The sequence below is a fragment of the Riemerella anatipestifer genome, from assembly GCF_009663465.1.
Lineage (GTDB): Bacteria > Bacteroidota > Bacteroidia > Flavobacteriales > Weeksellaceae > Riemerella > Riemerella anatipestifer_C.
Genome location: NZ_QXHU01000006.1, coordinates 179,461 through 237,131, shown reverse-complemented (window position 1 = coordinate 237,131; position 57,671 = coordinate 179,461). Strand labels below are relative to the sequence as shown.

Annotated in this window: 58 protein-coding genes, 1 tRNA gene, 1 other RNA gene and 1 pseudogene; 35 read left to right on the top strand and 26 right to left on the bottom strand. The window is 35.8% G+C overall.

The genetic code is table 11. From position 1 onward, the window contains the following. Positions 1-4: 4 nt before the first annotated feature. On the top strand, positions 5-1,483 hold the full coding sequence (locus tag D1003_RS10015) for an MFS transporter (RefSeq protein WP_153936869.1): 1,479 nt from the start codon (positions 5-7) through the stop codon (positions 1,481-1,483). A gap of 75 nt (positions 1,484-1,558) precedes the next feature. Here the strand turns inward: D1003_RS10015 and D1003_RS10010 are convergent, their stop codons facing one another. From D1003_RS10010 to D1003_RS09990, 5 genes are read right to left on the bottom strand one after another with little or no spacing between them, the layout of a single operon-like run. Beyond that, entirely contained in the window at positions 1,559-2,149 is a 591-nt protein-coding gene (locus D1003_RS10010; RefSeq protein WP_153936868.1) for a hypothetical protein, read from the bottom strand. 57 nt (positions 2,150-2,206) lie between these two features. Further along, positions 2,207-3,205 carry an acyl transferase gene (locus tag D1003_RS10005; protein WP_153936867.1) on the bottom strand — a complete coding sequence of 333 codons (999 nt, stop codon included), beginning with the start codon at positions 3,203-3,205 and terminating at the stop codon, positions 2,207-2,209. A gap of 13 nt (positions 3,206-3,218) precedes the next feature. Then, positions 3,219-4,112, bottom strand: a complete 894-nt coding sequence (locus D1003_RS10000; protein WP_153936875.1) for a ribokinase — start codon at positions 4,110-4,112, stop codon at positions 3,219-3,221. 15 nt (positions 4,113-4,127) lie between these two features. Then, positions 4,128-4,769, bottom strand: a complete 642-nt coding sequence (locus D1003_RS09995; protein WP_153936866.1) for a DUF4241 domain-containing protein — start codon at positions 4,767-4,769, stop codon at positions 4,128-4,130. Between the two features lie 6 nt (positions 4,770-4,775). Further along, complete coding sequence (locus D1003_RS09990) at positions 4,776-7,394, bottom strand: valine--tRNA ligase (protein ID WP_153936864.1); 2,619 nt, start codon at positions 7,392-7,394, stop codon at positions 4,776-4,778. Between the two features lie 212 nt (positions 7,395-7,606). Here D1003_RS09990 and D1003_RS09985 point away from each other — a divergent pair, with 212 nt between their 5' ends. Then, entirely contained in the window at positions 7,607-7,978 is a 372-nt protein-coding gene (locus D1003_RS09985) for a DUF1573 domain-containing protein (RefSeq protein ID WP_014938132.1), read from the top strand. Between the two features lie 64 nt (positions 7,979-8,042). On the opposite strand, the gene rnpB is transcribed toward D1003_RS09985, so the two are convergent. Next, positions 8,043-8,363: RNase P RNA component class A (gene rnpB / locus D1003_RS09980), an RNA gene on the bottom strand. 136 nt (positions 8,364-8,499) lie between these two features. Between rnpB and D1003_RS09975 the strand changes: the two genes are divergently transcribed. From D1003_RS09975 to D1003_RS09920, 12 genes are all read left to right on the top strand, one after another. After that, complete coding sequence (locus tag D1003_RS09975) at positions 8,500-9,081, top strand: DUF4199 domain-containing protein (protein WP_052911733.1); 582 nt, start codon at positions 8,500-8,502, stop codon at positions 9,079-9,081. 17 nt (positions 9,082-9,098) lie between these two features. Next, a complete protein-coding gene (locus D1003_RS09970; protein ID WP_064970469.1) occupies positions 9,099-10,049 on the top strand; it encodes a glycosyltransferase family 2 protein in 951 nt (316 codons plus the stop codon). Between the two features lie 11 nt (positions 10,050-10,060). Further along, positions 10,061-10,765, top strand: a complete 705-nt coding sequence (locus tag D1003_RS09965) for a GIN domain-containing protein (protein ID WP_153936862.1) — start codon at positions 10,061-10,063, stop codon at positions 10,763-10,765. Positions 10,766-10,788: 23 nt separating this feature from the next. Continuing rightward, positions 10,789-12,510, top strand: a complete 1,722-nt coding sequence (locus D1003_RS09960; RefSeq protein ID WP_153936860.1) for a phospho-sugar mutase — start codon at positions 10,789-10,791, stop codon at positions 12,508-12,510. A gap of 25 nt (positions 12,511-12,535) precedes the next feature. Next, positions 12,536-13,789, top strand: coding sequence for a pyridoxal phosphate-dependent aminotransferase (locus D1003_RS09955; protein ID WP_014938138.1), 1,254 nt, complete (start codon positions 12,536-12,538; stop codon positions 13,787-13,789). Then, positions 13,786-14,583, top strand: a complete 798-nt coding sequence (locus tag D1003_RS09950; protein ID WP_153936858.1) for an SH3 domain-containing protein — start codon at positions 13,786-13,788, stop codon at positions 14,581-14,583. The genes D1003_RS09955 and D1003_RS09950 overlap by 4 nt, the downstream gene beginning before the upstream one ends. Before the next feature lie 9 nt (positions 14,584-14,592). After that, positions 14,593-15,327: a 3-deoxy-manno-octulosonate cytidylyltransferase gene (kdsB, locus tag D1003_RS09945; RefSeq protein WP_153936856.1), complete on the top strand. Its 735-nt coding sequence runs from the start codon at positions 14,593-14,595 to the stop codon at positions 15,325-15,327. 17 nt (positions 15,328-15,344) lie between these two features. Beyond that, positions 15,345-16,013, top strand: coding sequence for an outer membrane lipoprotein-sorting protein (locus tag D1003_RS09940; protein ID WP_153936854.1), 669 nt, complete (start codon positions 15,345-15,347; stop codon positions 16,011-16,013). Positions 16,014-16,021: 8 nt separating this feature from the next. Beyond that, a complete protein-coding gene (locus D1003_RS09935) occupies positions 16,022-16,588 on the top strand; it encodes a glutathione peroxidase (RefSeq protein ID WP_014938142.1) in 567 nt (188 codons plus the stop codon). 99 nt (positions 16,589-16,687) lie between these two features. After that, the gene (locus D1003_RS09930; RefSeq protein WP_004918429.1) at positions 16,688-17,554 is read left to right on the top strand and encodes an RNA polymerase sigma factor RpoD/SigA; all 867 of its coding nucleotides are present in this window, start codon (positions 16,688-16,690) and stop codon (positions 17,552-17,554) included. 82 nt (positions 17,555-17,636) lie between these two features. After that, positions 17,637-18,287 (top strand): ribulose-phosphate 3-epimerase, encoded by a 651-nt coding sequence (gene rpe, locus D1003_RS09925; protein WP_052911726.1) that lies wholly within the window; start codon positions 17,637-17,639, stop codon positions 18,285-18,287. Positions 18,288-18,344: 57 nt separating this feature from the next. Continuing rightward, on the top strand, positions 18,345-19,028 hold the full coding sequence (locus tag D1003_RS09920) for a TlpA disulfide reductase family protein (protein WP_080985989.1): 684 nt from the start codon (positions 18,345-18,347) through the stop codon (positions 19,026-19,028). Positions 19,029-19,091: 63 nt separating this feature from the next. On the opposite strand, the gene D1003_RS09915 is transcribed toward D1003_RS09920, so the two are convergent. Continuing rightward, on the bottom strand, positions 19,092-20,285 hold the full coding sequence (locus D1003_RS09915) for a DUF937 domain-containing protein (RefSeq protein WP_153936852.1): 1,194 nt from the start codon (positions 20,283-20,285) through the stop codon (positions 19,092-19,094). 29 nt (positions 20,286-20,314) lie between these two features. Further along, positions 20,315-21,790 (bottom strand): proline--tRNA ligase, encoded by a 1,476-nt coding sequence (proS, locus tag D1003_RS09910; protein ID WP_153936850.1) that lies wholly within the window; start codon positions 21,788-21,790, stop codon positions 20,315-20,317. A 157-nt stretch (positions 21,791-21,947) separates the two neighbouring features. Here proS and D1003_RS09905 point away from each other — a divergent pair, with 157 nt between their 5' ends. The 9 genes from D1003_RS09905 (at position 21,948) to D1003_RS09865 (ending at position 32,333) form a co-directional block, all read left to right on the top strand. Next, on the top strand, positions 21,948-22,985 hold the full coding sequence (locus D1003_RS09905; protein WP_153936848.1) for a Vitellogenin II precursor: 1,038 nt from the start codon (positions 21,948-21,950) through the stop codon (positions 22,983-22,985). 32 nt (positions 22,986-23,017) lie between these two features. Continuing rightward, complete coding sequence (locus tag D1003_RS09900; RefSeq protein WP_153936846.1) at positions 23,018-24,466, top strand: OmpP1/FadL family transporter; 1,449 nt, start codon at positions 23,018-23,020, stop codon at positions 24,464-24,466. Positions 24,467-24,584: 118 nt separating this feature from the next. After that, positions 24,585-25,916, top strand: coding sequence for an Nramp family divalent metal transporter (locus D1003_RS09895; RefSeq protein ID WP_153936844.1), 1,332 nt, complete (start codon positions 24,585-24,587; stop codon positions 25,914-25,916). An 86-nt stretch (positions 25,917-26,002) separates the two neighbouring features. Beyond that, positions 26,003-26,554: a nucleotide exchange factor GrpE gene (locus D1003_RS09890; protein WP_153936842.1), complete on the top strand. Its 552-nt coding sequence runs from the start codon at positions 26,003-26,005 to the stop codon at positions 26,552-26,554. A 50-nt stretch (positions 26,555-26,604) separates the two neighbouring features. Continuing rightward, a complete protein-coding gene (dnaJ, locus tag D1003_RS09885; protein ID WP_153936840.1) occupies positions 26,605-27,720 on the top strand; it encodes a molecular chaperone DnaJ in 1,116 nt (371 codons plus the stop codon). 111 nt (positions 27,721-27,831) lie between these two features. Then, a complete protein-coding gene (locus D1003_RS09880; RefSeq protein WP_153936838.1) occupies positions 27,832-28,737 on the top strand; it encodes an ABC transporter ATP-binding protein in 906 nt (301 codons plus the stop codon). 6 nt (positions 28,738-28,743) lie between these two features. After that, positions 28,744-30,042, top strand: a complete 1,299-nt coding sequence (locus D1003_RS09875; RefSeq protein WP_153936836.1) for an ABC transporter permease — start codon at positions 28,744-28,746, stop codon at positions 30,040-30,042. Between the two features lie 157 nt (positions 30,043-30,199). After that, positions 30,200-31,585: a dihydrolipoyl dehydrogenase gene (gene lpdA, locus D1003_RS09870; RefSeq protein ID WP_153936834.1), complete on the top strand. Its 1,386-nt coding sequence runs from the start codon at positions 30,200-30,202 to the stop codon at positions 31,583-31,585. Positions 31,586-31,679: 94 nt separating this feature from the next. Then, positions 31,680-32,333: a DUF2490 domain-containing protein gene (locus D1003_RS09865; RefSeq protein ID WP_004918451.1), complete on the top strand. Its 654-nt coding sequence runs from the start codon at positions 31,680-31,682 to the stop codon at positions 32,331-32,333. A 61-nt stretch (positions 32,334-32,394) separates the two neighbouring features. Here D1003_RS09865 and fahA read toward each other — a convergent pair whose 3' ends face one another. From fahA to rbfA, 9 genes are all read right to left on the bottom strand, one after another. Beyond that, on the bottom strand, positions 32,395-33,645 hold the full coding sequence (fahA, locus tag D1003_RS09860) for a fumarylacetoacetase (protein ID WP_153936832.1): 1,251 nt from the start codon (positions 33,643-33,645) through the stop codon (positions 32,395-32,397). A 3-nt stretch (positions 33,646-33,648) separates the two neighbouring features. Then, positions 33,649-34,119 (bottom strand): hypothetical protein, encoded by a 471-nt coding sequence (locus D1003_RS09855; RefSeq protein ID WP_153936830.1) that lies wholly within the window; start codon positions 34,117-34,119, stop codon positions 33,649-33,651. 61 nt (positions 34,120-34,180) lie between these two features. Further along, positions 34,181-35,311, bottom strand: a complete 1,131-nt coding sequence (hppD, locus tag D1003_RS09850; protein ID WP_153936829.1) for a 4-hydroxyphenylpyruvate dioxygenase — start codon at positions 35,309-35,311, stop codon at positions 34,181-34,183. 346 nt (positions 35,312-35,657) lie between these two features. Continuing rightward, entirely contained in the window at positions 35,658-36,044 is a 387-nt protein-coding gene (locus tag D1003_RS09845; RefSeq protein WP_153936827.1) for an HU family DNA-binding protein, read from the bottom strand. A gap of 51 nt (positions 36,045-36,095) precedes the next feature. Then, on the bottom strand, positions 36,096-37,514 hold the full coding sequence (locus D1003_RS09840) for a hypothetical protein (RefSeq protein WP_153936825.1): 1,419 nt from the start codon (positions 37,512-37,514) through the stop codon (positions 36,096-36,098). Positions 37,515-37,554: 40 nt separating this feature from the next. Beyond that, positions 37,555-38,337, bottom strand: coding sequence for a hypothetical protein (locus D1003_RS09835; RefSeq protein ID WP_153936823.1), 783 nt, complete (start codon positions 38,335-38,337; stop codon positions 37,555-37,557). Between the two features lie 742 nt (positions 38,338-39,079). Continuing rightward, positions 39,080-40,144: an endonuclease gene (locus tag D1003_RS09830; RefSeq protein WP_153936821.1), complete on the bottom strand. Its 1,065-nt coding sequence runs from the start codon at positions 40,142-40,144 to the stop codon at positions 39,080-39,082. A 42-nt stretch (positions 40,145-40,186) separates the two neighbouring features. After that, positions 40,187-41,389: an ABC transporter permease gene (locus tag D1003_RS09825; RefSeq protein ID WP_153936819.1), complete on the bottom strand. Its 1,203-nt coding sequence runs from the start codon at positions 41,387-41,389 to the stop codon at positions 40,187-40,189. 11 nt (positions 41,390-41,400) lie between these two features. Further along, complete coding sequence (rbfA, locus tag D1003_RS09820) at positions 41,401-41,760, bottom strand: 30S ribosome-binding factor RbfA (RefSeq protein ID WP_153936817.1); 360 nt, start codon at positions 41,758-41,760, stop codon at positions 41,401-41,403. Between the two features lie 266 nt (positions 41,761-42,026). On the opposite strand from rbfA, the gene D1003_RS09815 reads away from it, so the two are divergent. The 5 genes from D1003_RS09815 (at position 42,027) to D1003_RS09795 (ending at position 44,570) form a co-directional block, all read left to right on the top strand. Beyond that, positions 42,027-42,100, top strand: a tRNA-Ile gene (locus D1003_RS09815). 155 nt (positions 42,101-42,255) lie between these two features. Continuing rightward, positions 42,256-42,813: an RNA polymerase sigma factor gene (locus tag D1003_RS09810; protein ID WP_079206492.1), complete on the top strand. Its 558-nt coding sequence runs from the start codon at positions 42,256-42,258 to the stop codon at positions 42,811-42,813. Then, a complete protein-coding gene (lipA, locus tag D1003_RS09805) occupies positions 42,803-43,675 on the top strand; it encodes a lipoyl synthase (RefSeq protein WP_153936813.1) in 873 nt (290 codons plus the stop codon). Before D1003_RS09810 ends, lipA begins: the two co-directional genes overlap by 11 nt. A gap of 22 nt (positions 43,676-43,697) precedes the next feature. Beyond that, the gene (locus tag D1003_RS09800; protein ID WP_153936811.1) at positions 43,698-44,231 is read left to right on the top strand and encodes a hypothetical protein; all 534 of its coding nucleotides are present in this window, start codon (positions 43,698-43,700) and stop codon (positions 44,229-44,231) included. 36 nt (positions 44,232-44,267) lie between these two features. Beyond that, positions 44,268-44,570 (top strand): hypothetical protein, encoded by a 303-nt coding sequence (locus D1003_RS09795; protein WP_153936809.1) that lies wholly within the window; start codon positions 44,268-44,270, stop codon positions 44,568-44,570. Between the two features lie 80 nt (positions 44,571-44,650). On the opposite strand, the gene D1003_RS09790 is transcribed toward D1003_RS09795, so the two are convergent. The 7 genes from D1003_RS09790 to D1003_RS09760 all read right to left on the bottom strand — a co-directional run bounded on the left by D1003_RS09790 (position 44,651) and on the right by D1003_RS09760 (position 50,372). Then, on the bottom strand, positions 44,651-44,977 hold the full coding sequence (locus D1003_RS09790; RefSeq protein WP_004920296.1) for a YkvA family protein: 327 nt from the start codon (positions 44,975-44,977) through the stop codon (positions 44,651-44,653). A gap of 55 nt (positions 44,978-45,032) precedes the next feature. Next, on the bottom strand, positions 45,033-45,590 hold the full coding sequence (locus tag D1003_RS09785) for a TlpA disulfide reductase family protein (RefSeq protein ID WP_153936807.1): 558 nt from the start codon (positions 45,588-45,590) through the stop codon (positions 45,033-45,035). 20 nt (positions 45,591-45,610) lie between these two features. Further along, on the bottom strand, positions 45,611-46,174 hold the full coding sequence (locus D1003_RS09780; RefSeq protein ID WP_153936805.1) for a thioredoxin family protein: 564 nt from the start codon (positions 46,172-46,174) through the stop codon (positions 45,611-45,613). A gap of 2 nt (positions 46,175-46,176) precedes the next feature. Continuing rightward, complete coding sequence (gene aroC, locus D1003_RS09775) at positions 46,177-47,241, bottom strand: chorismate synthase (protein ID WP_153936804.1); 1,065 nt, start codon at positions 47,239-47,241, stop codon at positions 46,177-46,179. Between the two features lie 42 nt (positions 47,242-47,283). Continuing rightward, positions 47,284-48,210, bottom strand: a complete 927-nt coding sequence (locus D1003_RS09770) for an endonuclease/exonuclease/phosphatase family protein (RefSeq protein ID WP_153936802.1) — start codon at positions 48,208-48,210, stop codon at positions 47,284-47,286. 82 nt (positions 48,211-48,292) lie between these two features. After that, complete coding sequence (locus tag D1003_RS09765; RefSeq protein ID WP_153936800.1) at positions 48,293-49,735, bottom strand: aminoacyl-histidine dipeptidase; 1,443 nt, start codon at positions 49,733-49,735, stop codon at positions 48,293-48,295. An 88-nt stretch (positions 49,736-49,823) separates the two neighbouring features. Next, positions 49,824-50,372: a YqgE/AlgH family protein gene (locus D1003_RS09760; protein ID WP_153936798.1), complete on the bottom strand. Its 549-nt coding sequence runs from the start codon at positions 50,370-50,372 to the stop codon at positions 49,824-49,826. A gap of 22 nt (positions 50,373-50,394) precedes the next feature. Between D1003_RS09760 and pdxH the strand changes: the two genes are divergently transcribed. Further along, a complete protein-coding gene (gene pdxH, locus D1003_RS09755; protein ID WP_153936796.1) occupies positions 50,395-51,039 on the top strand; it encodes a pyridoxamine 5'-phosphate oxidase in 645 nt (214 codons plus the stop codon). 65 nt (positions 51,040-51,104) lie between these two features. After that, positions 51,105-52,181 carry a DUF2891 domain-containing protein gene (locus D1003_RS09750; RefSeq protein ID WP_153936794.1) on the top strand — a complete coding sequence of 359 codons (1,077 nt, stop codon included), beginning with the start codon at positions 51,105-51,107 and terminating at the stop codon, positions 52,179-52,181. A 136-nt stretch (positions 52,182-52,317) separates the two neighbouring features. On the opposite strand, the gene D1003_RS09745 is transcribed toward D1003_RS09750, so the two are convergent. Further along, positions 52,318-52,608 carry an HU family DNA-binding protein gene (locus tag D1003_RS09745; RefSeq protein ID WP_013446831.1) on the bottom strand — a complete coding sequence of 97 codons (291 nt, stop codon included), beginning with the start codon at positions 52,606-52,608 and terminating at the stop codon, positions 52,318-52,320. Positions 52,609-52,904: 296 nt separating this feature from the next. On the opposite strand from D1003_RS09745, the gene panD reads away from it, so the two are divergent. The 4 genes from panD to cmk are packed head-to-tail and all read left to right on the top strand — an operon-like array spanning position 52,905 to position 55,997. Next, positions 52,905-53,255 carry an aspartate 1-decarboxylase gene (gene panD / locus D1003_RS09740; protein WP_038694027.1) on the top strand — a complete coding sequence of 117 codons (351 nt, stop codon included), beginning with the start codon at positions 52,905-52,907 and terminating at the stop codon, positions 53,253-53,255. Next, positions 53,256-54,296, top strand: coding sequence for a lysylphosphatidylglycerol synthase transmembrane domain-containing protein (locus D1003_RS09735; RefSeq protein ID WP_153936792.1), 1,041 nt, complete (start codon positions 53,256-53,258; stop codon positions 54,294-54,296). It begins immediately after the preceding gene. Between the two features lie 12 nt (positions 54,297-54,308). Further along, on the top strand, positions 54,309-55,304 hold the full coding sequence (gene porQ, locus D1003_RS09730; protein WP_153936790.1) for a type IX secretion system protein PorQ: 996 nt from the start codon (positions 54,309-54,311) through the stop codon (positions 55,302-55,304). Between the two features lie 21 nt (positions 55,305-55,325). After that, on the top strand, positions 55,326-55,997 hold the full coding sequence (gene cmk / locus D1003_RS09725) for a (d)CMP kinase (RefSeq protein ID WP_153936874.1): 672 nt from the start codon (positions 55,326-55,328) through the stop codon (positions 55,995-55,997). Between the two features lie 29 nt (positions 55,998-56,026). Here the strand turns inward: cmk and folP are convergent, their stop codons facing one another. Next, on the bottom strand, positions 56,027-56,851 hold the full coding sequence (gene folP / locus D1003_RS09720; protein WP_153936788.1) for a dihydropteroate synthase: 825 nt from the start codon (positions 56,849-56,851) through the stop codon (positions 56,027-56,029). Positions 56,852-57,518: 667 nt separating this feature from the next. On the opposite strand from folP, the pseudogene D1003_RS11325 reads away from it, so the two are divergent. Next, positions 57,519-57,671: pseudogene (locus tag D1003_RS11325) on the top strand (DNA-binding protein); the annotation flags it as partial.

Sequence of the window (57,671 nt, the reverse complement as noted above, 5' to 3'; positions counted from 1 at the left end):
TAGTATGTCAAACATAAAGGAAAATCACCCTAGTAAAAATATTAAAAACAATCCTAAAGTAATGAGGGCTTGGGCAGTGTACGACTGGGCTAATTCTGTATATTCTTTAGTCATTACTTCTACTATTTTTCCGATTTATTACAGTATTATTACCACAGCCTACGAAAAAAATGAATATATCAACGAAACAGGACAATGGGTAAAAGTACCTGTAAGGAATAGCATTAAAATATTTGGAGAAAACTATCATCCAGATGCTATTTATGGATATTCGCTTACCATTTCTTTTCTTATCGTGGTTTTCTTATCGCCTATATTGTCCTCTTTAGCGGATACTATCGGTAATAAAAAATCCTTTTTACAATTTTTCTGTTATCTAGGAGCAACTTCGTGTATGGGCTTAGCGATGTTCGTTAATATGAATACGGTATTCTTAGGACTTCTTTTTAGTATCACGGCTAGTGTGGGATTTTGGGGGAGTTTGGTTTTTTATAACTCATTTTTGCCAGATATTGCCACACCAGATAAGCAAGACGCACTTTCTGCAAAAGGTTATGTTTATGGTTATATTGGTTCTGTAATATTGGTGATTATATGTTTATTATTGATTCAAGTTCTTGCGGAAACTCCTAAACAAGCTCTTATAATGACGCGTGTAAGTTTCTTGCTTACAGGAGCGTGGTGGTTTGGTTTTTCATATTATACATTTAAGCATTTGCCGAAGTTTGGGAATGTTAAAGAGCAGCTACCTAAAGATTTAGTGCTTCTGAATTTAAAGAATGTTTTTAAAAGCCATAAAGAACAAGGTGGTTTTTGGGCGGTTTTTAAAAGTAATATTATCTTCTACATAGAGATTGTAAAAGAGAGTTTTAGAGAGTTACACAAGGTTGGGACACAACTATTTAAAACGCCTAACCTTAAGTTTTTTCTTACTAGTTTTTTCTTTTATAGTGTAGGGATGCAAACCATTTTCCTAATGGCGACTTTGTTCGGAAAAAGCGAAATTAACTTGCCTCAAGAAAAACTTATTTTAGTTCTTTTAGTTATTCAGATTGAAGCGATTATGGGAGCTGTATTGTTTTCTAGATTATCTAAAAAGATAGGCAATAAAAATGTGGTTTCGATAGCCGTTTTCCTGTGGATTGTAGCGTGTGTAGCAGCGTATATGATAGACAAGCATAGCTCTGATGCAGAATATAAATTCTACGGAGTTGCAGGTATTATTGGTTTGGTAATGGGTGGTTTACAAGCAATGTCTCGTTCCACATATTCTAAGCTATTGCCAGAAAATGGTATGGAAAATACAACCTATTTCAGTTTTTATGATGTTTTAGAGAAGGTAGCTATTATTTTAGGAACATTTATTTTTGCGACTCTTATAGAGCATTTTAATAATATGAGATATGCAGCTTTGTCTATGGTTGTTTTCTTTTTCTTGGGGATTGTGTTTATAAGATTCTTGAACGAAAAAAAGGTTGGTTAGTATTTAATAAGATACATAATAAAAAAATCGCTCCGTAATTTACGGAGCATTTTTTGTTATAATAAATTCTTGATATTAGAAAGTGTAAACTTCTGTATTGGTTTCACTTAATACTTCGGTTGCTTCAGCTTTATTAGGTTCTTTGGAAGCATCTAATAACGAAGGATTGCTAGGATAAGTTCCGTTACTAAATGTTAGGGTTTTCCAGCCTTCCCTATCTTGGACAGATAATACCTTCCAGCCATTTTCTTCTTTAGACTGTACCCAGAATGGAGGTGTAGTAACAGTAAATGTGGTAATAGGCTTTAAATCATTTTGTAAAAGTAATACGGTACAACCACCACTACCACAAAAATAAGAAGAGGTTAGATGTACAAAAATTTCATTCTTGCCATCATTGTTTAAATCTACTTGAGCTAACTTAAACTTTTTGTCTTCTGGTGTAATGGTTTTAGCATCTTCTTTTGTTAAAAAACTATTGTTAAGATAGTCTTTCACTCGAAGCGCTAAAGCTTCATTTGTTTCTGTTGTTAGAGAATCTGCTACAGGAGTTTCTACCGTAGAAATACTATCATTAGCAGGAGTTTCTGTTACTTTGTTTTTATCTGTGTTACAAGAGAATAATACTAATGCCGCAACAGGCAATAAAACATTTTTGATTTTCATAATTGAGTTTAATTTTATTGGTTGGGAAAGTTTCAAAAATAATGCCAAAGTTTGAACCTAAGAAACCAAAAGGCTACAACCTCTAATGTCGGAATGGTCTATTCTTCCCAGAACTCGAAAGTAATCAACGCTTTGTAAGTGAGTTATTTTGCCTAAATCTTGTGTAGCAATAAAACTACAACTATGGCGGTTGGCTAAATCTATAATGTTAATAGCTCCTGTTCTCCCATTTTCAACATACGATAGTGGGTCTTCTGTATTACGAATTAAAATCCTCATCCAATGAGGTGTTTGATAAAGATTATCTCCTAGCGAATAGGCTTGAGACAGAAGTTCTGTCATAGAGTATTCCGAATAAATTTTCTGAGTTTTAAACCCGTTCTTTAGTATGTTAAGAAGTTCGTCTTTAGTCATTTCTTCTTTTCTTCCTTTCATTCCACCAGTTTCTATTATAGTAAGGTGTTGATGATAAGAAAGTTCCCATTTGTTATCCGCTAAGGTATCTAAAAAATCAAGCAAGGCAAACGAAACTCCAAAGAGAATTACCTTTTTGTTTTGTTGTTGCAAATCGTTAAGAAGCTTGTACAATTCTTGATGATTGTATAAAAAATAGCCGTTTTCTTCTTTAGATGAGGTTTTCATCAGAAAATCAACCATATAAACTAAAGATGAGTTTTGGCGTTCTAGATAATTGGGTAGCAATCCTAAAAAAACAAAATCTTCGGGAGTGCCTATAAATTGTTTAAAACTTTTATAAATGCTATGTTGATATAACTCTTCATTCGCAATCCAATGTTTAGATAAATTCATCTGGGTAGTGCCTGAACTTTGGAAATATAAAGAAGGTGTTAATCCTTTTTCTAACACTGTATGATTTTTAAACATTTCTATTGGAAGAAAAGGAATATCTTCTATATGCTCTATTTTTTTAGGATTGATATTGAGAAAATCCACAAATTTCTGATAAATTTCTACCTTTTCATATTGGTACAAAAAGGTTTCTATACAGGCTTCTTTAAAAGCTTTTTCTGTGTTAATATCAAAAATAGAAAGCATCAATCAATGTTTTTTAAGCTAGATTAAAATCCTTTAAATAAGGTAACCCTTTTTGTGAACCTCTATGTTGAGATACTTTTAGTGAAACATCGTTGCCAAATTTTACACATTCGTTGATGGGATTTCCATGGCATAGAGCTACAGCGAAACCTGAAGTAAAAGCATCACCCATTCCCATTCTGTAAGCCGTTTCTTCTGGGTCGTTACGAAAATATTTCATTTCAGAACCGTTGTAATATATGGTAGAATTGGTGTCGTCTCTTATAAAAAGTTTATTAGGTAATTTTTGTAAAACAGCCTCTCTGTGATTATCTCCAAAAAGTGTAGATAAGTCGTTACTTTTAGCAACTATGAAACTGGCGTACTCTACTAACTCCTTGGAAAGTGGTCTTGCTGGAGCGGCATATACACCGAGTTTAGCATTATTCTTTTTGCAAAGTTCTAACACTTTTTCTATAACAATGTCTGTGATTTCTAGTTGAACTAAAACTAAATCTGCAGTTTCAAAAAGATGTTTAGGGTTTTCTAGATGTTTGGGACTCAAAGCATAGTTAGCTGATGGGATTACCACTATGGCATTTTTTCCTTTAGAGCTAGTAACATATGCTGTACCAGTTTCTATATCTGGATTTTCTACAACAAACCCTACATTTACATTTTCTTCTACAAGATTTCTTAAGATTTGTTGCCCATAAGGATCCATACCTACACATCCTACAAAGTAAACGCTAGCTCCCAATCTTGCAGTACCCACAGCTTGATTAGCCCCTTTCCCACCGAAGAAATTTTCGGAAGAATTTGCCATCACCGTTTCTCCTAGTTCGGGATAGTGTTCAGTTTTCAAAACTAAATCTACAGATGAACTACCTACTACAAGGATTTTGGGTTGTTCTTTACTAAGTTTCATCATTTGTTGTGAATTTTAATCTAACTGTATTTCAATAAATTCCGAAATAATTTTTATGGGTTGATGACTTTCATTAAAGCCTATATACGAGGCATAAAAACCTTCTCCGTAGCCCGTTTCAAAAGCAATAATATTATTCTTATGCTGCTTGTTAGGTATCAAAGATGCAAATTGGTCTATGGCTCCGTTTTCATCAAAAAAGTGAGCGTGGAAAAATTCTTCATAAATACCCATAAAATCATCGCCTTTCTTTTGGAATAATTCTAACTCTAATTGATTAAGATATTTCTGAGTGTCTTTATCCATAAGGCAACCCATTCCTGTTTCTACTGGGAAACCAAAGATTTCATCTTCTTTTAAGTCTTTAATATTTTGCCCACTGCATACGGCAAGTTCCCATTTGGAAACGGTTTCCTCGGAAAATACAATCTCTACATAGGCGATGCAGTTACTAGCCTGTTCTTTATGTATTAAAACAGAGAATTCACCTTTTGGAAAAATAAAACTAAAATGCTCTTTATCGGGTGTGATGAGTGGGTCGCAAACAACTAGCTCTCCAGAGGAAAGGTGTATCATTCCGCCATTGAAAGTTTCTAGCAGAGGACTCTCTACAAATGGCTTAGAAAATAGTTTTGCGATGTTTTTAATGTGATTCATTATTTTTTATCCCAGTGTTTTTAATTTTTCCTCTAAAAGTGCTATTTTGTCTTGAGCATCTTTTTGTTTTTTTCGTTCCATTTCTACCACCTTTTCAGGAGCTCCACTAACGAATTTTTCGTTGCTTAGCTTTTTCTCAACAGAAGCTAAGAATCCTTTAAGATAAGAAAGTTCTTCCTCTGTTTTCTTTTTCTCTTCTTCCAAATCAAGCGTTTCGCTGAGTGGTATAGAAAGCTCCGTAGAACCAACTAAGAAAGAGAAACTTGGTTTGTCTGTCTTTTTATTGAAATAAATGTCAGAAGCATTAGCCAGTTTCTTTATGAGTGCTTCGTTGCTATTTTCAGAGGCATTGGTGTATAGTTCCACGGTTTCTTTAGGAGAAATACCTTTGCTTTGTCTGTAATTTCTCACACCAGAAATCCATTCTTTAGCAATATCAAATTGGTTGATAATATTTACATCAAATTCTGATGCCCCTTTTTGTTGAGCGATAATGAGAGCTTCGTCTGTATTTCTTGAAGTAATATTTTGCCAAAGTTCCTCGGTTAAGAAAGGCATAAAAGGATGTAGCAATTTCATCAACTCTTCAAAATAAGAAATGGTTTTATCGTAAACCTCCTTAGAAATACCATCGCCGTAATTCGGTTTAATGGCCTCCAAATACCAAGAACAGAAATCGTCCCAAATTAATTTATAAATAAGATGTAAGGCGTCTGATATTCTGAATTTTTCAAACTGTTCGTTAATCTCTTTTACGGTTTTATCTAATAGATGCCCAAACCATTCTATCGTTTGGTTTTCAACCGCACCAGCAGGTTTATTTTCTTGTTTCCAACCTTGTACCAGACGGAAAGCATTCCATATTTTGGTAGCGAAATTTCGTCCTTGTAGCATTAAGTCTTCGTCGAACAGAAGGTCGTTTCCAGCCGCAGAACTCAACAGAATTCCCACTCTTACGCTGTCTGCACCGTATTTGTCAATCAATTCTATTGGGTCAGGCGAATTGCCTAAAGATTTGGACATTTTGCGTCTTTGCTTATCTCTTACAATCCCTGTGAAATATACATTTTTGAAAGGAACTTTACCTCTCCATTCCAATCCCGCCATAATCATTCTAGCTACCCAAAAGAAAATGATGTCTGGACCTGTAACGAGGTCGGTGGTAGGATAATAATAGTTGATTTCCTCGCTGTTAGGGTCTAATAATCCGTCAAATACAGACATTGGCCACAGCCAAGAAGAGAACCAAGTATCCAAAGTGTCTTCGTCTTGTTTTAAGTCGGCAAGGCCTAGGTTTGGATTTTGAGCTTTTTCTCTTGCCAATTCCAATGCTTTTTCAGCGTTTTCCGCCACTACAAAATCGTTTTCGCCTTCTCCGTAGTAGTAGGCAGGGATTTGTTGCCCCCACCAAAGCTGACGAGAGATGTTCCAATCTCGGATGTTTTCCATCCAATATTTATAGGTGTTTTTAAATTTATCAGGATAGAATTTAATTTCGTCGTTCATTACCACCTCTAAAGCAGGTTTTGCAATTTCGGACATTTTTAAGAACCATTGTTGAGAGATTTTAGGCTCTATCACCGCTCCTGTTCTTTCGGAAGTTCCCACCTTGTTTACATAGTCTTCCGCCTTGGCGAGGAGCCCTTTCTCTTCTAACTCTTTTGCAATTTCTTTACGAACCACGAAACGGTCTTTTCCTTCGTAGTGCATTCCGTGATGATTTAGATTGCCATCATCATCAATAGAATCAATGATTTGAAGCTGATGTTTTTGACCAATTTCGTAGTCATTAACATCGTGGGCAGGCGTTATTTTTAAAGTTCCCGTTCCGAATTCAATATCAACATATTCATCGGCAATAATTGGCACTGAACGATTAACGATAGGAACGATAACGGTCTTGCCGATAAGTTTTTGGTAGCGGTCATCGTTAGGATTTACGCATACGGCCACATCACCGAAAATAGTTTCGGGACGTGTGGTGGCCACGGTAAGAAAATCTTGTGTCCCTTCAATTTGATATTTTAAATGATACAGTTTTCCGTTTTGTTCTTTAAAGATAACTTCCTCATCGGAAATGTTGGTTTTGGCTTCTGGGTCCCAGTTAACCATACGGTAACCTCTATAGATAAGCCCTTTGTTATATAAATCTACAAAAGATTTTATCACTTGCTCGGAGAGTTTATCCTCCATCGTAAAGCGGGTTCTATCCCAATCACAAGAACAACCTAATTTTTTTAATTGCTCCAAAATTGTTCCGCCATATTTATGCGTCCATTCCCAAGCGTGTTTTAGGAATTCTTCACGAGAAATATCCGATTTGTTAATGCCTTCTGCTTTAAGTTTAGCCACCACTTTAGCTTCCGTAGCAATAGAGGCATGGTCGGTTCCAGGTACCCAACAAGCATTGTAACCTCTCATTCTTGCTCGTCTAATCAACACATCTTGAATGGTATTATTTAGCATATGTCCCATATGTAAAATTCCCGTTACATTAGGCGGTGGAATTACAATGGTGTAGGGTGGTTTATGATTAGGTTCAGAATGAAAATATTTGTTTTCTAACCAGTAGTTGTACCATTTTTGTTCGGTAGAAGAAGGGGTATATTTCTCTGAAATCTGCATATTTTTATGTCTATTTATAATCGTTATTTTTGCTTTGTTCTGCAAAAATAAGATAAAGATAGTAAGGAAGCTAACTTTTCGATACAAATTTGTAGGGACAAATTTTAAGTGGAAAATAAATTTCAGTTTGGCGTATAATTTGCGGTTAAATGAAAAATAACTAAAGTTGAAAAATAATTTTAACTTTGCATAACTTTAAAAGTATAAGAATTATGAAAAAGATTTTAACAGGGCTAGTTTTAGCGGTAGGTTTTATGGCTTCAGCCCAAACTATTAGCTTCGATAAAACAACAGTAGATTATGGTAAAGTAGAAAAAGGGTCAGAAGGACACCGTTATTTTACAGTAACTAATACAGGTGATAAGCCTTTGGTAATTAGTAATGTAAAGGCATCTTGTGGATGTACAACTCCAGAATGGGACAAAACACCTATTTTGCCTGGTAAATCTTCTAAAATTAAAGTAGGTTATAATACCAATTTGGTAAACCCATTCAAGAAACTTATAGAGGTTTTCTCTAACGACCCTAAAGCTAACAGAAGTGTTATTTGGATTCAGGGAGAGGTTGTGGAAACAAGTAAATAGAAATATTTAGTATCAAAATGAATAAAAAAATCCGCTTTTTAAAAGGGCGGATTTTTGTTTTGAAAAAATAACAAAGGCTATAAGCCGGATTCTGTATTCTAAACAAGTTCAGAACGCTTGTTATTTATCTACATTTAATATTGCTATTAAACTTTAGCTGCTTACCCCTCGGCATTGGACGAGCGACCCTTAGTTGCCGATATACTTAGCATTGCACCGCATAGAGTTTACCTGATTTCACTACAGCCGTACTGTACTTGCTTTCTGTTGCACTAGTCCTCACATCGCTGTGGACGGCGGTTAGCCGCTATGCTGCTCTATGGTGTCCAGACTTTCCTCTCTGTTTAGTCGTAAGAAAAAACAAAGCAACAAGCCGCCTTTGTTATTATCTGCAAAGATAGAGAAATATTTAAAAGAAGACTTATTTAGTTAAATTAGAAATGCAAGAGAATAAGCGAAAGTTTCTCAAAAATAATCCGTAATTTTACCAGTTCAAAATTGTAATTTAAACTAAGTAATAGATGGGTAAAAGTACAATCAATAACGGATTAGCGATGAGTGTGGCAATTCTATTGGTGTTTTTTGTAGTGTATTTTTTCTTTATGGATGTTAATTATTTTCACACTACGATGATAGCTAATTCTTTCGTTCTACCTCTTATTTTTGGTGTTGGGGCGTTTATTTCTGTTTATTCTTACAAAAAAGAAAAGGTTAAGCTTACCTTTAAGGAGGCTTTTGGAAAAGCATTTGCTCCGATGTTTTTGGCAGGGTTTTTATCTATTTCCAGTATTTTTGTGTTTATAAGTTATGTTGATAAAGATGTTAAATCGCTTTTAAATCATCAGTATATAGAGAGTTTTAGGACTTCTCTAGAGGAAGAATACACCAAAGCGAAACAAATTACCAAACCCAATACAGAAGAAGCAAAGGAACTAGAACAAAAATATGAAGAAGGTAAAAAACGAATTGAAGAGAAAGTAAAGAAAAAAGAAGATATGTTTTCTTTATACCATTTCTCTTTGGTATTTGCTGGATATTGTGCTTTCTTTTTGATATTGTCTGTTTTCTTTGGAAGTTTCTTTAGAAGCAAAACGGTTTATTAACTTATTTTTTAGAAAAAATGGATTTATCTATTGTTATACCTCTTCTTAATGAGGAACAATCTTTAGAAGAACTTTATAATAGGATAGAAAATGTCTGTAATGAGGCTGGTTTATCTTACGAAATTTGGTTTGTGGACGATGGAAGTACCGATAGTTCTTGGGGAACAATAATGTTTCTTAAAAATAGAAATCCTAATATACAAGGGATTAAATTTTCTAGAAATTATGGAAAATCCCAAGCACTTCACGCGGCTTTTGCGAGGGTGAAAGGAGAAGTGGTAATTACTATGGATGCTGATTTACAGGATTTTCCAGAAGAGATACCAGCTTTATATCATAAGGTGGTTAATGAAGGTTATGATATTGTGAGCGGTTGGAAAAAGAAACGCTACGATAATGTAATGACTAAAAATATTCCGTCTAAACTATTCAATGCGGCGGCGAGAAAGGTTTCGGGGGTATTTCTACACGATTTTAATTGTGGACTTAAAGCGTACCGAAAGCAAGTGGTAAAGTCCATAGATGTGTATGGAGATATGCACAGATATATCCCCGTACTGGCAGCTAATGCAGGTTTTAGGAAAATCACAGAAAAGGAGGTACAACATCAAGCAAGACCTTACGGAAGTTCAAAGTTTGGCACAGAACGATTTATAAGAGGTTTCTTGGATTTGGTAACGCTTTGGTTTGTAAGTAGATTTGGAGGCAGACCAATGCATTTTTTTGGAGCAGTAGGTACATTGATGTTTATTATTGGTTTTTTATCGTCTCTTTGGTTAGGTGTGTCTAAATTGATAGATATGTCCAAGGGCGTTTATGGGCATCTAATAGCTGATAATCCTTGGTTTTATATAGCTTTAACGATGATGATAATGGGGACTTTACTCTTTATAGCAGGTTTTTTAGGAGAACTGATTATCAGAACTAATAGAGAGCATAAAAATTATCACATAGAAGAAATTATTTAATTGTGAGTAAGATGAAATATTACATTTACCTTTTGGTATCAATGTTCTTGTGGAGTTCTTGCGGAAAGATAACTCCAGAAGGAGAGATAAAATCAGAAGATACACCTTTAGAAGTCTTTAATAAACTTGAGTTAGAAGGTAAATACAGGTTGTTTTTTACTCAAGGGGAGGAGAACTTCGTTAATGTAGAAACTTATCCTAACCTTATTAGCAATTTAAAAATTAAAGTTGAAGACAGTACACTCAAAATCATTGAGAAAAGACCTACTGGAAATGTAGATTTTTACACAGTAACGGTTTACTCCAAAACACCATTGAAACAAATAAGTATTTCTGATTCTGTGGAAATGAATGTTTCTGGAGATATTAAAACGCCTACTTTGAAAATCAATCTAAAGAATCAGGGCAAATTTATAGGAGCGATAAAGACTTCTAAAGCAGAAGTGCAAATGACTGAGAAATCAAGAGCTAATTTTTCAGGTGTTACTAAAGAGGCTATGCTTAAAATTTCGGATACAGCGAGTATTATAGCTCCTTATTGGACGGTAGATTATTTTGATATTCAGTCTAAAAATGGGAACTATGCAGAAATAAATACTAAAGAAGAAATTTCTGGAAAGGTAGAAAATACAGCTAAGTTGGTCTATTACGGAAATCCAATAAGAAAGCTCAAAATAGATAAAGATACAAGAGTAGAAAATAAAGATAATCCTTAATTTTAATATAAAAATATAAAGATATGAATACAGTGGATAAAGCTAAACTTTGGCTTACAGAGGCATTTGATGAAGAAACTAGACAGACTGTAAAACAATTGATAGATACTAACTCACCAGAGTTAGAAGATGCATTTTATAAAAATTTGGAGTTTGGTACGGGTGGAATGCGTGGGATTATGGGAGTAGGAACTAACAGACTTAATAAATATACTTTAGGACAAGCAACGCAAGGTCTTGCTAACTATTTGCATCAGCAGTTTCCTAGCCAAGAGATAAAGGTAGCTATAGCGTATGATGTAAGAAATAACTCCAAAGAATTTGGTAAAATAGTAGCAAATGTACTTACGGCTAATGGGATTAAAGTATTGTTATTTAAGGAGCATCGTCCTACACCAGAACTTTCGTTTACGGTGAGAGATAAAAAATGTAACGCAGGTATTGTGCTTACAGCATCGCACAATCCACCAGAGTATAATGGATACAAAGTATATTGGAATGATGGAGCTCAGATAGTGCCACCTAATGATGCAGAAATCATCAATGAAGTACTCAATACCAAATATGAAGATATTAACTTTAATGGTAATGATAGCCTTATAGAATGGGTAGGAGAGGAGCAAGATGAAGTTTATATAAGAACGTGTATGGATAACTCTCTTTATCAAGAAGATAAATTGGGATATGATAATCTTAATATTGTATTTACTTCTATTCACGGGACTACTTATACTACCATTCCACAGGCTTTAGCAAAGGCAGGTTTTACCAAGGTAGATTTAGTAAAAGAACAGATGATTCCTAGCGGAAACTTCCCTACGGTAGAAAGTCCAAATCCAGAAGAGCCAGCGGCACTAACTATGGCAATGGATTTAGCAAAGATTACCAATGCAGATATTGTAATAGGTACAGACCCAGATGGAGACCGATTAGGGATAGCGGTAAGAAATCTAGATGGAGAAATGCAACTCCTCAATGGTAATCAGACTAATATGATTCTTACAGACTATATTTTGTCTCAATGGCAAAAACAAGGTCGTATTACGGGCACAGAGTTTATAGGTTCTACTATCGTAACTTCTGATGTATTTTTTGATTTGGCAAAATCCTATGGAGTTGAATGTAAGGTGGGGCTTACAGGTTTTAAATGGATAGGCAAAATGATAAGAGAAGTAGAAGGCAAGCAGAAATTCATCTGTGGAGGAGAAGAAAGTTTTGGCTTTATGACGGGAGATTTTGTGAGAGATAAAGATTCTTGTGGTTCTATACTATTGGCTTGTGAAGTAGCAGCGTGGTGTAAGGCTCAAGGCAAAACGATGTATCAGTATATGATAGAAATCTACCAAAGATTAGGTCTTTACCAAGAGGCACTTGTAAATGTGGTGAAAAAGGGTAAAGAAGGTGCGGAGCAAATCAAAAAAATGATGACAGATTTTAGAAATAATCCTGTAACCTTGTTGGCGGGTTCTAAAGTGGTTTTGGTTAAAGATTATCAAGAGCAAACCGCTTGGAATTTGAACAAAAACGAAAAACAACCAATGACGGATATTCCTAAATCTAATGTGCTTATTTACTATACAGAAGATGGCACAAAGGTAGCAATAAGACCTTCGGGAACAGAACCTAAAATTAAATTCTATTTTAGTGTATTAGATAAAATAGAGTCAGAGAAAGATTTTAAGTCTAAGATAGAAATTCTAAATGAAAAAATAGAAATTATCAAAAAAGATTTAGGTCTAGTATAAACTGTTAAAACATATATAAATTATTATGAAAATATCTCGTTTGGCAACTAATTTAGTGGCATCAGAAATAGTAAAAATAGGAAATGAGGTTAATGAGCTCAAGGCCAAGGGAGCTCAAATCGCCAATCTCACTATAGGGGATTTGAACGCTAATATTTATCCTATACCCTCTCTTTTAAAAGAAGAGGTGAAAAAGGCTTATGAAAACAATTTAACTAACTATCCTCCAGCCAGTGGTTTATTAAATCTTAGAGAAACTATTTCTTTGGATTTAAAGAAGCGTTATCAGTTAGATTACTCACCAGAAGAAATATTGATAGCAGGTGGTTCGCGTCCTCTTATTTATACAGCTTATATGAGTGTTGTAGACCCTGGAGATAAGGTGGTTTACCCTACTCCCTCTTGGAATAACAACCATTATTCCTATCTAACTTCTGCAGAAAAGGTGGAAGTAGAAACTAGAAAAGAAAATAACTTTTTGCCTACCGCAGAAGAACTCAAACCTCACTTAGAAGGAGCTGTATTATTAGCGCTCTGTTCTCCTTCAAACCCTACAGGGACTATGTTTACCGAGCAACAGCTTAGAGAAATCTGTGAGGTAGTAGTTGCTGAAAATAAAAAAAGAGGAGAAACCGAAAAACCATTGTATCTACTATACGATCAGATTTATGCGATGTTATTTTTTGGTCAAGAGCATTTTAATCCTGTAAGTCTAGTGCCAGAAATGAAAGATTATACCATATTTATAGATGGTTCATCTAAATGTTTTGCAGCTACTGGAGTAAGGGTAGGTTGGGGGTTTGGACCTTCAACAATAGTTGATAAGATGAAGACTTTCTTAACTCACATCGGAGCATGGGCACCTAAACCAGAGCAGGAAGCTACATCTAAGTTTCTATCTAAAATGGATGAAGTAGATGCTTATGTAAACGATTTTAAAGGTAAAATACAGTTAAGTCTAAATACTTTGCATCAAGGTATTCAGGAGCTTAAAAATAAGGGTTTTGCGGTAGATAGTATAGAGCCTATGGGAGCATTGTATCTTACCATTAAGATGGATTATGTAGGGAAGACTACTCCAGATGGAGAGGTATTGAAGGATACTACCGATGTTGTATTTTATCTTATTCGAGAGGCAGGTATGGCGCTAGTGCCGTTTTCAGCATTTGGTAATTCTAGAGAGATGCCTTGGTTTAGAGCTTCTGTAGGAGGTTGTTCTTTAGAAGATATTAAAAATATGTTGCCAGTATTGGAAGGAGCATTATTAAAGTTAAAATGATAATAAGGCTGGTCTTATTTGTTTTCTTTGGTATAAGTTCTTTTCTCTTTGCTCAAGAAGAGCAGTGGGTGTTTCTGTTTAAAGAAAATAGTAGCCAAAAAGTTTTGATAGATAAGACCAATGTAAGGTCCGAACCTAATTTACAGTCGTCCAAGGTAGATAGTTTAAGTATAGGGCAGATAGTGAAAATTGCTCAAAAAACAGAGCAAGTATTATCTTTAGGTAAACGTTCTGCAAGTTGGTATAGAATAAGTTATACCAAAGAGGGCGAAACTAAATCAGGATATATCTGGGGAGCGAATTTAAGTTTAGGGTACAGGGCTAGAGATGGTTACGACTTTCTTTTTGGAGCTTCTGCCACGGAGCAAGATGAGGTTAAACTAGAGATTGTGATGCTGAAAGACAAACAAAGCATACAAAAAGTTTCATTTAATGTAGGGACAGAAAGTTTGACTTCGGTAGCCTTTAAATGGCAAGGGAGTAAGGGGATAGATGGAGTATCAGATATTCTGTTGGCGAGTGTTTCTAGTGAGGCGTGTGGTATTCCTAGTTATGAGCAGTATATATTTTTAAGTGGAGACAAAATGGTGGCGTTACCAGTGCTGATGTCCGTTGTTGATGCAGATGTTTTTTATCATTCAGAAGAGTATGTTTTTCCGAATGATAAGGGCGGAGTTAAGGGGAAGATTATTATGAAAACCGAAGAGATGGAAAAAGATGAAAAGGATAAAGAGCATATTAAAAAATCAAAAAAAGTCTATCTTTTCAAAGATGGAACTGTTTCTCAATTATAATAAAAAATAATGAAACAAAGAATAATTGCTATAATTCCTGCTCGTTATCAGGCAAGTAGATTCCCTGGTAAACTAATGGAGATGCTAGGGGAGAAGACTGTTATTTCTACAACTTATCAAAATGTGGTGGAAACAGGGCTTTTTGACGAAGTTTTTGTAGCAACAGACTCCGAGGTTATTTTTAATGAAATTAAGGAAAACGGTGGAAGGGTAGTAATGACTGGAGAGCATGAAACAGGAAGCGATAGAATAGCAGAAGCGATAAAAGATATCGAGTGTGATATTGTTGTAAATGTGCAAGGTGATGAGCCATTTCTTAAAAAAGAACCTCTAAAACAGTTGATTTCAGTTTTTGATGAAGATAAGAACAAGAGTATTTCTTTGGCTTCGCTTAAAATAAAACTAGAACAGTGGGACGATATAGAAAATCCTAATAATGTAAAAGTAATTACGGATGATAATGGTTTTGCACTTTATTTCAGTCGTTCCGTTATTCCTTTTCCTAGAGAGAAAACAGATGATTTGCAATATTTTAAACATATTGGCGTTTATGCTTTTAGAAGGGAAGCGTTGCTAGAGTTTTCTAGTTTACCGATGAAGCCTTTGGAAATAGCAGAAAAAATAGAGTGCATCAGATATTTGGAATATGGTATGAAAATCAAAATGATAGAAACCGATTTCGTTGGTGTTGGTATAGATGTTCCAGAAGATTTAGAAAAGGCGAAGCAGTTGCTTAGACTTTAATTTAAAAAAAGAAAATAATGATAAAAAAGATAGCATTAGTTGTATTATTAGCTTTAGCACAAGTTTTTTACGCTCAGACAGCTAAAGAAATTATAGACAAAAATATAGAGCTAACAGGAGGGCTTACTAAGTGGAAGTTGCTAAATTCCATTATGTTACAAGGTAAAGTAGTATTGGGAATACAGGAGGAATATCCTATTAAAATCTATCAGCAACGTCCTAACCTTACCAAAACATCTATCATTATCAATAATAAAGAGAGTGTCATAGAGGCTTATGATGGTAAAAAAGGCTATGCAATGAACTATGCCAACAATAAATTACAAGAGTTTGAAAACTATCAACCTCAAAGTTTTGATACTGATTTTATTGATTTTGAGGCTAAAGGGTTCACGGCTGTGATTTTGGGTAAGGATAAAGTAGGGGAAAGGTTATGCTATAAGGTAGAGCTTACCAAAAATGTGAATAAAACTCTGTATTATTTTGATACTGAAAACTATATGCTTCTTAAAGAAGTGAAGAAAGGAGAGACGCTTTTATACTCGGATTTTAAAAAGGTAAATGGACTTACAATGCCTTTTAGAATAGAGGCTTCTACTCCTAAAAAAGAAGGAGATTATGTGATGCTATTCAATAAAATAGAAGTTAATAAGGCATTCCCTGACAATACCTTTAAAATAAAATAAAAGATATAATGAAAAAGTTCTTTATACTTATGCTATCTGTAATTGCTTTAGTGCAATGCTCTAGCAAAAAAAGTGAGGTCCAGCTGGATACATCTAAGCTTTCTAAAAATATCTACGATTATAAAGTGGAAAGTCTAGATGGTGGAGAAATTAATTTTGCGGATTTTAAAGGCAAAAAAATACTCATTGTAAATACAGCGTCTGAATGTGGTTTTACATCTCAATATGAGGGCTTGGAGAAACTTTATCAACAATATAAAGATAGACTAGTAATAGTAGGTTTCCCAGCGAATAACTTTGGTGGGCAAGAACCAGGGACTAATACCGAAATTAAAACTTTTTGTCAAGTGAATTATGGAGTAACTTTTCCTATGGCAGCTAAGGTTTCTGTGAAAGGAGGAGATATAGCTCCTATTTTTCAGTTTCTTACTAAAAAGGAATTAAATGGAGTTAAAGATACTACCATACTTTGGAATTTTACCAAATTTCTTCTAGACGAAAACGGAAAAATAATAGAAAGCTATCTAAGTACTACTAAGCCTGATAGCGACGCGATTACGAAACATTTAAAATAAATAAAAAAGAAAAATGAAATTTTTTTCATTTTTAGTGTAACCTTTTTAATGTTTTGGTCGTACACTATATCGTAACTCTTTATTTGAGCGAAAAATATTATGAGACAACTTAAAATTACCAAGCAGGTTACCAACAGGGAAACGGCATCATTAGATAAGTATTTGCAAGAGATAGGTAAAGTAGACCTAATTACTGCAGATGAGGAGGTAGAATTGGCACAAAAGATTCGTGCTGGGGATAAGGTTGCTTTAGAAAAGCTAATCAAAGCCAACCTTCGTTTTGTGGTTTCTGTATCTAAACAATATCAAAATCAAGGCTTATCGTTACCGGATTTAATCAACGAAGGTAATTTAGGATTGATGAAAGCTGCCAAAAGATATGACGAAACGAGAGGTTTCAAATTTATATCCTATGCGGTGTGGTGGATTAGACAATCTATCTTACAGGCGTTGGCAGAGCAATCTAGAATTGTTCGTTTACCATTGAATAAGATTGGGTCAATCAATAAAATTAACAAAGCATACGCTCACTTAGAACAAGAGAATGAAAGACCGCCTTCCCCAGAAGAATTAGCTGAAGTTTTAGATATGAGTGAGGAGGATATTAAGGAGTCTATGAAAAACAGCGGAAGACACCTTTCTATGGACGCTCCGCTAGTAGAAGGAGAAGACTCTAACCTTTACGATGTTCTTCGTTCAGGGGAATCTCCTAGCCCAGACAAAGAGTTGATGCTAGAATCTTTACAAATAGAGATTGAAAGAGCATTACAAACACTTACGCCTAGAGAAGCAGATTTAGTAAGGCTTTACTTCGGGCTTAACGGCAAACACCCTATGACTTTAGAGGAAATAGGCGAAACTTTTGACCTTACGAGAGAACGTGTTCGTCAGATTAAAGAAAAGGCTATCAAAAGGTTAAAACACAATTCAAGAAGTAAGATTTTGAAGTCTTATTTAGGAAAATAAAACTGTAAAAGGATGATGCATTGTAGCGTTATCCTTTTTTTTATTATAAATAATTAAATATCAATTAATTTTAAATTTAGAAATGAAAACAAGACTAATTGCCCCATCTTTACTTTCCGCTGACTTTGGTAATCTCCAAAGAGATATAGAAATGCTTAACCGTAGCCAAGCCGATTGGTTTCATGTAGATGTGATGGATGGTAGGTTTGTGCCTAATATATCTTTCGGTTTCCCTATAATGAAAACGATAAAGGAGCACGCTAAAAAGTTTGTAGATGTGCATCTTATGATTGTAGAGCCAGAGAAATATGTGGAAGAATTTATTGATAGCGGAGCTGATTTGGTTTCGGTGCATTATGAGGCGTGTACTCATTTACATCGAACAATTAAACTAATACAAAGTAAGGGAGCTAAAGCAGGAGTAGTGCTTAATCCATCTACACCTGTAAGCGTATTAGAGGATATTATAGGGGAGGTAGATTTAGTATTGTTGATGAGTGTTAATCCAGGGTTCGGTGGACAGAAATTTATAGAAAACACCTACAAAAAAATAAAGCAAACTAAAGATTTAATTTTAGACCAAAATGCTACAGCTTTAATCCAAATAGATGGCGGAGTAAATACAGACAATGCTTCTAAGCTGTTTGAGGCAGGCGCTGATGTTCTTGTTGCAGGAAATGCAGTCTTCTCTGCAGAAAATCCAGAAAGCGTAATAGAACTTCTTAAAAGTTAAGGAATAGTATAGTTAAGCAATTTTTTATTTGTAATAATTTATCAAATACACTTAAAAATGAGTAAAGAAATAAAATTGATAGTTTTAGGTTTACTAGTTTTAGTATGGAGCAATTCTTTTGCACAAAATGAATATTATAGGGTAAATGGAAAACATCCTATAGATAAATCTCAATATTCTAAACTGAAAGAACTTTACTTAAAAGAAGGGAAAATTGAAGAGTTTTTGCTAAAAACAGAAACAAAAAAGGATTCCGTAATTAACTACATTAAGATAGATATTGTGAGCACAAATCCTGACGGAATAGATCCCTATGGTGAAACGAAGAAATTTATTGGGAAAAAATTTCCAATAGAAAAATTTAAGGATGAAAATTCAGAATTCTTTTTAAAGGAAAATCTTATTGGAAAGCCTACATTGATTAATTTTTGGTTTACTAGATGTCCTCCCTGCATTGAAGAAATTCCAGCCTTACGAAAGATTAAAGAAAAATTTGGCGATAGGGTTAATTTCATAAGTATAACGTTTGAAAATCAAAAATCAGTCGATAATTTTATTAAAAAATATAATTATGATTACAAACATATTCCAAATTCTAAAAGCCAAATTGATGATTTAGGAATTAGTGCTTATCCTACCAACATGATTTTGGATAAAAATGGAATTATTAAAATTGTAAGTGGGGAAATAACTGAATATGAAGCTAAAGAAATAGAAACAATTCTAAATATATTACTCTAGAATTCGCTATAAATGAAAATATTTAAGCCGTTTCAATCAATTTTGAAACGACTTTTTTTAGATTTATTTTGAGTTTACAGAATCTATATTTTGTTGAGCGTTAGCTTGATTTATAGAATCTATTTTTTCAACTGGGATTTCTCTAGGAGTTTCTTCTTGGTTGTTTTTGTTAATTTGTTTCCAAACAAACCATCCCATAAGCAGAAGAAGGATTAGCGGGAGAAGCCATTTCCATACAGAAATTTCTTTAACGTCTTCGCCTGTTTTTTCTTCTACCTTTTCTTTTAAGTTATCCAACTTGTTAGAAGCACTTTCTTTGAAATCAGAAAAACCTTTTTTAATTGAATCCGAAGTTTCAGATAACTTTTCGGAAGCATTGTCTTTAAACTGTGCAAGTTTTTCTTTAGACTCATCTAACTTTTCAGATAAATCTTCTTTCAAGTCTGAAACCTTATCTTTAATTATATCTGAAGTTTCAGATAACTTTTTGGAAGCATTGTCTTTAAACTGTGCAAGTTTTTCTTTAGACTCATCTAACTTTTCAGATAAATCTTCTTTCAAGTCTGAAACCTTATCTTTAATCATATCTGAAGTTTCAGATAACTTTTCGGAAGCATTGTCTTTAAACTGTGCAAGTTTTTCTTTAGACTCATCTAACTTTTCAGAAAATCCATCTTTAATGTCCGAAACTTTATCTTGAATATTTTCAGTTAAGGTAGCTTTAGCCTTTTCTGTTTTGTTTTCTAGATTTCCAAGTCCTATAGCACCTAATGAGAAACCTACAGGAACAAGATTAGATATATTAGTTTTCTCTTTATTTAAAAGAGTTTCAAGTCCATTACTGTCTAAATTTTGGTCTTTTGCATATCTTCCTATGGTTGCTAAAGAAGTTAGTGAGGTAAATCCTAAAAGAGCATCGGCAGAAGATTCTTTAATCCCTGCAAAAGAGGAAATTCCAGAAGTGATACTTTTTATTTTATCTCCAAAGACCATCGTTAGTACTTTGCTAAGAAGTTCATTAGCAAAAGAGCTTTCCTGGCTTAGTTTAGATAAAATGCTGGTATCAGCTAATTGTGTAATTTCTTGTAAAAGAGACGATTTGTCGGACTGAGATACAATTCCACCTAATACAGTTGGGATAAGTGCATTGGTAGCCTTAGAGACAGCTTCTTCTTTTTCGCCTAATTGAGAGGCAAGTTGGCTGGTAACGCCGTGTCCGAATTGCCCTTTAATAAGTTCTATGATATTGATTGACATAATTTTAATTTTTAATGAGTTAATAATAATTAGTAGGCTTTAGCAAAAAGCACTCTTTGTTTAGATGGTTTTCCTGAAATCATAGAAACGCCCTCTTCTTTTTCTCCCTCTAGAGGAATGCAACGGATAGTAGCTTTAGTTTCTTCTTTTATTCTTTCTTCTTCTTCTTCCGTTCCGTCCCAGTGTGCTAAAATAAAGCCTCCTTTGGTTTCTAAAACTTCTTTAAATTCTTCGTAAGAATCAACCTTAGTGATGTTTTCGTTTCTAAATTTAAGAGCTTTGTCATAAATAGCTTTTTGGATTTCTTCTAAAAGTTCTTGGATATAAACTTCTATATTATCCAAAGGTTTAACCTCTTTGGAAAGGGTATCCCTTCTAGCTATTTCTACTGTTTTGTTTTCTAAATCTCTTGCTCCCATTGCTATTCTTACAGGGACCCCTTTCATCTCATATTCTGCGAATTTCCAACCTGGCTTATGGGTATCTCTGTTATCATATTTTACGGAAATGCCTAATGTTTTTAGTTTAGATTGTAGTTCATAGGCTACTTCATCTATTTGTTTAAGCTGTTCTTCGCCTTTAAATATAGGAACAATAACTACTTGTATAGGAGCTAAAGATGGCGGAAGTACCAAACCATTATCATCGGAATGAGACATAATCAAAGCACCCATAAGTCTTGTGGAAACGCCCCAAGAAGTTGCCCAAGCATACTCTATTTTTCCTTCCCTATTAGTGAATTTAACATCAAATGCTTCAGCGAAATTTTGACCTAAAAAGTGAGACGTTCCTGCTTGTAAAGCTTTTCCGTCCTGCATAAGCGCCTCTATACAGTAAGTTTCTTCTGCACCTGCAAATCTTTCACTAGGCGATTTTATACCTTTTACCACAGGTACAGCCATAAAATTTTCAGCAAAATCAGCATAAACATTTAGCATTTGCTCTGTTTCAGCGATAGCTTCCTCTTTGGTAGCGTGGGCGGTATGTCCTTCTTGCCATAGAAATTCAGCAGTTCTTAAGAAAAGTCTTGTTCTCATCTCCCATCTTACCACATTAGCCCACTGATTGATGAGGATAGGCAAATCTCTGTAAGATTGTACCCAATTCTTGTAAGTATTCCAAATAATAGCTTCGGAGGTAGGCCTCACAATAAGTTCTTCTTCTAGTTTAGCTTCTGGGTCTACTATAAGTTTTTGTGGATTTTCAGGATCTGTTTTTAGACGGTAATGAGTTACTACAGCACATTCTTTGGCAAAACCTTCCGCATTTTTTTCTTCTGCTTCAAAAAGATTTTTAGGAACAAAAATTGGAAAATAGGCATTTTCATGACCAGTTTCTTTAAATTTTTTATCTAGTTCGTTACGCATTTTTTCCCAAATAGCGTAGCCGTAGGGTTTAATTACCATACAGCCCCTTACACCCGAGTTTTCGGCTAAATCTGCCCTCACTACCAACTCATTATACCACTTGCTATAGTCCTCGCTTCTTGATGTTAATTTTGCCATAAATTTATGTTTAAATTTTATTTAATAATTTTGTGAGGGTTATTTGCATTTATCAAATAACCACTGAATTATCACTATGAATTTTAATTTTTTGGTATAGTTTTGGCTATATTTGTTTTAATTCAATCACAAAGATAAATAAAACCTACATAAAGTTATGAAAAAAATAGATTATAATTTCTTAAAAAGAAAATGGGTTGTTAGGTTGGCATTAGCCACTTCCGTTAGTTTTCTGTTAGCTTCTTGTGGGACGCAAATAGGAGGGTATACAGAGACTGATGGGGTTTATTATGATCCAAGTAAAGATGTAATTCCAGAAGGGGTAGTTTTGAATGAGCGTAATAATGTAGGAGATTATTACGATTATAGTAATGATTATAGAGTAGTAGAAAACTCTAGACAGTTACAGAAAAATCAAAGTAATAAGTATCACGAATGGACAGATACTCCTGTACAATCCGATTCAGATTGGGGTGCTTTTGCGGGAGTTGAAAGACACTATACTGGCTTGGGCTGGAATACGCCTTTCTGGGGAACAGGTTTTGGCTGGGATCCTTATTGGGGAGGTTTTGGCGGTTGGAATAGCTGGAATATGGGCTTTGGCTGGAGTTCAGGCTGGGGTTGGAATATGGGCTTCGGCATAGGCTGGGGATCAGGTTGGAACAGATGGGGTTGGAGAAACCCTTATTGGGGTGGAAGATTTGGTTGGAACCCTTACTGGGGAACAGGCTGGGGTAACCCATATTGGGGTGGCTATGGAGCATGGGGAAATCCTTATTGGGGAGTAGCTCCTCGTCAGTACAACTATAGAAGAAGTGGTGTAGACAGTATTACTAGATATAATAACGGAGGATTCAACAATCCAATTTATAGAAACCCAAATAGCAATAGTAATTCAGGAAGAAATTTTGGTGGATTTAGAGACTCAGGTTTTGGAAGAGGAGATAACAGGATTAACCGTAATAACAGCTACTCAATGCCTCAAACAAGAACATTGAGAAGAGCTGAACCAAACTATAATTATCAGGATAGAGGAACGACACCTCGTACACAATCTATACCAAGAAACGATGGATTTAGAAACAACTCTAGTTGGGGTAATGGTTCTAGTAGAAGTGGAGGTTTTGGGTCTGGAAATTCAGGAGGTGGTAGTGTGAGATCTAGTGGTGGTTTTAGAACAGGTGGTTTTAGATAATTTGTTTAATTGAATACTGAAAAAATAAAATAATGAATAAGAAATTATTTTCAATGTTAGGACTGTCTGTTGGAGTTTTATTTTACGCTCAAGATGTGTCTGTAATCAGGAATACGGTAGATGTTTATTCTGATACACAGCCTAATGGTTCTGCAAAATATATGAGTATGGCAGGTGCAATGGGAGCAATGGGAGGTGATGCTTCTTCTATAAATGCTAACCCTGCGGGTGTAGCCGTAAATATTGTAGGTGAATTTTCTGGAACGCTTAACGCTTTGGGAAATAAAAATACTTCAACTTTAGCAAATAAATCTTATGATGAGGTTTATAAGAAAGCTAATTTAGGACATTTAGGAGGTGTTGTTGTAATGCAAACTAGTAATAATTCTAAATGGAAGTTTATTAACCTAGGTTTTAATTATAGCACCAAAGATATTGATAGCTACATTAGAACCCCTGAAAATCATGTTATAAACGCAATCGCAACTTATACAGATGAGAAAGGTAATAAACAAACAGATGTGTTACTCTACGATGGACACGCCTATAATAGAATGGGACACACTTCAAAATTATCCTTCGCATTTGGTGGAAATTACGATCATAAGTGGTATGTAGGTGGCGGAGTGCACTTCCATTCGGCGAATATAGAACAAGGCGATTTTTTTAGAATGCAATCTCAAACGGCAGGTACTAAGGGGCTTTACCAAAAACAGGAAACTCCTTTCCAAGAGTCTTCTGATGGTATGGCTATCTCTGCAGGGATTATTGGCAAGATAGACAAGAATTTCCGTGTAGGTTTAGCACTAGAGTCTCCTACTTGGTGGAATATAGAAAGGGCTTATAACCATTACTATTATGATATGGGTAATATGGGTAATAAAGTTGTAGTAACGGCACTAGTTAATGAGAATAGAAGATTGAGTACTCCAATGAAAGCCACTCTGAGTGGTGCTTATATAGCTAACAAGAATTTTGCAGTAAATGTGGATTATACTTTAGGAGTTACAAAACCTCAGTATAATGTACAGAGGGATGAAGAAAAACTATTGAATGAGTTTTTTAGCAAAGTGTATTCCAATACTTCTGAACTGAGATTAGGAGCGGAATATAGATTGGATAATTGGAGATTAAGAGGAGGTTATGCCTATCAGTCTAATCCGTTTTCTAACGCTTCTTTAAGTGTTATTGATGCTACTAATGGCTTCTCTTCAGGTAGAATATTTAATAATTTATATCTTTCTAGCAGACAAACTTTAGGTTTGGGATTAGGGTATAATTTTAAATCTTTCTATGTAGATGCGGCTTATCAGAATACAAGTACTAGCTTCTCTAATCCATTTTTTGCGGGAGAGTATGCTTCTCCAGTAGGAGATAGTGTGTTTAATGAAGGAGATGGGGTATATCAGAAAGATAGCATTGTTTCTGATGTTAAAACGGTAAGAAATAACTTTGTGTTTACCGTAGGTTGGAGATTTTAAAAAAAAGTATAATTAAATAGAGGTAAGAGGCTGCTTATTATTAAGTAGTCTCTTATTTTTTTGTAGAATTAGATATTTTTTATAATTTTGTTAGTCTTACCTAACTTTTGTTTGAGTAATGAAAAAATACTTCAAAGATAGAACGTGGAAAAAAGAGCGCTCTGGTAATTCTTTATCAGAATCGTTTTCTAGTATTGAGGTGCCTAAAGATGCAGGTTTTTGGAAGAAATTTCTAGCATTTGTAGGTCCAGGGCTGATGGTAGCGGTAGGCTATATGGATCCAGGCAACTGGGCAACAGGCATTGCTGGTGGAGCTAAATTTGGATACATCTTACTATCGGTAGTACTTATTTCTAATCTTTTTGCGATGCTGTTACAGCATTTGTCTTTAAAGTTAGGTATCGTTGCCGAAAGAGATTTGGCTCAAGCTTGTAGAGATAGTTATTCTCGACCTGTTAATTTTCTACTTTGGATTTTTGCTGAAATAGCCATTGCGGCTACAGACCTTGCGGAGGTAATAGGGGCTGCCATAGCTCTTAATCTTTTGTTTGGGATACCACTTACCATTGGGATAGCCATTACGGTAGTAGATGTATTTGTTATTTTGATGCTTCAAGCCAAAGGTTTTAGATGGCTAGAAAGTGTCGTGGGTGGTTTGATAGCAATTATCTTCTTTTGTTTTTTATACGAAATAGTGGTAAGTAATCCTGAGTGGTTTCCTATTTTGAAAGGTTTAGTGCCACAGAAAGAAATTGTGTTTAACCCAAGTATGCTCTATATAGCAATAGGGATTTTAGGAGCTACTGTAATGCCTCATAACTTGTACTTGCATAGCAGTATTGTACAGACTAGAAACTATTCTAGAGATGATAAGGGGAAGAGGGAAGCTATTAAATTCGCTACTTTGGATAGTAATATTTCTTTGTTGTTAGCATTTTTAATCAATGCGGCTATACTTATTATTTCATCGGCGGCATTTCATCACACAGGCTATCAAGATGTTGCTGACATTACAGACGCTCATCAACTTTTGTCTCCAATTTTAGGAACGAGCCTCGCTAGTATTGTGTTTGCTATAGCTTTGTTGGCTTCTGGGCAAAACTCAACCCTTACAGGCACTTTGGCTGGGCAGATTGTAATGGAGGGTTTTATCAATATTAAATTAAAACCTTGGTTAAGACGATTGATTACAAGATTGATAGCTGTAATACCAGCGTTGATAGTCGCTACTATCTATGGTGAAAAAGGAACTACTGACCTTTTAATATTAAGTCAAGTTATACTTTCCTTACAGTTGAGTTTTGCAGTAGTACCGCTGGTAATGCTAACTAATAATAAACTTAAGATGGGAGCATTTGCTAATCAAGGTTTTTTGAAATACACCGCTATCATCATTAGTCTTATCATTATTGTACTGAATATTTATTTGGTTTATACCGAAATAGGTTAGAGTAAGTTTCTTAGGTCTGTCAATTTGTCCTAAATCTTAATTTGGCAATATCTTTGACAATATCTGAGTAATAAAACCAAAAAAGAATGGAAGAGAATAAAGATTTGCACGAAGAAAAACTTAATGTTTCTGAAGAAAGCCTAAACGAAGAAACTCAAAATATAAATATTGACAGTGAAGAAAATCTGACAAAAGAACCTACAACGGAAGAACTTTTGGCAGAGGAGAAAGACCGTTACATTCGTCTATATGCTGAGTTTGAAAACTATAAAAAAAGAACTTCTAAAGAGCGAATGGAGTTTTTCCAATATGCTAATCAGGATATGATGGTGAGTATGCTCGCTATTTTAGATGATTTTGAAAGAGCCTTAAAAGAAATAGCAAAAACAGGTAAAGAAGAAGACTTAAAAGGAGTAGAACTTATCTATCAAAAATTCAAAAATAAACTGGTAGAAAAAGGATTAAAGCCTATAGAGGTAAATGCAGGAGACGACTTTAATGTAGATTTCCACGAAGCTATTACTCAAATACCAGCTCCTACCGAAGATTTAAAAGGTAAAATTGTAGATGTAATAGAGTCTGGATATATGCTGTACGATAGAGTCATTAGATTTACTAAAGTAGTTACAGGGCAATAAATCTTACATTATAAATGAAACTTTCATTTATTATAAAATTAAAATAAAGAATGTCAAAAAGAGATTACTACGAGATATTAGGGGTAGAAAAAAATGCAACGGCAGACGCTATTAAAAAAGCCTACCGAAGACAAGCACTTAAATATCACCCAGATAAAAATCCAGGAGATAAAGAAGCTGAAGAAAAATTTAAAGAAGCGGCGGAAGCCTACGAAGTTCTCAGCGATGAGAATAAGAGAGCTAGATATGACCAATACGGTCATGCGGGAGTAGGTGGCAGCGGAGGCTTCGGTGGTGGAGGCTTCGGTGGCGGTATGAATATGGAAGATATTTTCAGTCAGTTTGGAGATATCTTTGGAGGTCATTTTGGAGGTTTCGGCGGTGGAGCTAGGAGACAAGAGGCTAGAGGTACTAACCTTAGAGTTCGTATCAAGCTAAGCCTAGAGGAGATGATGAATGGAACACAGAAAACCATCAAAATCAAAAAAATGAAACTTGCCCTTGGGGTAACTTCTAAGACTTGTCCTACTTGTAACGGTAATGGTGTCCAAATGAAAGTGATGAACACAATGTTTGGACAGATGCAAACGCAAACCACTTGTGGGGCGTGTAATGGTATTGGGAAGGTAGCAGATAAAATACCAGCTGGAGCTAATGCTCAAGGGCTTATTAAGGCTGATGAGGAAGTGAGTATCAACATTCCAGCAGGAGCTAGAGATGGTATACAACTAAGTGTAAGAGGTAAAGGTAACGACGCACCTTTCGGCGGAACTTCAGGTGATTTACTTGTGGTGGTGGAGGAAGAGGAAGATGCAAACATTAAAAGGGAAGGAGATAACCTTCATCAAGAGTTATATATTTCCTTCGCAGAAGCAGCATTAGGTACTTCTAAAGAAATCCCAATAGTAGGTGGTAAAGTTAAAATAAAAGTAGATGCAGGTACGCAATCGGGTAAGATTCTACGGCTTGCGGGTAAAGGGCTTCCTAGCATAGATAGCTATGGTAGGGGAGATATGTTTATACACATCAATGTATGGACGCCACAAAATCTTACAAAGGAACAGAAAGAATTTTTTGAAAAACAACTGAACAGTGGCGAAATGAAAGCTGAACCTTCAGGGAAAGAAAAAACATTCTTTGATAAGGTGAGAGATTTGTTTAACTAGAATTACAATAATGATAAAAAGAGACTTTTAAAGGTCTCTTTTTTTATGAGCGATTAGGATAATTGTAACAAAAACTCTTTTCTTTGTACTAACTAAAATAAAAATACAAAAATGCTTAGAGCAGAACATATTACAAAAACCTATGATGCAGGCAGAAAAGTAGCTTTGTCTGACTTTAGTATAGAAGTCCCTACGGGAAGCATCTACGGACTGTTAGGACCTAACGGAGCGGGTAAAACTTCTTTTATCAGAATCATCAACCAGATTACTCAAGCGGATAGTGGTAAAGTTTTTATAGATAACGAAATTTTAAGTCCTCACCATATTAAGGCGATTGGCTATATGCCAGAAGAGAGAGGTCTTTATAAAAATATGACGGTGGGCGACCAAATTCTCTATTTTGGGGAGCTTAAAGGTATGTCTAAAAATGAGGCACTTACTCAAGCTAAATATTGGTTTGAACGCCTAAACATAGACCAATGGTGGAAAAAGAAACTTTCTGAACTTTCCAAAGGTATGGCACAGAAAATACAGTTTGTGGTAACGGTGTTGCATTGCCCTAAATTACTTATTTTAGATGAGCCTTTCTCTGGGTTTGACCCTGTAAACGCTAATCTCATCAAAGACCAAATCATCAATCTTAAAAATAACGGGACAACCATCATACTTTCTACACATAGAATGGAAAGTGTGGAAGAAATGTGCGATTATGTAGCGTTGGTTAATCATTCGAAAAAAATCTTAGACGGAAAAGTGTTTGAAGTAAGAGAGCGTTTCAAACAAAATGTTTACGAAGTCGTACTCGCTCACTCTAACTCTGAATTGTTGGAAAGCTTTAAGTCGGAATTTTCGCCTTCTGATTGGCAAGAAAAAGATGGACTTATTAGTTTTAATCTAAAATATCAAGGCGAACAAAACCAGCTGTTGTCAAAGCTAATGCCGTTAGGAAGCATTAGAAGTTTTAATGAGAAAATACCTAGTATGAACGAAGTGTTCATTACTGCTGTACAAAACTAATATCGTATGAAAAATATTATTATCATAACCAAAAGAGAATTTCTTACTCAGGTTAAAAAGAAATCTTTTATTGTACTCACTTTGCTAGCTCCAATTTTAATGATAGTTTTCGGGGCTGTTATAGGATTGATGTTTAAAGCTAACGAAACGGAATACCAGTTTTCTGTCATAGATAAAAGTGGTGTGTTTGAAAACCGAATGAAAGCTCCGCAAGAGGTTTCTCTTGTGTATGCATCTCCTAACACCGAGGCATCTTTGAAGAAAGGATTAAAGACTTCTGAAGCTGTTGATGGAGTGTTGATTATTCCACCTATGCAAGGGCAAGATTATGAAGCATTACAGAATCAAGCTCAGCTATTGGTAAATAAGAAAATAGGTTTTGACGTGAGGAAAGCCTTAGCGTCTTCTATGTCGGACGTCATTAAGAAAGAAAAAATAAAAGCACTTGGAATCACCGAAACTCAAGTGAACGACTTAGATAAATCTTTTGAACTTAAAACCACCAATGTTTTAGATAATCATCAGCAGGACGATAGCCTTGCGTTTGGTGTAAAATCAGGTTTGAGTATGCTACTGATGTACGCTACTTTTATGTTTATTTTGATTTATGGAGTAAGGGTAATGCGTAGCGTTTTGGAAGAAAAAAATAACCGTGTGGTAGAAATTATTATTTCTTCAGTTAAACCATTTGATTTAATGATGGGTAAAATCTTAGGGGTTACTTTAGTAGCACTTACCCAGTTTGTTATATGGATAGGTATGGCGGTAACAGCAGCAGTATTTTTTAATCAAAGTTTTAGTCCAATGCCTAACGAGAACACTCTAGAACAAATGGAAAATATACAGGAGGTAGTGGCTCATATATCTCATACTTTGTTGGAACTCAATTATGGGCTTATTATTGGGGTGTTTCTTGTGTTTTTCCTTTTAGGTTATATTTTTTATAGTTCTATCTATGCTGCTATCGGTTCTGCGGTAGATAACGATACCGAAACTCAACAGTTTACTTTATTTGTAACCATTCCGTTGATGTTGGGGCTTTATGGTAGCATTTCTATTATGAATAATCCAGATGGACCTATGGGCTTTTGGCTTTCTATGATTCCGTTAACTTCCCCTGTAGCTATGATTGCAAGGATACCCTTTGGAGTGCCTATTTGGGAGTTGGTATTGTCGGTTGCGTTATTATTTATTACTACATTACTGATGGTCTTTATTGCTGCAAAAATATACCGTGTAGGCATACTAATGCACGGTAATAAAGCAACTCTAAAAGAACTTTGGAAGTGGATTAGACATTCGTAAGTATTGGGAGTAATTATTATAAAAAGCCGAGAGAATATTTTTTCTTTCGGCTTTTTGTTTAAAGTTAATATTTGAAATGAATGAGGTGTGGGAATGTATTTTTTTAGAAATTTTAATATCAATAATTTTTTGTAAATTCGCACTAAATTTTTAATCAATGAATTACGATATTATAGTTATAGGAAGTGGTCCTGGTGGTTATGTAACAGCCATTAGAGCAGCACAATTAGGTTTCAAAACAGCTATTGTAGAAAAGGAAAACTTAGGAGGTATCTGCCTTAACTGGGGTTGTATTCCTACAAAGGCATTATTGAAATCGGCACAAGTGTTTAAGTACATCAACCATGCAGAAGATTTCGGTCTTAATAAAGTAGAAGCTAGTTTTGAATTTCCTAATGTAATTCAGAGAAGCCGTGGTGTAGCGAGTAAGATGAGTAAAGGGATTGAATTCCTTATGAAAAAGAATAAGATAGATGTTATCTTCGGTACTGCTAAAGTTCAAAAAGGTAAAAAAGTTTTAGTGGAAAAAGACGGTGCTACAAAAGAATATTCTGCTGAGCACATCATCTTGGCAACAGGAGCTCGTTCTAGAGAGTTGCCAAACCTTTCTCAAGACGGCAAAAAAGTAATTGGGTATAGACAAGCACTTTCTTTACCAGAACAGCCTAAATCTATGATAGTGGTAGGTTCTGGGGCTATCGGAGTAGAGTTTGCTTATTTCTACGCTACTATGGGGACTAAAGTAACTATCGTGGAGTTTATGCCAAACATCGTACCTGTAGAGGACGAGGAGGTTTCTAAACATTTAGAAAAATCTCTTAAGAAAGCAGGTATAGAGGTAATGACTAGTGCTTCTGTAGAATCTGTGGATACTTCTGGTAACGGCGTTAAAGCTAATGTAAAAACAGCTAAAGGTAATGTAACGTTAGAGGCTGATGTGGTACTTTCAGCAGTAGGTATTACGGCTAATATTGAAAACATAGGACTAGAAGAAGTTGGAATTAAAACAGATAAAGGTAGAGTTTTAGTAAATGAATGGTACCAAACTTCAGTACCAGGTTATTATGCGATAGGAGATATTATTCCTACTCAAGCTTTAGCTCATGTTGCTTCTGCGGAAGGAATTACCTGTGTGGAAAAAATTAAAGGGCTACATACAGAAACTATAGATTATGGCAATATTCCAGGGTGTACTTATTGCCTTCCTGAAATAGCTTCAGTAGGTCTTACCGAAAAACAAGCCAAAGAAAAAGGCTATGATATTAAGGTTGGGAAATTCCCATTCTCTGCTAGTGGAAAAGCGACTGCAAATGGAGATACAGATGGTTTTGTAAAAGTAATTTTTGATGCTAAATATGGTGAGTGGTTAGGTTGTCATATGATAGGTACTGGCGTTACCGAAATGATAGCAGAGGCAGTAGTTGCTAGAAAATTAGAAACTACAGGACACGAGATTTTGAAATCTGTTCACCCACACCCTACATTGTCAGAAGCAGTTATGGAAGCAGTAGCTGCGGCTTATGGGGAGGTAATACATATTTAATTATAGTAAACTTTAGTTATAAAATAATAGCACCTCCTAGATGTGATAAGTCTAGTGAGGTGTTTTGTTTTTGTATTATAACATAAATTTATAGATGAGAGCGATATTTATATTTATTCTTTTATTACCTATGGTTGCGTTTTCGCAAACCAATAATTTGGGGAATTGGTTTATCTATTTTGGAAATAAAAAGATTGATAATCGATGGAATTGGCATCACGAGGTGCAATATAGAAATTTTAATTTTATAGGAGATACAGAGCAGGTACTCATTAGAACAGGGCTTGGTTATAATCTTACCGAAAACAATAATAATATTTTGCTAGGTGCAGCATTCATTTACAGCGAACCTTATTTGGCAAACAGCGATACTAAGACTAGTTTTAACGAGCATCGTATTTATCAGCAGTTTATCACAAGGCAGACTTTTGGAGCGGTATCTTTGCAACACAGATATAGGTTTGAGCAACGTTTTTTTGAGAAAGATTTTAGGTTGAGGTTGCGTTATTTTATAGGTCTTAATGTAGCTCTGAACAAAAAGCAAATGATGGATAAAGCAGTCTATTTATCTGCTTATAATGAGATATTTATAAATACTGAAAACAATATATTTGATAGAAACAGGCTTTATGGTGGTTTAGGATATAGATTTTCTAAAAATGTGAGAACCGAAGTTGGGGTGATGAATCAGTCCACAAGTACTGTGTCTAGAAATCAATTAAATTTGATTACATTTTTTAACTTTTAATACCGTTCTTGTAAATAAAATTAAGCCGTTTCAAAAAAACTTTGAAACGGCTTATTGTATTTTATAATTTAGCAGGTAATACTTTGGTTTTTACTTCACCAAAGCCTACTCTAATATGCTCATTTTGAGCGAAGCCTCTCATCGTGATGGTGTCGCCATCTTCTATAAATTTCCTTTCGCTGCCGTCTGAAAGCGTTAAAGGATTTTGACCTCTCCAAGTAAGTTCTAGCATAGAACCAAAACTACTCGGTTCTTTACCCGAAATAGTTCCCGAAGCATACATATCTCCCACTTCTACGTTACAACCATTGATGGTGTGATGTGCCAACTGCTGAGCCATATTCCAATACATATATTTGAAATTAGACTGGCAAATAAGGTTCTCCGCTCCATTTTCAGGAGTTAGGTAAACTTCTAAAGCAATATCAAAGTTTTTATCGCCTTCAAACTTTAGGTAAGGTAACACCTCTGGTTCTTGCTTAGGAGAGGTGGTTCTAAATGGCTCTAAAGCCTCTAACGTAACCACCCAAGGCGATATGGACGAACAGAAGTTTTTCCCTAAAAACGGACCTAGCGGCACATACTCCCAACTCTGAATATCCCTAGCCGACCAGTCATTAAACAGTACCATTCCGAAAATGGAGTCCTCCGCATCTTTGGTAGAAATACTTTCGCCCATTTCTGTATTTTTATTAACTATAAAAGCCATCTCTAGCTCAAAATCTAACTGTTTAGACGCTCCAAATATTGGTTGGTTGGCGTCCGCAGGTTTCATTTGCCCTTTTGGTCTATGAAAATCCACTCCCGAAGTTACAATAGATGAAGCCCTGCCGTGATACCCTACTGGAATATGCTTCCAATTAGGTAAAAGGGCATTTTCTGGGTCACGGAACATCTTTCCGACATTAGTAGCGTGTTCTATACTACTGTAAAAATCAGTATAGTTAGGGATATGCACTGGCATTAGCATTTCCACCTCGTCTAAATCATAAAAGCACTCTTCTATCACTTTTTCGTCTTTAGAAAGTTTAGAACCTTCTAAAAGCAATGCTTGTATTCTTTCTCTAACAACGGTAGTTACAGGTTTACCTAGCTCTATAAAATCGTTTAGGGTATAGCCTTCAAAAACATTTTCGGTTAAGCCTTCTATATCGTCAAAGTAGCCATAATCGTAAAGTGAGGCTAGGTCTATTACCAAATCGCCTATTCTAGTAGCACAAGCAATATACTCGTGATTGAAAACCGCCACCCCAAACGGAATGTTATAAATGGAAAAATCGGACTGTTCGTTATAATTTACAAATGATTTCATAGTTTATTTTTTTACAGGTTGTTTTGTGATAGACTGTTCATCTATCCAGCGTTGTTTTGTGTTGATGTCTATTAGGTAGAGAATTTCTTTCTCTCTATTTAGCATTAGGGTTTTAGTAACCGCAATAGGTATCTTTTTTCCTTCTAATTTATCGGCTCTTATAGAAACAATGTTTTTCTTTCTAATAAAATCACCATCATACACTTTGGAAGAGGTTTTATTGTCAGACTTGGCATCTAATAGTTCTATATAATTCACTTTATCATTGGTAAACACAATAAATTCTCGCTCTGTTCTGTCTTCAAAATCTTTTATAGAAACAAATTTTTTTCCGTCCAGACTTACTCCACTTAAATCTTGGTTAAAGCCTCTCCTTTCTTCTAAACGGTCTAAAATAGCGTTAAGTGTACCGAAGTTTTGTGCTTTAATACCGAAAGAGGCTATAACAAAGCCTAATGCAATTATTTTTTTCATTATTTATATCATTTTAAAAAACACAGTACACAGATTAGTGTGTACTGTATTGATGTCTATTTTAGAGATTACCTCTTCTCGCTTGTTCTTTTTCTAAGGCTTCAAAAAGGGCTTTGAAATTACCTGCTCCAAAGCTCTGCGCTCCGTGTCTTTCAATAATTTCAAAGAAGAGTGTTGGGCGGTCTTCCACAGGTTTAGTAAATATTTGGAGAAGGTAGCCTTCCTCATCGTGGTCTATTAAGATGCCTAGTTCTTGTAATTTTTTAAGATCTTCGTCTATATGCCCCACACGCTCTGGCACCATTTCGTAATAGGCATTTGGTGGTGCTGATAGAAACTCTACCCCTCTAGCTTTAAGTTCGGAAACGGTTTTTATAATATCTTTGGTAGCGACTGCAATATGTTGTACCCCTTCGCCTTCGTAGAAGTCTAGATATTCTTCCACTTGAGATTTCTTTTTACCCTCGGCTGGTTCGTTAATTGGGAATTTAGCATAGCCATTACCATTTGCCATTACTTTAGACATCAACGCCGAATACTCCGTATTGATTTGCGTGTCATCAAAGCTAAGAATATTAACAAAGCCTAGCACCTCTTCGTACCACTTAACTACTGGGAGCATTCTGTTCCAACCTACATTTCCCACACAGTGGTCTACATAAAGTAAACCTACATCTGAAGGGTTATAATCGCTTTCCCATTTTTCGTATCCTGGCATAAATGGACCTGTGTAGTTTTTTCTTTCCACGAACATATGCACCGTTTCCCCATAAGTGTAGATGCCCGACATTCTTACTTCTCCGAACTCATCGGTAAGTGTAACGGGTTCCAGATAAGGTTTACCGCCTCTTTTGGTGGTTTCTTCAAATGCAGCGTAGGCATCATCTACCCAAAGTGCCAATACTTTAACCCCATCGCCGTGTTTTTTTTGGTGTTCACAGATAGGCGAGTTAGAGTTTAATCCAGAAGTTAAAACCAATCTGATTTTTCCTTGTTGTAAGACATAAGAAGCTCTATCTCTTATGCCCGTTTCTGGTCCAGCATAAGCTACGGACTGAAACCCAAACGCTGTTTTGTAGAAGTGAGCGGCTTGTTTGGCGTTACCTACATAAAGTTCTATGTAATCTGTCCCATTGATGGGTAAGAAATTTTGTGCTTTCGCAATTTTTTCAGCAAATGTTAGTTCCGACATATTTTTACTTTTTAGACATTTAATTTTGATGAGCCAAGATACAATTTTTTGGTTATTTGGGATAAATTTTACCTGCCGTTATTTATCCCAAATGCATCAAAGTATTTTTTCCTTGCAGACCTTCTGAAAAAACCTCGCACGAGATTGCAAAAAACCTCGCACGATTTTAATAAAAACGGTGCGAGGTTTTTATAAACTTCTCGCACCGTTTTTAGCAAGACCTCACTAGGTTTTGCATAACGCCCCTCCAAAGACCGCTTAAAGCCATACTAAGCTAGCATCTCTATAAAAATAGCGTCTGCCAACCTTTGGTTGGCAGACGCTCCATCTAAAAACAGGGGCGTTCCTATTTGCTATACTTCTCGTATTTTGCCGTTAAGAGCATACCGCGTAAATCTTCCCCTGGGCGAAACTGAATTTTAGCACTCTTAATACTAGCGGCGGTAACTTTATTGGCTTCGTCTTCGCCGTTAGACGAAATACCGACTTGAAAAGAACCAAAATCCCCCAACCTTACTATTTTGCCATCGGACAAGTGTTTGGATAGTAGCTTGGTGAGGTCATTAAGCACTGCCAGCACATCGGTATCGCTTACAGTGGTGGAGCCTTGGGCGATTTCTTTGCTTAAGGCTTTGAAGGTAATTTCGCCATCTGCTTTGGCATTGGCATACCACTTTTTCTCATCTCTTTTAGAGGGGTTTACCCTTTCTATTACATTGTACTTAATAGGCATAATAACTATTTTTAAAGATTAAACATTTTTTATGCATAGAGTTTTAGTTGGCTAATCCTTGATGCAGCGGACAGCTCCGGTGTTAGCCCGATTGGTTCCAATAGTCCCCTTACTAACACTACTCCACCTCGGATACGCTACCCAAGTGTGGACTTGAGATGCATTTATTGCACTACTTACCATGAAACTGGCAGCAGCATCAAAGATTGACCATTGGCTATTATAATATCGAGTCATAGGAGCCGTAATATGTAATATTCTCTCGTTCCACAATACATTACTGTCAGCTAAATCTTGACCTATCCCAGTAAAGGCTCTGTGAAAATCAACTATTTCTTGTAAATTAGGCACATGATACCCCCAAGGGCAAGGATTATTAGAACGGTTGGCTTGCCATAAATAATGATTGCTCGTTTGCTGATTTACAGATGGAATGACCCACGACCAATCAGATAGATTGTTGCCAATAAAAATGTTTGATCCTGCATTTGTCCAAGAAGAAGATATAGGACCATTACCCGTGTATTTTGGTGTCCCCTCTGTAGAGGAAATCCAATTCATCAGTTCGTGTCCATCTGCCTTCCGTTGCCATTGGAAGAGCGAACCATACGCTCGCCAGTCTTGTTTAATTTGGTTTGCCGTAGGGTATTCTAACGGTAGTCCTGTGTTAGTGTCTAAAGCTCCCCCTTGAGCAGCAGGGTCAAACCAAGTTGAGCCGTACTTGGCATACTCTGCCCCAAGATTATTTCCCAGCCATACCTTGCCGTCTGGACCTAGCACTGGCGTATAGATAAAATCGTGTTCTCTTTCATTAGTCCCATACCCTACACAAGAGGAAGTAGTCTTCCCAAGACATCGGTCGGGAATCCCTGTTACTGCATAAAGCTTATACTGAGTGTAGGTAGTAGAAAAAGCTCCCACATAACGGTTGGGGTAGCTGAAAGTGCCCATCAGCAAACCTTCCACATTGGTACCAAAGCCCATATTCATATCCAATTTCTTAATCAGCAAATCGCCGTCTAACGAACGAATGGTGGCTACAATGTAGGTGGTGGTAGGGGAGCAAAGTTGTTGTTCCCACGAAAAGCGGAGGACACGGCTGTTCCCGTCCTCCGTATAGGTGGTTGGTATGGTAATATCTGTACTATAAGCAGGAAGAATACCGTTGCCTTGTACTGTTACAGGAATACCGACCCGTAAGCCTGTGGTGGTGATTTTCCCTTGATGGTCTATTACCACGGGTTCTGGAATGCCGTCTGCTGCAATATTTCTCTGCCAAAGGGCAGATGAACGGGGGTTAATGTTGTAAGGGAAATAATCGGCATCGTAAATAGAAGCAATGCGTTTTTTCCCACTTTCCAATGTAACGCCGAAATACGCATCTAACGCCCGTAAGACCACTTGAGCTTTTACCACAAGTGGAAGAAACATCAGCACCAAGCTGTATAAATGGAATCTATTAGGTTTCATTATATTCTTTTTTTATCAGGTTAGCGTAAAAGTCTATTTATTAGATGGCGTCCCCCGTTACGGTTACCGAGGAACCCGTATCTTTGATAATGCCGATAGCCGAATATTGGGTTCTCGTTTTGGTTCCCCTTGCGGAAGCCCCCAAAACCGTTACCTGCCCCGTGTTGTTTTGAACAATCACACAACTGAAACCGACGGGCAAACTGTTTGGAACGCTAATGGTGGTAGGGGAGGTGCTGTCTACAAACACATAGCCGCCGTTATCTGTCTCCGTAAGGGTAACCGTTCCGCCTGAAGTCGTAACTCTACGAAACCCGCCCGTGGGTGTCCATTGGGTACCGTTCCATACCAATAGCTGCCCCGATTGAGGTGCAGTAGCAGAAACCGCAGAACCTTGGATTTTCGTTACTTTAGTTTCGTTGCTGTTCAAATTGGCGGTAACATCACCCGTTAAAGCCGCCCGTTGAAAGGAAGTCCCGCTTACTTTCACGGTTTCGGAATCGGTATAATCCTTTCGGGAAAGTTTTTGCCACGAGGAGCCATCAAAATAATAGTACCCTGCATCGGTAACATTCGCCGTTTGTCCCGATGGGGAGGTTTCCGCCTCCGTAACATAGACGATGGCGCCTTGCTGTTCTAGGGTATAAGTTTTAGCTTTTAGCTCCACTCCTTTTAAACGAGGGGGAATAATCCCATCAAGAGCATCGGTATCTGATGCTTTACCCACCACATCTAGCGTGGCTTTGGGGGTAGGAGTATTGATGCCCACTTGTGCCTGTAATGCCAAAGGCAGAAATACCGTGCATAATAAGTTTTTTTTCATAATGTTAAAGTTTATAGATGTTAAATTGTGAAGTTGTAAAAAAGTTTAAAGTTCTGGGGGCGTAGTTCAATAGCTCCGATGATTCCTTGAATTTTTGAACTTTAAACCTTAAACCCTTACCCCTTGAATATTTGAACTTTAAACCTTGAACTCTTGAACCAATGAGAAAACGCCTCCCCCCTCTCAACACACACAAAACGAGGAGGAAGGCTAAAACAGAAAGAACATAACGCTCCTCCTGTACGCTAGAAGCCTTAACTCCCAACCACCTATTCAGCTGATGAGAAAGACGGACTTCTAGCGGATATTTATGAAAACAAAACTTAGCGTATGATAAATGCCAAATGCCCCTAACGGAAGCTAGAGGAAAATTATTTACAATTGATGATAAAAATTTAGATAAAAAGTAGTATACTACGCGTATGCGTGTAACTCTTCTGTGTGTGTGTGTGTGTGTGTGTGTGTGTGTGTGTGTGTGTGTGTGTGTGTGTTTACACAATTATTTGGAACTACCAAATAATTTTGCAACTTTTTTACACTTGTTTGTATATGGTTGGTATTGTGTGTCATAAAAACTATGGCAAACATATCACCTTTTGCCAAAGTATGCAAGTTTTTTGGAGAAAATTACTAAAAAAGTCTTTTCGTCTAGTTACTCAAAGAGGTGTTATAATGTCTTGTATAAGAATAAAAAAAGTCGCATAAATACCATATTTATGCGACTTTTGTAGGATATAAATAGCTATCTAATGATGAATTTTATAGTCTTTGAGTCTGCTTTTAATAAATAAACTCCTTTTGTAAGATTAGAAACATCTATTTCATTAGAAGACTTAACTGATTTCACTTTCTTCCCTTCTGTACTGAAAATATCTATTTTATCATAATCGTTCCAATTAGAAAAATACAGTTTTCCTCCAGTTACTGGATTGGGATAAATACTCAAAATATTGTCTTTTTTAGATACTTCTTGGGTGGAAAGCTCTTTCTTCCAAATTAGATTAACCCACTCTGGGTGGTCTATAAAAGGGTTTCTATTGCCCTGATAATTGTAAACAGCATTATTTCTGTCTATTTCTCTTTTACTCACAGGGTCTTGGTTGTGCCAAGTGAGTAAAACTGCTAACTGCCAATCTTCTAAACCTTGTGTAGTGGTCCCATTAAGCATATCACCCGACTTGAAGTTAGGAATTCGTTTTTCGTACATTGTTACAAAATAGAATACCATTCTTGCTACATCGCCTTTAAACTCATCTATGGGTTCAAAAACTACCCCACTATAACCACTGGTACTATTTTCACCTAGTTTAGAACCATTCCTAGAAGTCCAAGTAGCGGTCTTTACTATACCAAATGGATAATTACTTCTTCTATTATTGACCAAATAGTCCGTTGGAACTACAAAATGAGCATCATGTTTCATAGGCGTAGGCTTTACATTAGAAAATAAACTCTGAGGTACTATATGTTCCCTATTGTAGCATCCTCCTTCTTTATTAGGACTATTACTACCACATTGATGATGTCTATAGTTATAAGTATATGAGTCTAATCCGTTAGGGTTTTCGGAGTAAATATCTAAAATTGTATTGTCGTTTTCGTAATACAAATCTCTGTCTGTAGTAGCGTAAGCTGTCCAAAGTCCAGAATACCCCTTATCTAGATGACCGTCAGCAATAATTTCGCTCAACTTACTTTTAAGAGTGTACCCCGAAAGTCCTTCTGCACTGTCATAATAACCATCTGGGATTTGAGCCAATCCGAATCCTCCTATCAGAAAAGCTACTATTAAATAAATATTCTTCATAACCTATTGAATTTAATCTTATACAAATTTAGTGATTATAAATTACTTATAGTTTAAGTAGTTCTTATTTATTTTTGAAAATATAAAAGAGATTAGCAATCCAAAAAATAAGGCTGTCCCTGTAACTATCAAATAGTTTCTTAATTCTATTTTTACAGGGAAGGGTAATAATTCCCCCGCTTTAAACAATCCCGTTTGGATTTGAAATAAACAAATTAAACTTCCTATAACAAGCCCCATAATAACACCAAAAATAACTACAAGACTTCCGGTATAGAAGTAAATTCTTCTCAGTTCCTGCTTGGTCATTCCCAAAGAAACTAAAGTTCTAGATTGTTCTTTTTTATCTAACTGAAGAATAATAATAGCTCCAGCCAAATTGAATGTTGTAATGAAAATTACCAGCCCGAAAATGAGATAAATCATCAATTTTTCGGTGTTTATCATCTTCCAAAAAGCAGCATTTTCTTCCTCTTTGGTACTTATTTTAACATTTGTAAGTCTGCCCTCTAAATCTTTTTTAATAAAGTTAGCATCAGTACTATCTTTCAGTTTAATCACAATGCTATAAGCGGTACCTTTGGGCAGGTTTAGAAGTTCCTGAGTCAGCTCTATAGGAGCTATAATATAACTATTAAGTTGGTCTTTACCATTAAAAACCCCCGTCACAAAAACTTCTTTTTTGTTAAATATATCAGACTCTTTGTTTATAATACCTTTCCCCGGCTTAGGCATAAAAAGTTGTGCATAATCTCTATCAGACCCCACAGGAATGGAAAGTCTAGAGTTAAGCCCATTCTCCATGATAATGTCATTGGTATAATCAAACGAAAGATAACTTCCGAAAAAAATACTATTCTGTATAGGATTAACTTTAGTGTAAACCGAATCTACGCCTCTTATATAGGCTATTTCTCCATTATTATTATAGTCTAGGTAGACCTTTTCTTCTATAATTTTAGAAAAAAATAATATGGATTGGTTCTGTTTTAATGCATCTGTGATTTTATCTATATTCTCTAAAGTCTTTCCACGAGTGCTAGTAATGGTTAAATCGGCGTGTAAATCTTCTACTAAATCCTTATTGAGTTCTTCTAAACCTGAAAAAACAGACACAATAATAAACATAGCTGCTACCGCCACCATCATAGCTATAGCTGCCAAACCAGTAATAAAACTTACTGCTTGGCTACCTTTTTTTGCCAACAAATAACGCTTTGCTATATAAAAAGGAGTGTTTTTCAATGTTTTACTTTTTAGAGTATAGGGTTATCTCCTTCTCCTTTTAGTTCTTTTTCTATTCTTTCTACTTCGTCTAAACTAGTGTCTAAATAAAAGCTTAACTGAGGAATTACACGAACCTGCTTTGCCATTTTATTGCCTATAAAATGACGATATTGAGATTTATTCGCCTCTATTTCTTTCATTATTGCTTCGCGATAATTCTGAGGAAAAATGCTTAGATAAATCTTAGCAATTCCTAAATCAGCTGTTACCTTTACATCAGAAACAGATATTAAAAATTGTGCTTTACTATCAGCCGCTTGTTTTCTAAAAAGCTCGGAAAAATCTTCCTGTATAATTTGAGCTATCTTTCTTTGTCTATTACTTTCCATAACTAGTGCAAAGTTAGTACATTTGTTTTAAATATACAGAAAATTGCCAAAGCGAACCTATAATAACAAAAGAGTTGTTTAGTATATAATTTTTTATTTTAACCATAGCATTAAATAAAAAACTGATAATAAAACAATTATATATCTATTACTTACTATACTTGCAGATTTTCAGTAAAAACACTTAAATAAAGTAATAAAAAATTTGGAGATTAAATAAAAAAGCGTATTTTTGCAAACACAAAATTCAACCACTGAATTTTATAGGTCCTATAGCTCAGTTGGTTAGAGCACCTGACTCATAATCAGGTGGTCCCTGGTTCGAGCCCAGGTGGGACCACGACTTTGAAAGTTCAAACAAATCGTTTGAACTTTTTTGTTTATATAATTAAAACTTTTTGGAAACTATAAAAATCTCTTTAATTTCGGCAAAACTTAGAAGTTTATTTTTTATTGGCTATTTGTTCTTTATATTTGTACGATATTTTCAGTACTGTGGAAGAAGAGGCTTTATTAGTTCTTATCGAAAAAGCAAAAAATAAGGATCAAAAATCCCAAACAAGGCTTATCAATAAGTTTTGGGTAAATGTGTTCTCCTTTGTGATGAAAAAAGTGAAGAATGAAACCGAAGCCGACGAAATTACAGTAAATGTATTCTCTAAAGTATTGTCAAAAATAGAGCTTTACGATCCTAATTTTCAATTCAAAACTTGGGTACTTACCATAGCACAAAATACTATAATAGATTATTGGAGAAAAAAAAGTAGAGACAGTGAAACACCAATAGAATATATGGAAGAGTTTAGAAATACCTTGGCTAAATCTCCCGAAGAATTGATGATTTCAGAAGAAGAAGATAAAGAAATTGTTAAAGCTATAGAAACTTTAGAGGCTAATTATCAAGAAATTATCAATCTGAGGTTTTTTGAAGAAAAGAGTATTAAAGAAATTTCGGATATACTGAATATTTCGGTTTCTAATGCCAAAGTAAGAATAATGAGAGCTAAAAAAGTACTAAAGGAATTACTCAAAAATAACATCAATGGAAAATAATATACAAGAAAACAATACTGTAACGCAAAAACCAAAATGGATAAGAGTAAAGCTACCCACTGGTAAAAACTACCGTGAGTTGAGAACTCTTGTAGACAAATATAAACTCAATACTATTTGCCAGAGTGGTTCTTGTCCTAATATGGGCGAATGTTGGGGAGAAGGTACCGCCACTTTTATGATTTTAGGAAATATTTGTACTAGAAGTTGTGGTTTTTGTGGAGTTAAAACAGGGAAGCCTTTAGATGTTAACTGGGACGAACCAGAGAAGGTAGCTCGTTCTATAAAACTTATGAAAATAAAACACGCTGTACTTACCTCCGTAGATAGAGATGATTTGAAGGATATGGGCTCTATCCTATGGGCTGAAACAGTAAATGCCGTTCGCAGAATTTCGCCAACTACCACTATGGAAACTCTTATTCCCGACTTTCAAGGGATTACAAAACATATAGATCGTATCGTAGAGGTAGCTCCAGAAGTGGTTTCTCACAATATGGAAACGGTAAAAAGACTTACCAGAGAAGTGAGAATACAAGCTAAATACGAAAGAAGTCTAGAGGTTTTAAGATATTTAAAAGAAGCAGGGCAACGCCGTACCAAAACAGGAATAATGCTAGGTTTAGGGGAAGAGAAAGATGAGGTGTTCCAAACTATTGAGGATATTAGAAATGCCAATGTAGATGTAATTACGCTTGGGCAATATTTACAACCTACAAAAAAACATTTGCCTGTAAAAAGATTTATCACACCAGAAGAGTTTGATGAATATGGAGCGTTTGCAAAGAGCCTAGGATTTCGCCATGTGGAGAGTTCTCCACTTGTGAGAAGTTCTTACCATGCGGAAAAGCACATCCATTAAGGTTTATATCGTTCCAAAGGAAATGTCAAATAGTAATTTTGAACTAGAGTTATCAGGTCTTCATTGGATAAACAATACCGACGACCCAACAGACCTTTGTGCTCATGGATATGTCTTCGTGAAAATAGGAAATGAAGTGGTTGCAAATAAAGATGATTTGGAAGTGGCTGTTAGCTCCACAGCATTATATCTGTTGAGAACCCTTAAAAATAATTATAAAAAAGAAGATTTTGAGAGTCAGTTGCTTCCTTGTTGTGGTCATTTTTTTGTAGCTGATACGGAGAATGATAGAGTTTTAATTGTAGGATGTCCAAATGGGATTGATTGGACTATCATTCACACTGATGATGGTAAAGTTAAACATATTACAGATAATGGCGAAGAAGCTGTAGTTGAAAGAGAAAGGTATAAAGAACTAGTTTTGAACTTTGCAGATAAAGTTGAAGATTTTTATAAATCAAGTTTACCAAAGATAATCCCAGCTGATGATTTGGAGAAAAAAGGATATTTAGCGTTTTGGAGAGAGTGGCAAAAATTGAGAGAAGAATGGAGGTAAGATTTAAACTAACAGAATACAAATAGTTAAATCCTAATGGAAAAACAAACTCAAATACAAGGAGAACTAGATATATTTATTGATAAAGAGGCTAATGAAGTTTTAATTCATGGAACTTCAAAAGGATTAAAGTCGTTCGCCAAAGTTCTTCTACAACTTGCTGAACTAAATCAAAGTGAGATAGATGATGTATCTCTACCTGTCGGAGCTCGGGAGCATTATCGTCTTATACCAAATGTAGATTTATCTAAAAGCTCTACCAATGTTATAGTTGGCAGACTTGATGCGAAGGGAAGTGGGGATTTTTATGAAAGATTCATCCCAAAGAAAAAACACTAAAAATTTGGAATTCGTTTTTAAAATTAAAAAAGGTGAAGCGTTAGCTTTCACCTTTTACGTTTTATAAATATGTGTAGTTTCTAGTTTTCTATAACTATTGTTTTTATCATTTTTTTATTTGCCTCCCATTCGGAGAATTGGTTGAGCTCTTTCATTAGGAGCGGAAGCACCAATGCCAAAATACCCATGTCGTCCACAACACCAATAGCAGGTATAAAATCTGGTAAAATGTCTATAGGCGAAATAATATAAACTAAGGCTATGGCGGGAAGTAAAACATTCTTAACCGAAGGTTTATATTGCTTGCTAATGATGGCTTTTATCATTCGTAAAAGTTCGGGCATTCTTCTTAAAAGCCCCTTATGCTGAAACAAAGCCAATCCCAAAAACTTTAATCTAGATTTCATTTTTTATATGATTAAATAATTCGGGAACAGAGTACTCAAAATCCGTTCCAAAATATTATTTGGCTATTGTTTCTACCAGTTGGTGTACAATGGCAGAATTCCAATCATTGGCGGTATCGTCCTTTTCTACAATTCTCCCCGTTTTGTCTATAATAAAAGTGGTAGGGAAGGATTTGGGCAGTAGCTTGTCCAAAATAGGGCTTTGGGCAATATAGACAGGAGCGGTATAGTGGTTATCTGCTAGAAATTTCTTCACTTTTTCCTCATCGTCTTGCATAGCGATAAGTACAAAACTCATTTTGTCGTTTTGTTTATCGTAGAGTTTTTGGATAGAACCCCATTCTGCACGGCAAGGTGGGCACCAGCTCCCCCAAAAGTTAAGAAACAGCGTTTTACCTTTAAAGTTTTTTAGATTGGTATCGGGTACATTCACACCTTTTAGACTAATGTCAAACTCTTCATCGGTAATGAGTAAAGCATTGTCTAGCTTCTCTATGGCTGGCTTCATAAGAAGCTGACTCCTCACAAAATCTCCGAATTTAGGAAATAAAAATACCGACAATAGCAAGGCGGTAAGTAGTAAGAAAATGAAATTCTTTTTTAGAAAATTCATAGCAGGTATATTTAATTAAATTATAGCAGTTCTAAAATTTCGTTTAGGGTATCTTTACCTTTGTTTTTGGCGTAATAGACTTGCAAATCGTTGTAAAATTGCTCTTTAGAATAAGTTTCAGGAGAGGCTTTAAACTTTTCAAATAGCTCTACACCATATTTAGGGCGAGGTCCCCAAGTTTTAATTACATTAAAGGTTTCATCTAAGATTAAGACTTTCGGGATAGACTTGCTTCCATTGGTTAAAAATTGGCTGATAAGGGAAGTGTCAGAATCTCTATAAAATAGTCTTACATCATTTCTGCCTTCAAAGAAACGAGCCAATACAGGCACAAGCTGACTGGCATCTCCACACCAAGGCTCCGAAATAATGAGTATTTTACCATTGAATTTCTTAGCTTCCAAAGTTTTGAAATCCTCATCCGTAGGTTTGAATACCTTTAGCATACGGTTCATTCTTTGGAGTCCCAGTTCGTAGTAAGGCTTTTTCTCTGCCTCTTCTTCTGTTTTGGGGTGGTCTATTCTGTGGTGAGTTTCTTCTAAATAAGCCTCAAAAGAAACGGCTTTGTCCCAATAGTTTTTCATAACTACCGTCTTCTTATTTGGTTGATTAAAAATAAGTCAGCAAGTACAAAAGCCGTGAGGTTTTCTACCACTGGTACTGCACGAGGAAGCACGCAAGGGTCGTGTCTGCCTTTGCCTTCCACCGTTACTTTATGGCCTAGTTTATCCACGCTTTCTTGCGGTCTTAAAATGGTTGCCACAGGCTTAAAAGCCACACGGAAATAAATATCCATTCCGTTGGAAATACCGCCTTGTATGCCACCTGATAGATTGGTTTTGGTAGAAAAATCAGTATTGAATAAATCGTTGTGTTCTTTACCCGTCATAGCAGCTCCGCAAAACCCACTGCCGTACTCGAAGCCTTTAGCTGCATTGATGTTGAGCATCGCCTTAGCAAGTTCTGCCTGAAGTTTGCCAAACACAGGTTCGCCTATGCCTACAGGTAGATTTTTAATCACGCAAGTAATGGTGCCTCCTATGGTGTTGCCTTCTTTTTTAATCTCTTTAATTCGGTTAATCATTTTCTTTGCGACATTCTCGTCTGGACAACGGATTTCGTTGCTTTCTGTTTTAGAAAAATCCAAATTTTGGTAAGGTTTTTCGCAAAAGATATTTCCTACAGAAGACACATAGGCGTGTATTTCCACCTCTTTAGGGAGAATATTTTTTGCTAAAGCTCCAGCGGCTACCCAATTGATGGTTTCTCTAGCCGAGGATTTGCCTCCGCCACGGTGATCTCTATGTCCGAATTTTTGGTCGTAAGTAAAGTCGGCGTGGCTAGGACGATAAGCTGCCGCTAAGTGGTCGTAATCTTTACTTTTTTGATTTTCATTTTCTATAATAAAACCGATTGGAGTGCCTGTGGTTTTGCCTTCAAAAATACCAGACAGAAATTTTACCGTGTCGCTTTCCTTTCTTTGGGTTACAATGGCAGACTGTCCAGGTTTTCTTCTGTCTAATTCTTTCTGTACGGCGTCTAAATCTACTTCTATCCCCGCAGGGAAATTGGTGATGATGCCTCCGTAAGCTAAACCGTGACTTTCTCCGAAGGTATTCAAAGAAAGAAAATTACCTAATTGATTATGCATATTGCAAAGTTAATATTTTATGAGGTTATAATTAAAAGATGTCTATTCTTTAGCTAAAGATTCAAATTCTACTAATACAGGGAAATGGTCGCTATAACCGCCCAAATACCTCGTCCCAGAGTAGGTTCTGAAAGGTCTATTTTTCATTTTATCCCAGTTTTTTATCTCGGTTGGACTAAATACCTCCGCTTTTTTATAGGTCAGCCCGAAGGCAGTTTGGAAAAAGTTTCTCGAAAACATAATTTGGTCAAACAACAATCCTTCTTTTTTGTGATAAGTGGAGTAGTCCCCTAAATAATACAATGCCGAAAACGGATTGTGTAATAGTTCTAAAATCCCCTCGTGGTAAGTAAACTGAATGAGGTTGTCTTCGTTAGGGTTTTCATTAAAATCTCCTAATACGAGTACTGCTTCTTTATCTTTGATGATGATGTTTTCTATCAAAGTATTGATTTTTTCTAAAATCTCATTTCGTTTAGGGAGGTTGATGTCTTGCTCTCTTTTGGAAGGCAAATGCATCACAAAACAATGGAGTGTTTCTCCGTTATATTCTAATACAGAATGTAGTACATCTCTGGTGGTGTCTTCATAAAGTTCTCCTTGTTCGTTTTTCATTTCAAACTTAAACCTGATGGGTTCAGAGTGCTTCACTGTGATTTTGTTCTTGTCATAAAGAAGAGCGACATCTATGCCTCTTTCGTCAGGAGATTCGTAGTGCAGGTAGTGATAGTTTCCACCAAAAACAGGTTTAGCTAATAGGTCTTCTAGCACTGTTTTGTTTCCTATTTCGGCTAGTCCCACTAACATAGGAAGTGTCTTGTGGTATTGATTTATAAGCTCAAAAATGTGTGCAGTTTTATGGAGTTTATTGTGATATTTGTAATTATCCCAATGGGGTAAATATGGTGTGTGTGGTGGGAAAAAATTCTCCACATTATAAAAAGCAACAATTTCTTTTTTTGTGTTCATTGTTTAAAAGACTTTGGTGGTCTTATGATTGAATGAAAAGTTTAAAAAAGCTCTCAAATCATCGAGAGCTTTTTCAGTTTGATTATTTCTTTTCTGGGATATTGGCTAAAATTTCTTTCAGAAACTTCCAAAACTTCTGTGTTGAAGAAATACTCGCTCTTTCATCAGGAGAGTGAGCCCCTTTGATGGTTGGTCCAAAGCTTACCATTTCCATTTTAGGGTAATTAGCACCAATAATTCCGCACTCAAGTCCAGCGTGGCAAGCCACTACATTAGGTTTAGAATTAAATTCTCTTTGGTAGATTTCTTCCATTACTTTAATGATTTCAGCTCCTGGCTTTGGCTTCCACCCAGGATATGAACCACTAAATTTCACTTCCATTCCTGCCAGTTCAAAACTTGCTCGGAGTTGGTTGGCTACTGCCAACTTGCTAGACTCCACAGATGAGCGAGAAAGGTTGAGGATTTGTAAAGCTCCATCTTTGAGTTCCACTCTAGCGATATTATTAGAAGCCTCCACCAAGTCTTCTACATCTGGAGACATACGGTAAACGCCATTGTGAGCAGCATTAAGTGCTAAAATAACTTTAGTACTATCTTCTACGCTTAGAGCGTTACCTTCTATATCATAAGATTCTATACTGATATTTAAGTCTTTTTCTAGTGTAGCAAATTCTTCTAATATTTCAGACTTTAAAGTTTCAAATTCGGTAGAAAATGCTTCTTTATTAGCAACTAAAATAGACACGCTACCTTCTCTTGGGATAGCATTTCTAAGGCTTCCTGCGTCTATACTTACTAATCTAGGCTCGTGAGCAACGGCTAACATTAAGAATCTTGCCAAAATCTTGTTAGCGTTACCTAAACCTTTATGTATATCCATTCCAGAATGTCCACCTTTAAGACCTTTTACGGTAATTCTAAAGCTTTTTTCTGTTACTTTTTGAGTGTCGTATTTCTGAGTAGCGGTAACATCTATCCCTCCAGCACAGCCTATGTCTATCTCGTCGTCTTCCTCTGTATCTAGGTTGAGGAGAATCTCTCCATTCAGAGTGTTAGGCTCTAGCCCAAACGCTCCAGTCATACCTGTTTCTTCATCTATTGTAAATAGAGCTTCTAGTGCAGGGTGGGCAATATTAGTACTTTCTAGAATACTCATCATTGCTGCAACGCCTAGTCCATTATCCGCTCCTAGAGTGGTGCCTTTGGCTCTTACCCAATCGCCATCTACATACATTTCAATTCCTTGGTTGTCAAAATCAAAATTAACATCGTTGTTTTTTTGACAAACCATATCTAAGTGAGATTGGAGTACAATAGGTTGTCTGTTCTCCATACCTTGTGTGGCTGGTTTTCTAATAATAACATTTCCTGTTTTATCCACAGAAGTTTCTAAGCCTAGGTTTTCTCCAAAATTTTTGATGAAATTTATAACCCTTTCTTCCTTTTTAGAAGGTCTAGGGACTGCATTAAGAGCAGTGAAATTTTTCCAAATTATTTGTGGTTCTATTTGTGATAAACTCATAATTGATATATCTTTTTTTATTTTTCCAAAGTTACAAAAATCCGTTGATGTTCGGAAGTTCTAGTTGAAATAAGGCGAGACCAAGCGATTAGTTCAGTGAAACATCTTCTGGTGTATTTGCCCAAATTAGATGAAGTCCACCCAAATTTTCCATAATATTCTTCCAAAGAGTATGGCTGAAACTTGCGGTTAAATCTATTTCATAGTTTTCTATGGGAATCCAATATTTATTCTCTATTTCTGTGTCCAATTGCATAGCTCCCCAACCAGAGTAACCATAGAATATTTTTATGTCCTCAGGAACGATGGTTCCCATCATGATTGCACCGATGACTTTAGAAGCATTTTCTGTAAAGGTGTAGCCCTCTGTAATCTTTTCGGCGTCTAGGGCAGGTCCGTTTCCTTTAATAATAAAAAACATTTGAGTAGTACCCACAGGACCACCTGAATAAACTTCTATCTTCGGCGATAAAGATTTTTGAAAATGATGACTTAATACAGAGTTTTTCTTGTTGAGAATAAGTCCAAACGCTCCTTCTTCATCGTGATTTATGATTAAAACGACCGAACGAGAAAATATATCCCCAGAAACATCAGGAGTAGAAATTAAAATTTTACCTTTGTAAGACCGATTCATAACCCAAAAGTAAGTAAAATTTATGGAAAATCTACACGATAAAAGAAAAGTTTATGATAAAGGGGCTTTGTTAGAAGAACAAGTGAAACCTAACCCAATAGAGCAGTTTAGAGATTGGTTTTCTGATGCTGAGGAACACCCTGCCATTGCTGAGGCTAATGCTATGAGTATTTCTACCATAGATAAAGACGGTTGTCCTAGGACAAGAATGGTATTGCTAAAAGCGTACACTTGGGAAGGTTTTATTTTTTATACCAACTATGATAGCCAAAAAGGAAAAGCCATAGAGGAGCATCATAAGGCATGTTTACATTTCTTTTATCCACCGCTAGAGCGTCAAGTTATCATTAAAGCCAATATAGAACGCTTGGCAGAAAATTTAAGTGATGGTTATTTCCACTCTCGTCCTAGAGGAAGCCAGTTGGGAGCGGTAGTATCGCCACAAAGTCAAGTGATACCCGATAGAACCTTTCTAGAAAATAAACTTCAATTATTGGAAAAAGAACTAGAAGGAAAAGAAATCCCAAGACCCGAAAATTGGGGTGGCTACTTGGCAAAACCTTACGAAATAGAATTTTGGCAAGGAAGACCTAACCGCTTACACGATAGAATAGTCTATAAATTAACCGATGATTTTGACTGGCAAATAGTTAGATTAGCACCTTAAAAATTTGAGTATCCAATCAAAATAATGTAGATTTGGTATTATCTGTATAATTAAAATTTATTTTTATGAAATATAAATTGTTTTCTTTAGCACTAGCTTTCGGTCTTTTTGGAAATGCGTCAGCACAGGAAACTCAAAAAAACTCGGACGAAATATTGGTTAAGCTATCTAATTTACCATTGCATTGCATACGCTGTGAGTATCCTAACAAAACAGGACATATGATAAATGGGGAGCAAGATGTTGTTTTAACGCCTCGCCAATTACACCCTGTATTTTATGGTTGTTTAGATTGGCATAGTAGTGTTCACGGGCACTGGATGTTAGTGAAACTCATTAAAACAAGACCTGATATTTCTAATTATCAAGAAATTGTGAAAATATTAGATGAGTCTTTCAATTTAGAAAAGATAGAAGCAGAGGCCAATTATTTTAATAAATACAAAGGTTCTAATGTATTTGAACGGACTTATGGTTGGGCGTGGCTACTGAAATTAGACCAAGAATTAGCTACATGGGATAGTCCTCTAGGGAAACAATGGCACGAAAAACTGCAACCATTAACACGAAAAATAGTCTCTCTTTGGAAAGATTATTTACCCAAACAGACTTATCCTAATAGAGTAGGGATGCACCCTAACACAGCGTTTGCTCTTGGTTTTGCGATTGATTGGGCTAGAGCAACAAATAATAGCGTTTTTGAACAAGAATTGATACAAAAATCAAAGCAATTTTTTTGGGAAGACCGTCTAATTCCAGCTCATTTAGAACCTAATGGCTCGGATTTTTTCTCTCCAAGTTTAGAAACGGCAGCATTGATGTCTAGAATTTTACCTCAAAAGGAATATGTAAAGTGGCTTGACCAATTTTTTGATAAAAGAGGAGTGGAGAACATTATTAAAGCTCCCATTATTAGTGATGTTAAAGATTATCAAATAGTACATTTAGTAGGGCTTTCGTTTTCTAAATCATGGTGTATGAAGCGTATTTCTAAAGCACTTCCGAAGAACCACCCTCTAAAAGAGAAATTTAAAGTAGCTTCTAAAGAATTGTTATCTAACGGACTGCCTCTGATTTTTGAAAGTGATTACGGTGGTGACCACTGGCTAGCATCTTTTGCTTTAATGGCTATGGAGGAATAGAAACTAGATTTATATAATATCTCAAAAAGCCTTTTCATCTTTTGAGGAGCTTTTTTTATATGGTGAAAATTTTGTTACAAAATAAAAGTCGCTTCTGTAAAACAAAAGCGACCTATTATTTCGTTGATGAAATAAATTATTTTTTCTTAGCACCTGCTACAGCGTCAGCAAGTTCAGAACCAGCTTTAAATTTAGCTACTTTTTTAGCAGGGATTTTAATAGCTTTCTTAGTTGCAGGGTTGATACCTTGTCTAGCAGCTCTTTCAGCTACAGAAAAAGTTCCAAAACCAACTAGAGAAACCTTGCCATCTTTTTTCTTAAGAGTTTCAGTTACAGCGTTAACAAAAGATTCTAGAGCTTTCTTAGCAGCAGCTTTTGTAATTTCGGCATCTTTCGCCATTACGTCGATTAATTCAGACTTGTTCATAATGTTATAATTAAAAGTTAAGTTCTTATTGATAGCAAATATAAAAGTTTTTTTGAAGTTTACAAATTTTTTATAGAAAAATAATTTTAAATTGATAAAATCTACCTTTTTTCTTCCGAATATTTTAAACTCATTTTTTGTTTTATATAAGCTTTGTATGCTGTGTTTTATTTTTAAATATTTGCTTTATAGTAGTTTAATTATATTTAATTTAATTGTTGTTAAATTGAATAATACAAAAAAATACCACATCTAAAAATAGAGACTGTTTTGATAATTTGGTTTAAATTTGCAGCATGTTAATAGAAGTATTTAAATCAAAGATTCATAGAGTAAAGGTGACAGAGTCTGACCTTAACTATATGGGTAGTATTACAATAGATGAGGAGCTTATAGAAGCAGCAGGTATTGTAGTTGGTGAAAGAGTTTATATTGTAAATGTGAACAATGGGGAGCGTTTTGATACCTATGTAATTAAAGGTAAGAGGAAATCTGGAGAAGTTTGCCTCAATGGTCCTGCGGCGAGAAAGGTGCAGAAGGGAGATATTATCATCATTATTTCTTATGCACAGATGACTCCAGAAGAAGCACAGAATTTCCAACCTAAAATCGTTTTCCCTAACGAAGAAACTAATCTACTTACTTAGATGATAGCTAAAAATAATAATAATCTGCTTAAAACACTACTTACCATAGTTATATCTGTTGGTTTTGCGGGATTGTTTATGTGGTTGGCTGTAAAAGGGTTAGATTTAGAAAGTATTAAGCAATCTCTTGCCAAAGCAAATTATTTTTGGGTAGCAGTGGCCGCTTTTTTTGGAGTATTGGCGTATTGGGTAAGAGCGATACGCTGGAATTTACTGCTAGAACCTATGGGATATACTATTTCTAATGCCAATGCACTTTGGACTTTATCCTTTGGTTATTTAATGAATCTTACCATTCCTAGAAGTGGCGAAGTAGCAAGAGCGACCGCCCTCTATGGTGTTGAAAGAGTGCCTGTGGATAAATCGTTTGGGACTATTATTTTAGAGAGAGTCGTAGATTTAGTGTGTATGGGGCTTTTTTTAGCGTTGGCTCTATTGTTTAAATACGATGCTATACTTTCTTTCTACAAAATGGCGTCGGCACAAAAACAAGAACAGCAATCCTTACAAGAAGGGAACTCATATAGTATGGTTATTTCTTTAGTTTTATTGATGTTGGGTGCTTTGTTTTTAATTCTTTTTAGAAAAAAAATACAGCAGACTACAATATATCAGAAAGTAATCGGTTTTATTAAAGGAATTATCGATGGGCTAAAGACTATCTTTCAAATCAGACAAAGGTTGAAGTTTATCCTTTTATCTTTAGGAATTTGGGGGTGCTACTATCTGGCGGCGTATTTGGTTTGTTTTGCTTTGCCCGAAACTTCTAACTTAGGTATAGCAGATGGTTTCTTTATTATTGTGGTAGGAACATTAGGAATGATGGTTCCCGCAAGTGGTGGGATAGGAGCTTTCCATTTCGCTCTTAAGATAGGGTTTATGGCGTTGTTTCTATCGTTTGGGTTGTCGCCAGAAAAAGGTGGCGAGATAGGTTTGTCTTATGCATTTATATCTCATACGATGCAGTTGGTAATTATGCTAGTGATGGGACTTATCGCAATTCCTATGTTAGCGAAGGCTAAGAAAATAGCATTCAAATAATGATTTAATATTTTGAAAAAGGGATTTTTATTTTTAGGATTAGTTATAAGCGTGTTGGTATCAGCTCAAGACGGTACTACGGTTTATAATTTTCTCAATATGCCCTTTTCTGCAAGACAAGCTGTTTTAGGAGAGGCGGTTTCGGTAAGAGATTACGACCAAAACTTGGCGGCAGTTAATCCAGCGTTGCTTAATGTGGAGATGGATTCTAGGCTATCGGTAAACTACGCTAGCTATTTGGCAGGGGCTCATTATGGTACAGTGAGTTATGCTAAAGATTTGGAGTATGGACATTTAGTTTCTGCCAATGTAAGGTATTTGGATTATGGTAATATGCCTAGAACAGATGAGTTTGGGAATATCAATGGCGATTTTTCTGCGATGGACGCCTCTTTAGGTTTGGGTTATGCTTATCAGTTTGAAGATAATTGGACGATAGGCTCTAACCTTAATTTAGCAACTTCCAAAATAGATAATTATAATTCTATGGCGGTAGTTGGGAGTCTAGGAGTGGCTTATCACAATGATAAATCTAAAGAAACAGTAGGTCTGGTAATAAGAAACTTTGGCTATCAATTCAAGACTTATAATGGTGTTAGGGAAAAGCTGCCATTGAGGATAGATTTAGGCTACACCAAACAACTAGACGAATTTCCTTTAGCGTTTACCATTACCGCACAAAATCTCCAAAAATGGAATGTTTCTCAAGATTACAACAGAAACGGACAAGAAACTAAATGGACGAGGAAATTGTTTGACCACTTTTCGTTTGGAGCGGAGCTATTTCCTGAACAAAGTTTTAACCTTCGTTTAGGATATAATGTGAAACGAGGGAATGAATTAAGTATAGAGGAACAAAGGAGTTTCACAGGATTATCTTTCGGATTTGGATTAAAGGTGTCTTACTTCCGTTTTGATTATACTCACAGCCGCTATCATAATGCGTCTAACTTTAATTTGTTGGGTGTTTCGTTGGACTTAGTAGAGTTAAGTGGCTACAGAAGATAATAAAAATTAAAAACAACTATGATGACAAAATTACCCGTAATCGCTATAGATGGCTATTCTTCTACAGGGAAAAGTTCTATTTCTAAGGAAATAGCTAAAAGATTGGGGATTATCCATTTAGATACAGGAGCTTTGTATAGAGCTATTACTTATTTTGCCCTTCAGAACTGCCCTTCTACTGATGGGTTTGATTCTGTTGCTTTGGTGGAGCAGTTGCCTAATATTCATTTAGAATTTAAAGAAGAACAGCACCAGTTATCTCTTTTCCTTAATGGGGAGAATGTGGCAGAGAAAATTCGCTCTATGGAGGTAAATCAAAGAGTAAGTGATGTTGCTAAAATGCCTGAAGTAAGAAACTTTCTGTTACAAACCCAAAGGGATATTGCGGCTAACGGAGGTGTAGTGATGGACGGTAGGGATATAGGCAGTGTGGTGCTTCCGAATGCTGATTATAAGTTTTTCCTCACAGCGAGTGTTGAAGAAAGAACTAAACGAAGATTTCTAGAACTAAAGGCTTCTGGGACAGAAACTACAATGGACGAAGTGAGAACCAACCTTATTGAACGAGATAAAAAAGACTCAGAGAGGGCGGTGGCTCCTTTAATCCAAACAGAAGATGCTATTTGTATAGACAATACCAATTTAGACAAGGAACAAACGATAGAAGCTATCTTAAGCTATATTAAAAAATAAAAAAGAGAGGTTCTTCCTCTCTTTTGTGTTTATGATAAGTATTGGTCTAGCGTTCTTTTAGCCGAAGCAACATCGTGTACTCGCAGAATACTAGCCCCTTGTTGGAGCACTTTTAGATGCAGTTGTTGCGTTTCTTTGTCTATTTCCAAGGGCGATTTTTCCAAAGGTTTATAGATAAATGATTTTCTAGAGATGCCAATTAGTATAGGGTATCTTCCAAATCCGATGTGTTCTACCTCGTCTATCATTGTCATTTGGTCTTCTATGGTTTTGCCGAACCCAAATCCAGGGTCTAGTATCACATCGTGAATGCCTAGTGCTTTCAACTGATTTATTTTTTCGGAAAAATAGAAATTGATACTTTTAGTAATATCATCGTAGGCTATTTTCTCGTGCATAGTTTGATATTCTGGGTTAATATGCATCAGTACATAAGGGAGTTTTAGCTGGGCTACAGTTTCCGATACTTTGGGGTCAAACTGTCCACCAGAAATATCATTGATGAGGTCTATACCTGCCTCGTAACCAAAACGCATTACTTCACTATAAAAAGTGTCTAAAGAAATAAGTGCTTCGGGGAATTCTTTTTTTATAAGACTGATGAGTTTTCCTATGCGTTTAATTTCCTCTTGTGCCGAAATTAGTTGAGCATTAGAGCGTGTAGATTGAGCTCCCAAATCAATAAACGAAGCCCCTTCTTTAAGCATTTTTTCAGTTTGAATTAAAGCGGAAGTTTCTGTATTAAATTTTCCGCCATCAGAAAAAGAATCTGGGGTAAGGTTAAGGATTCCCATAATTTTGGGAGTAGAAAAATCTACAAGTCTTCCCCGACAGTTGATAGAGTGAGTTTTCATACCAACAAATGTACATAAAAACATTTTTCTCCCAAAAACTTGCATACTTCCGCAAAAGATAATATGTTTGCCATAGTTTTTATGATACGCAATACCAGTAACATACAAAAAAGTGAAAAAAAGTGGTACAAAAATTTGGTAGTTCCAAATAATTGTGTAAACACACACACACACACACACACAGAATAGTTGCGTGCGTACGCGTATTATACTACTTTTTATCTAGATTTTTATCATCAATTATAAATAATGTGCCTCCAATCTTCGTTGGGGGCGTTTGGTGTTTAGCACACGCTAAGTTTTGTTTTCATAAATATCCGCTAGAAGTTAGTCTTTTTCATAAGCTGAATGGGTTGTTTTGGTTAGGGGCTTCTAGCCTACAGAAGGGGTATTTTGCTCGTTCTGTTTTAGCCTTCATCCTCGTTTTGTGTGTGTTGAGAGGGGGGAGGCGTTTTCTCATTGGTTCAAGAGTTCAAGGTTTAAAGTTCAAATATTCAAGGTTCAAGTGTTCAAGGTTGAATAAGCGTACATATCCCTTAAACCTTAAACATAGAACCTTGAACAGCTGAACCTCCAACCTCTAATATCCACTAACAACTTAACCATTAGCAATTTTACAACTTCACAATTTAACGACTTAACAACTAACAATTAAAATCTAAATCTTATGTCAATCAAGTACAAAGTAATTCAGAAAGGGCAACCTGGGGTTGCTGGTGGAGGCGAGAAGAAATATTACGCCTCTGCAAACACGGTAAGCGAGAAAACTTTAGCAGGACTTACCAAAGACATCGAGAAAATTTCCACCGTAAGCGGTGCC

Coding starts and splice junctions, on each gene's coding strand:
- D1003_RS10015 (WP_153936869.1), top strand. CDS start 5: ATGTCAAACATAAAGGAAAATCACCCTAGTAAAAATATTAAAAACAAT.
- D1003_RS10010 (WP_153936868.1), bottom strand. CDS start 2,149: ATGAAAATCAAAAATGTTTTATTGCCTGTTGCGGCATTAGTATTATTC.
- D1003_RS10005 (WP_153936867.1), bottom strand. CDS start 3,205: ATGCTTTCTATTTTTGATATTAACACAGAAAAAGCTTTTAAAGAAGCC.
- D1003_RS10000 (WP_153936875.1), bottom strand. CDS start 4,112: ATGAAACTTAGTAAAGAACAACCCAAAATCCTTGTAGTAGGTAGTTCA.
- D1003_RS09995 (WP_153936866.1), bottom strand. CDS start 4,769: ATGAATCACATTAAAAACATCGCAAAACTATTTTCTAAGCCATTTGTA.
- D1003_RS09990 (WP_153936864.1), bottom strand. CDS start 7,394: ATGCAGATTTCAGAGAAATATACCCCTTCTTCTACCGAACAAAAATGG.
- D1003_RS09985 (WP_014938132.1), top strand. CDS start 7,607: ATGAAAAAGATTTTAACAGGGCTAGTTTTAGCGGTAGGTTTTATGGCT.
- D1003_RS09975 (WP_052911733.1), top strand. CDS start 8,500: ATGGGTAAAAGTACAATCAATAACGGATTAGCGATGAGTGTGGCAATT.
- D1003_RS09970 (WP_064970469.1), top strand. CDS start 9,099: ATGGATTTATCTATTGTTATACCTCTTCTTAATGAGGAACAATCTTTA.
- D1003_RS09965 (WP_153936862.1), top strand. CDS start 10,061: ATGAAATATTACATTTACCTTTTGGTATCAATGTTCTTGTGGAGTTCT.
- D1003_RS09960 (WP_153936860.1), top strand. CDS start 10,789: ATGAATACAGTGGATAAAGCTAAACTTTGGCTTACAGAGGCATTTGAT.
- D1003_RS09955 (WP_014938138.1), top strand. CDS start 12,536: ATGAAAATATCTCGTTTGGCAACTAATTTAGTGGCATCAGAAATAGTA.
- D1003_RS09950 (WP_153936858.1), top strand. CDS start 13,786: ATGATAATAAGGCTGGTCTTATTTGTTTTCTTTGGTATAAGTTCTTTT.
- kdsB (WP_153936856.1), top strand. CDS start 14,593: ATGAAACAAAGAATAATTGCTATAATTCCTGCTCGTTATCAGGCAAGT.
- D1003_RS09940 (WP_153936854.1), top strand. CDS start 15,345: ATGATAAAAAAGATAGCATTAGTTGTATTATTAGCTTTAGCACAAGTT.
- D1003_RS09935 (WP_014938142.1), top strand. CDS start 16,022: ATGAAAAAGTTCTTTATACTTATGCTATCTGTAATTGCTTTAGTGCAA.
- D1003_RS09930 (WP_004918429.1), top strand. CDS start 16,688: ATGAGACAACTTAAAATTACCAAGCAGGTTACCAACAGGGAAACGGCA.
- rpe (WP_052911726.1), top strand. CDS start 17,637: ATGAAAACAAGACTAATTGCCCCATCTTTACTTTCCGCTGACTTTGGT.
- D1003_RS09920 (WP_080985989.1), top strand. CDS start 18,345: ATGAGTAAAGAAATAAAATTGATAGTTTTAGGTTTACTAGTTTTAGTA.
- D1003_RS09915 (WP_153936852.1), bottom strand. CDS start 20,285: ATGTCAATCAATATCATAGAACTTATTAAAGGGCAATTCGGACACGGC.
- proS (WP_153936850.1), bottom strand. CDS start 21,790: ATGGCAAAATTAACATCAAGAAGCGAGGACTATAGCAAGTGGTATAAT.
- D1003_RS09905 (WP_153936848.1), top strand. CDS start 21,948: ATGAAAAAAATAGATTATAATTTCTTAAAAAGAAAATGGGTTGTTAGG.
- D1003_RS09900 (WP_153936846.1), top strand. CDS start 23,018: ATGAATAAGAAATTATTTTCAATGTTAGGACTGTCTGTTGGAGTTTTA.
- D1003_RS09895 (WP_153936844.1), top strand. CDS start 24,585: ATGAAAAAATACTTCAAAGATAGAACGTGGAAAAAAGAGCGCTCTGGT.
- D1003_RS09890 (WP_153936842.1), top strand. CDS start 26,003: ATGGAAGAGAATAAAGATTTGCACGAAGAAAAACTTAATGTTTCTGAA.
- dnaJ (WP_153936840.1), top strand. CDS start 26,605: ATGTCAAAAAGAGATTACTACGAGATATTAGGGGTAGAAAAAAATGCA.
- D1003_RS09880 (WP_153936838.1), top strand. CDS start 27,832: ATGCTTAGAGCAGAACATATTACAAAAACCTATGATGCAGGCAGAAAA.
- D1003_RS09875 (WP_153936836.1), top strand. CDS start 28,744: ATGAAAAATATTATTATCATAACCAAAAGAGAATTTCTTACTCAGGTT.
- lpdA (WP_153936834.1), top strand. CDS start 30,200: ATGAATTACGATATTATAGTTATAGGAAGTGGTCCTGGTGGTTATGTA.
- D1003_RS09865 (WP_004918451.1), top strand. CDS start 31,680: ATGAGAGCGATATTTATATTTATTCTTTTATTACCTATGGTTGCGTTT.
- fahA (WP_153936832.1), bottom strand. CDS start 33,645: ATGAAATCATTTGTAAATTATAACGAACAGTCCGATTTTTCCATTTAT.
- D1003_RS09855 (WP_153936830.1), bottom strand. CDS start 34,119: ATGAAAAAAATAATTGCATTAGGCTTTGTTATAGCCTCTTTCGGTATT.
- hppD (WP_153936829.1), bottom strand. CDS start 35,311: ATGTCGGAACTAACATTTGCTGAAAAAATTGCGAAAGCACAAAATTTC.
- D1003_RS09845 (WP_153936827.1), bottom strand. CDS start 36,044: ATGCCTATTAAGTACAATGTAATAGAAAGGGTAAACCCCTCTAAAAGA.
- D1003_RS09840 (WP_153936825.1), bottom strand. CDS start 37,514: ATGAAACCTAATAGATTCCATTTATACAGCTTGGTGCTGATGTTTCTT.
- D1003_RS09835 (WP_153936823.1), bottom strand. CDS start 38,337: ATGAAAAAAAACTTATTATGCACGGTATTTCTGCCTTTGGCATTACAG.
- D1003_RS09830 (WP_153936821.1), bottom strand. CDS start 40,144: ATGAAGAATATTTATTTAATAGTAGCTTTTCTGATAGGAGGATTCGGA.
- rbfA (WP_153936817.1), bottom strand. CDS start 41,760: ATGGAAAGTAATAGACAAAGAAAGATAGCTCAAATTATACAGGAAGAT.
- lipA (WP_153936813.1), top strand. CDS start 42,803: ATGGAAAATAATATACAAGAAAACAATACTGTAACGCAAAAACCAAAA.
- D1003_RS09800 (WP_153936811.1), top strand. CDS start 43,698: ATGTCAAATAGTAATTTTGAACTAGAGTTATCAGGTCTTCATTGGATA.
- D1003_RS09795 (WP_153936809.1), top strand. CDS start 44,268: ATGGAAAAACAAACTCAAATACAAGGAGAACTAGATATATTTATTGAT.
- D1003_RS09790 (WP_004920296.1), bottom strand. CDS start 44,977: ATGAAATCTAGATTAAAGTTTTTGGGATTGGCTTTGTTTCAGCATAAG.
- D1003_RS09785 (WP_153936807.1), bottom strand. CDS start 45,590: ATGAATTTTCTAAAAAAGAATTTCATTTTCTTACTACTTACCGCCTTG.
- D1003_RS09780 (WP_153936805.1), bottom strand. CDS start 46,174: ATGAAAAACTATTGGGACAAAGCCGTTTCTTTTGAGGCTTATTTAGAA.
- aroC (WP_153936804.1), bottom strand. CDS start 47,241: ATGCATAATCAATTAGGTAATTTTCTTTCTTTGAATACCTTCGGAGAA.
- D1003_RS09770 (WP_153936802.1), bottom strand. CDS start 48,210: ATGAACACAAAAAAAGAAATTGTTGCTTTTTATAATGTGGAGAATTTT.
- D1003_RS09765 (WP_153936800.1), bottom strand. CDS start 49,735: ATGAGTTTATCACAAATAGAACCACAAATAATTTGGAAAAATTTCACT.
- D1003_RS09760 (WP_153936798.1), bottom strand. CDS start 50,372: ATGAATCGGTCTTACAAAGGTAAAATTTTAATTTCTACTCCTGATGTT.
- pdxH (WP_153936796.1), top strand. CDS start 50,395: ATGGAAAATCTACACGATAAAAGAAAAGTTTATGATAAAGGGGCTTTG.
- D1003_RS09750 (WP_153936794.1), top strand. CDS start 51,105: ATGAAATATAAATTGTTTTCTTTAGCACTAGCTTTCGGTCTTTTTGGA.
- D1003_RS09745 (WP_013446831.1), bottom strand. CDS start 52,608: ATGAACAAGTCTGAATTAATCGACGTAATGGCGAAAGATGCCGAAATT.
- panD (WP_038694027.1), top strand. CDS start 52,905: ATGTTAATAGAAGTATTTAAATCAAAGATTCATAGAGTAAAGGTGACA.
- D1003_RS09735 (WP_153936792.1), top strand. CDS start 53,256: ATGATAGCTAAAAATAATAATAATCTGCTTAAAACACTACTTACCATA.
- cmk (WP_153936874.1), top strand. CDS start 55,326: ATGACAAAATTACCCGTAATCGCTATAGATGGCTATTCTTCTACAGGG.
- folP (WP_153936788.1), bottom strand. CDS start 56,851: ATGAAAACTCACTCTATCAACTGTCGGGGAAGACTTGTAGATTTTTCT.